This window comes from Mesorhizobium sp. M1312, from assembly GCF_040318115.1.
Classification (GTDB): domain Bacteria; phylum Pseudomonadota; class Alphaproteobacteria; order Rhizobiales; family Rhizobiaceae; genus Mesorhizobium.
The window spans coordinates 1-57671 of the sequence record NZ_JAMYLQ010000025.1; the positions used below are offsets into that span (position 1 = coordinate 1).

At 57.3% G+C, this 57671-nt stretch carries 40 protein-coding genes and 12 pseudogenes (1 of these 52 running past the window's edge); 17 read left to right on the forward strand and 35 right to left on the reverse strand.

Going from position 1 to position 57671, the window contains the following annotated elements; translation table 11 throughout:
- The first annotated feature begins 432 nt into the window (after window positions 1–432).
- The 6 genes from NKH36_RS24560 to NKH36_RS24585 all read left to right on the forward strand — a co-directional run bounded on the left by NKH36_RS24560 (window position 433) and on the right by NKH36_RS24585 (window position 6534).
- Window positions 433–1446 (forward strand): sterol desaturase family protein, encoded by a 1014-nt coding sequence (locus NKH36_RS24560; RefSeq protein ID WP_352964931.1) that lies wholly within the window; start codon window positions 433–435, stop codon window positions 1444–1446.
- Between the two features lie 115 nt (window positions 1447–1561).
- On the forward strand, window positions 1562–1882 hold the full coding sequence (locus tag NKH36_RS24565; RefSeq protein WP_352964985.1) for a MocE family 2Fe-2S type ferredoxin: 321 nt from the start codon (window positions 1562–1564) through the stop codon (window positions 1880–1882).
- A 70-nt stretch (window positions 1883–1952) separates the two neighbouring features.
- Window positions 1953–3185, forward strand: a complete 1233-nt coding sequence (locus tag NKH36_RS24570; RefSeq protein WP_352964933.1) for an NAD(P)/FAD-dependent oxidoreductase — start codon at window positions 1953–1955, stop codon at window positions 3183–3185.
- A gap of 379 nt (window positions 3186–3564) precedes the next feature.
- Window positions 3565–4227: a GntR family transcriptional regulator gene (locus tag NKH36_RS24575; RefSeq protein ID WP_352964934.1), complete on the forward strand. Its 663-nt coding sequence runs from the start codon at window positions 3565–3567 to the stop codon at window positions 4225–4227.
- Between the two features lie 144 nt (window positions 4228–4371).
- A complete protein-coding gene (locus NKH36_RS24580; RefSeq protein ID WP_352964937.1) occupies window positions 4372–5499 on the forward strand; it encodes an S-(hydroxymethyl)glutathione dehydrogenase/class III alcohol dehydrogenase in 1128 nt (375 codons plus the stop codon).
- 192 nt (window positions 5500–5691) lie between these two features.
- A complete protein-coding gene (locus tag NKH36_RS24585) occupies window positions 5692–6534 on the forward strand; it encodes a sugar phosphate isomerase/epimerase family protein (RefSeq protein ID WP_352964939.1) in 843 nt (280 codons plus the stop codon).
- Between the two features lie 478 nt (window positions 6535–7012).
- Here NKH36_RS24585 and NKH36_RS24590 read toward each other — a convergent pair.
- The 12 genes and pseudogenes from NKH36_RS24590 to NKH36_RS24645 form a co-directional block, all read right to left on the reverse strand.
- Window positions 7013–7538: pseudogene (locus NKH36_RS24590) on the reverse strand (pantoate--beta-alanine ligase); the annotation flags it as partial.
- Window positions 7539–7605: 67 nt separating this feature from the next.
- Window positions 7606–8803, reverse strand: a pseudogene (locus tag NKH36_RS24595) (IS3 family transposase).
- A gap of 66 nt (window positions 8804–8869) precedes the next feature.
- A pseudogene (locus NKH36_RS24600) lies at window positions 8870–9121 on the reverse strand (pantoate--beta-alanine ligase); the annotation flags it as partial.
- Window positions 9118–9964: pseudogene (panB, locus tag NKH36_RS24605) on the reverse strand (3-methyl-2-oxobutanoate hydroxymethyltransferase). The pseudogenes panB and NKH36_RS24600, both read right to left, overlap by 4 nt.
- Entirely contained in the window at window positions 9961–11061 is a 1101-nt protein-coding gene (locus NKH36_RS24610) for a GlxA family transcriptional regulator (RefSeq protein ID WP_352958903.1), read from the reverse strand. The pseudogene panB and the gene NKH36_RS24610 overlap by 4 nt, the downstream one beginning before the upstream one ends.
- Window positions 11062–11502: 441 nt before the next feature.
- Window positions 11503–12684 (reverse strand): acetyl-CoA C-acetyltransferase, encoded by a 1182-nt coding sequence (locus NKH36_RS24615; protein WP_352958905.1) that lies wholly within the window; start codon window positions 12682–12684, stop codon window positions 11503–11505.
- A gap of 45 nt (window positions 12685–12729) precedes the next feature.
- Window positions 12730–13359, reverse strand: coding sequence for a 3-oxoacid CoA-transferase subunit B (locus NKH36_RS24620; protein ID WP_352958902.1), 630 nt, complete (start codon window positions 13357–13359; stop codon window positions 12730–12732).
- Between the two features lie 13 nt (window positions 13360–13372).
- Window positions 13373–14071 carry a CoA transferase subunit A gene (locus NKH36_RS24625; RefSeq protein ID WP_352958900.1) on the reverse strand — a complete coding sequence of 233 codons (699 nt, stop codon included), beginning with the start codon at window positions 14069–14071 and terminating at the stop codon, window positions 13373–13375.
- Window positions 14072–14248: 177 nt separating this feature from the next.
- Window positions 14249–15169, reverse strand: a complete 921-nt coding sequence (locus NKH36_RS24630) for a beta-keto acid cleavage family enzyme (protein WP_352958898.1) — start codon at window positions 15167–15169, stop codon at window positions 14249–14251.
- A gap of 101 nt (window positions 15170–15270) precedes the next feature.
- Window positions 15271–16728, reverse strand: a complete 1458-nt coding sequence (locus tag NKH36_RS24635) for a carnitine 3-dehydrogenase (protein WP_352958897.1) — start codon at window positions 16726–16728, stop codon at window positions 15271–15273.
- Window position 16729: 1 nt separating this feature from the next.
- Window positions 16730–18805, reverse strand: a complete 2076-nt coding sequence (locus tag NKH36_RS24640; protein WP_352958895.1) for an acetate--CoA ligase family protein — start codon at window positions 18803–18805, stop codon at window positions 16730–16732.
- A 24-nt stretch (window positions 18806–18829) separates the two neighbouring features.
- Window positions 18830–19654 carry an enoyl-CoA hydratase-related protein gene (locus NKH36_RS24645; protein ID WP_352958894.1) on the reverse strand — a complete coding sequence of 275 codons (825 nt, stop codon included), beginning with the start codon at window positions 19652–19654 and terminating at the stop codon, window positions 18830–18832.
- A gap of 146 nt (window positions 19655–19800) precedes the next feature.
- Between NKH36_RS24645 and NKH36_RS24650 the strand changes: the two genes are divergently transcribed.
- On the forward strand, window positions 19801–20697 hold the full coding sequence (locus tag NKH36_RS24650; protein WP_352958892.1) for a LysR substrate-binding domain-containing protein: 897 nt from the start codon (window positions 19801–19803) through the stop codon (window positions 20695–20697).
- A 112-nt stretch (window positions 20698–20809) separates the two neighbouring features.
- On the opposite strand, the gene NKH36_RS24655 is transcribed toward NKH36_RS24650, so the two are convergent.
- The 6 genes from NKH36_RS24655 to NKH36_RS24680 form a co-directional block, all read right to left on the reverse strand.
- Window positions 20810–21772: a 3-hydroxyacyl-CoA dehydrogenase NAD-binding domain-containing protein gene (locus NKH36_RS24655; RefSeq protein WP_352958891.1), complete on the reverse strand. Its 963-nt coding sequence runs from the start codon at window positions 21770–21772 to the stop codon at window positions 20810–20812.
- 110 nt (window positions 21773–21882) lie between these two features.
- Complete coding sequence (kce, locus tag NKH36_RS24660; protein ID WP_352958890.1) at window positions 21883–22812, reverse strand: 3,5-dioxohexanoate:acetyl-CoA acetone transferase; 930 nt, start codon at window positions 22810–22812, stop codon at window positions 21883–21885.
- Between the two features lie 421 nt (window positions 22813–23233).
- The gene (locus NKH36_RS24665) at window positions 23234–23977 is read right to left on the reverse strand and encodes an SDR family NAD(P)-dependent oxidoreductase (RefSeq protein WP_352958889.1); all 744 of its coding nucleotides are present in this window, start codon (window positions 23975–23977) and stop codon (window positions 23234–23236) included.
- Between the two features lie 195 nt (window positions 23978–24172).
- The gene (locus NKH36_RS24670) at window positions 24173–24922 is read right to left on the reverse strand and encodes an SDR family NAD(P)-dependent oxidoreductase (RefSeq protein WP_352958888.1); all 750 of its coding nucleotides are present in this window, start codon (window positions 24920–24922) and stop codon (window positions 24173–24175) included.
- Window positions 24923–25139: 217 nt separating this feature from the next.
- Window positions 25140–26813: a flavin-containing monooxygenase gene (locus NKH36_RS24675; protein ID WP_352958887.1), complete on the reverse strand. Its 1674-nt coding sequence runs from the start codon at window positions 26811–26813 to the stop codon at window positions 25140–25142.
- A gap of 92 nt (window positions 26814–26905) precedes the next feature.
- Complete coding sequence (locus NKH36_RS24680; protein ID WP_352958886.1) at window positions 26906–28561, reverse strand: ABC transporter substrate-binding protein; 1656 nt, start codon at window positions 28559–28561, stop codon at window positions 26906–26908.
- 669 nt (window positions 28562–29230) lie between these two features.
- Here NKH36_RS24680 and NKH36_RS24685 point away from each other — a divergent pair.
- A pseudogene (locus NKH36_RS24685) lies at window positions 29231–29587 on the forward strand (transposase); the annotation flags it as partial.
- A 768-nt stretch (window positions 29588–30355) separates the two neighbouring features.
- Here NKH36_RS24685 and NKH36_RS24690 read toward each other — a convergent pair.
- Entirely contained in the window at window positions 30356–31141 is a 786-nt protein-coding gene (locus NKH36_RS24690; RefSeq protein ID WP_352958885.1) for an SDR family NAD(P)-dependent oxidoreductase, read from the reverse strand.
- A 640-nt stretch (window positions 31142–31781) separates the two neighbouring features.
- Between NKH36_RS24690 and NKH36_RS24695 the strand changes: the two genes are divergently transcribed.
- Window positions 31782–31916, forward strand: coding sequence for a hypothetical protein (locus tag NKH36_RS24695; RefSeq protein ID WP_352958907.1), 135 nt, complete (start codon window positions 31782–31784; stop codon window positions 31914–31916).
- Here the strand turns inward: NKH36_RS24695 and NKH36_RS24700 are convergent.
- Window positions 31898–32277 (reverse strand): annotated as a pseudogene (locus NKH36_RS24700) (transposase); the annotation flags it as partial. The gene NKH36_RS24695 and the pseudogene NKH36_RS24700 overlap by 19 nt on opposite strands.
- Window positions 32278–32652: 375 nt before the next feature.
- Here NKH36_RS24700 and NKH36_RS24705 point away from each other — a divergent pair.
- The 4 genes from NKH36_RS24705 (at window position 32653) to NKH36_RS24720 (ending at window position 35891) form a co-directional block, all read left to right on the forward strand.
- Window positions 32653–33618: a GlxA family transcriptional regulator gene (locus tag NKH36_RS24705; RefSeq protein WP_352958884.1), complete on the forward strand. Its 966-nt coding sequence runs from the start codon at window positions 32653–32655 to the stop codon at window positions 33616–33618.
- A 642-nt stretch (window positions 33619–34260) separates the two neighbouring features.
- Complete coding sequence (locus NKH36_RS34905; RefSeq protein WP_502912107.1) at window positions 34261–34359, forward strand: peptide deformylase; 99 nt, start codon at window positions 34261–34263, stop codon at window positions 34357–34359.
- A gap of 498 nt (window positions 34360–34857) precedes the next feature.
- Window positions 34858–35451, forward strand: coding sequence for an SOS response-associated peptidase (locus NKH36_RS24715; protein ID WP_352958904.1), 594 nt, complete (start codon window positions 34858–34860; stop codon window positions 35449–35451).
- 2 nt (window positions 35452–35453) lie between these two features.
- Window positions 35454–35891, forward strand: coding sequence for a GNAT family N-acetyltransferase (locus NKH36_RS24720; protein ID WP_352958883.1), 438 nt, complete (start codon window positions 35454–35456; stop codon window positions 35889–35891).
- A gap of 294 nt (window positions 35892–36185) precedes the next feature.
- Here the strand turns inward: NKH36_RS24720 and NKH36_RS24725 are convergent, their stop codons facing one another.
- The gene (locus tag NKH36_RS24725; RefSeq protein ID WP_352958881.1) at window positions 36186–36674 is read right to left on the reverse strand and encodes a cold-shock protein; all 489 of its coding nucleotides are present in this window, start codon (window positions 36672–36674) and stop codon (window positions 36186–36188) included.
- Window positions 36675–36937: 263 nt separating this feature from the next.
- Here NKH36_RS24725 and msrA point away from each other — a divergent pair.
- Window positions 36938–37455 (forward strand): annotated as a pseudogene (msrA, locus tag NKH36_RS24730) (peptide-methionine (S)-S-oxide reductase MsrA).
- Between the two features lie 293 nt (window positions 37456–37748).
- Here the strand turns inward: msrA and NKH36_RS24735 are convergent.
- The 14 genes and pseudogenes from NKH36_RS24735 to NKH36_RS24800 all read right to left on the reverse strand — a co-directional run.
- Complete coding sequence (locus tag NKH36_RS24735; RefSeq protein ID WP_352958880.1) at window positions 37749–37934, reverse strand: hypothetical protein; 186 nt, start codon at window positions 37932–37934, stop codon at window positions 37749–37751.
- Window positions 37925–38140, reverse strand: a complete 216-nt coding sequence (locus NKH36_RS24740) for a transposase (RefSeq protein WP_352958878.1) — start codon at window positions 38138–38140, stop codon at window positions 37925–37927. The genes NKH36_RS24735 and NKH36_RS24740 overlap by 10 nt, the downstream gene beginning before the upstream one ends.
- Window positions 38141–38601: 461 nt before the next feature.
- The gene (locus NKH36_RS24745) at window positions 38602–39990 is read right to left on the reverse strand and encodes an aminotransferase-like domain-containing protein (protein ID WP_352958877.1); all 1389 of its coding nucleotides are present in this window, start codon (window positions 39988–39990) and stop codon (window positions 38602–38604) included.
- Window positions 39991–40020: 30 nt separating this feature from the next.
- Window positions 40021–41457: an NAD-dependent succinate-semialdehyde dehydrogenase gene (locus tag NKH36_RS24750; protein ID WP_352958875.1), complete on the reverse strand. Its 1437-nt coding sequence runs from the start codon at window positions 41455–41457 to the stop codon at window positions 40021–40023.
- A 90-nt stretch (window positions 41458–41547) separates the two neighbouring features.
- Window positions 41548–42447 (reverse strand): dihydrodipicolinate synthase family protein, encoded by a 900-nt coding sequence (locus NKH36_RS24755; protein WP_352958873.1) that lies wholly within the window; start codon window positions 42445–42447, stop codon window positions 41548–41550.
- Window positions 42448–42453: 6 nt separating this feature from the next.
- Window positions 42454–42816 (reverse strand): annotated as a pseudogene (locus NKH36_RS24760) (ATP-binding cassette domain-containing protein); the annotation flags it as partial.
- A gap of 690 nt (window positions 42817–43506) precedes the next feature.
- Window positions 43507–44739, reverse strand: a complete 1233-nt coding sequence (locus tag NKH36_RS24765; protein ID WP_352958871.1) for a serine hydrolase domain-containing protein — start codon at window positions 44737–44739, stop codon at window positions 43507–43509.
- 131 nt (window positions 44740–44870) lie between these two features.
- Window positions 44871–45272: pseudogene (locus NKH36_RS24770) on the reverse strand (ABC transporter ATP-binding protein); the annotation flags it as partial.
- A 10-nt stretch (window positions 45273–45282) separates the two neighbouring features.
- Complete coding sequence (locus NKH36_RS24775; RefSeq protein ID WP_352964953.1) at window positions 45283–46551, reverse strand: NAD(P)/FAD-dependent oxidoreductase; 1269 nt, start codon at window positions 46549–46551, stop codon at window positions 45283–45285.
- A 167-nt stretch (window positions 46552–46718) separates the two neighbouring features.
- Window positions 46719–47885 (reverse strand): M24 family metallopeptidase, encoded by a 1167-nt coding sequence (locus tag NKH36_RS24780; protein WP_352958868.1) that lies wholly within the window; start codon window positions 47883–47885, stop codon window positions 46719–46721.
- 450 nt (window positions 47886–48335) lie between these two features.
- Window positions 48336–49406 carry an ABC transporter ATP-binding protein gene (locus NKH36_RS24785; protein WP_352958866.1) on the reverse strand — a complete coding sequence of 357 codons (1071 nt, stop codon included), beginning with the start codon at window positions 49404–49406 and terminating at the stop codon, window positions 48336–48338.
- A 14-nt stretch (window positions 49407–49420) separates the two neighbouring features.
- Complete coding sequence (locus NKH36_RS24790; protein ID WP_352958865.1) at window positions 49421–51259, reverse strand: ABC transporter permease subunit; 1839 nt, start codon at window positions 51257–51259, stop codon at window positions 49421–49423.
- A gap of 317 nt (window positions 51260–51576) precedes the next feature.
- A complete protein-coding gene (locus tag NKH36_RS24795; protein WP_352958863.1) occupies window positions 51577–52689 on the reverse strand; it encodes an ABC transporter substrate-binding protein in 1113 nt (370 codons plus the stop codon).
- Between the two features lie 537 nt (window positions 52690–53226).
- Window positions 53227–53927, reverse strand: a pseudogene (locus NKH36_RS24800) (ISKra4 family transposase); the annotation flags it as partial.
- 152 nt (window positions 53928–54079) lie between these two features.
- Here NKH36_RS24800 and NKH36_RS24805 point away from each other — a divergent pair.
- From NKH36_RS24805 to NKH36_RS24815, 3 genes and pseudogenes are all read left to right on the forward strand, one after another.
- Window positions 54080–55193: pseudogene (locus tag NKH36_RS24805) on the forward strand (ISL3 family transposase); the annotation flags it as partial.
- Between the two features lie 340 nt (window positions 55194–55533).
- Window positions 55534–55929: pseudogene (locus NKH36_RS24810) on the forward strand (DUF4158 domain-containing protein); the annotation flags it as partial.
- 349 nt (window positions 55930–56278) lie between these two features.
- On the forward strand, window positions 56279–57671 hold the 5' portion of the coding sequence (locus NKH36_RS24815; RefSeq protein ID WP_352958862.1) for a Tn3 family transposase. 776 nt of this gene lie beyond the right edge of the window; the window shows 1393 of its 2169 coding nt (coding positions 1–1393); it begins with the start codon at window positions 56279–56281; its stop codon lies off the right edge, out of view.

Sequence of the window (57671 nt, forward strand, 5' to 3'; positions counted from 1 at the left end):
GCCACCAATAGGGAGCAATACGATGCCGCCCTAACACACCTCTTGACCTCAGCATCGTCATGTGAGCCTGGGATCAAACAGCTAGCCCACAGCCGCGCCATGTTGGTCTTGGTCTAGGTGTCTCGACGAACACCAGACGGAAAGGATCGATTCCCGCGCATATTGCTGGCGCCGGCGCGCCATGCATGCGCCTGGCCCCGAAGTGAAACGGCGCCTGTTCTGATTGCCATGTGGTGAGGCAGGGCTCGTAAACGTGCAGCTCATGGGCTCTGGGTCAAGCTATACACAGCTCGCGGCCGCAGGGGCAACAAAACCCTGCCCATGCGGCCCTCTATGGCCCGCCACTCTTGACATGACAGCCAGAAAGTCGTACGGCTGTATACATCATAGTTCTTTAGAGTTCAGAGCGCTGGGCTCACGAAGGAGAATCGTATGGATGACAGCCTTTATGGAAGCCGTGATAAACGGGGCCAGTGGTCACCTCATAAGCGGCCCGCCCGCGAGCCCTTGTTTGTATGGCCGGCTCAACCGAAAAAGTTTCTCGTATGGATATTCGGCTTTCCTGGATATCTTTGGCCCTGGAATATGCTCCTCATCGGTATATCGGTTGTCGCGTGGGTCTATCTGACGCCGACGATGGATACGATGCGAGAGTTCAGCATCGGCTGGGTGGCGGCTATTCTCTTGCGCAACGCCGCGCTGGCCGTCCTTATATATGGAGGGCTACACACGCTGCTATACATTCAGCGCCGCCAAGACACTAGCTTCAAATACAATGCAAAGTGGCCCGACACCGACAATTCAGTATTTTTCTTCAAAAGCCAAACGGTAGAGAATGTCTTCTGGACTATGTGTAGCGGGGTGCCTGTTTGGACGGCTTATGAGGTGCTCGCTTGGTGGATGTATTCGAATGGTCACATGGCTCAACTGAACATTGAACAGCATCTTCCTTACTTTATCGGATTGCTGCTGATTACGCCTGCGTGGTTAAAACTGCAATTCTACTTGGTTCACCGCTTGATCCACATTGGGCCCCTCTACCACATCATCCACAAAGTGCATCATAATAACGTTAATCCGGGACCATGGTCGGGTTTGTCGATGCATACGTTTGAGCACATCCTATATTTCTCTGGAGTGCTTCTTTACTTCGTTGTGCCCTCTCACCCGACGAACGTGATGTTCTGCCTTATGATCCAGGCGCTGATCCCAGCGCTGGGTCATCTCGGCTTCGACAAGATTGTATCCGAAGGGGACAAGCATCTCGATACCGAAGGCTACTATCATTACCTGCACCACAGGTATTTTGAGGTGAACTATGGCGATACGTTAATCCCGTTTGATGAGTGGTTCGGCACAGCGCACGATGGCTCGCCCGAGGCCGACGAAGCGATGTACAGGCGAATGAAGGCAAAAAACTTCAACCGCAGCGGTTCCAAGACATAAGCTGCATTCGGGCTGCCCTTTTCTCGGCGAATAGTTGCTCTCTGCAGCAAGCGGGGCACGGCGGTTTTGCATCATTAGCGCCGTGTTCGATACCAAACCAAAGAGAGAAAGAGACATGACCAAACCAGGAGAGTGGGTGAAGGTTTGCGCCTTGGAGGCTTTAGCGCCTGAAGAAGCTATGAGGTTCGACCATGGCGGGCGCTCGTTCGCAGTCATTCGGTCGCCAGACGGCAACTACTTTGCGATCGACGGGCACTGCAGCCATGAAAAGGTCCATCTGGCAGACGGCATTGTGGACGGCAACATCATCGAATGTCCCAAGCATTTTGGGGCCTTCGACTACCGAACCGGCGAAGCTCGAGCTCTGCCCGCTTGCATCGACCTAAGGCGCTACGAGATCAAGATCGATTCCAATGTCGTGTTCATCAAGTTCTGAATGCCTATCGGGAGGAGAGTGATGCCGCATAGATACCAGCTGCACCATTATGCTGCACGAGATTGCCCGCATGAAACCTGAACGCCCTATGGTAATTGTCGGTGCGGGCGAGGCGGGAACGGCCGCTGCTGTTGCGTTAAGGGAGAGAGGGTGCGGCGGACGCGTCATCCTGATCGGCAATGAAGCTACACTACCTTATGAACGACCGCCGCTATCAAAAGACCTGTTGGCCGAGAGTGGAGATGATGGGCCAAAGTTCCTTATCACTCATGAGCGGCTGAAAAATTTGGCAATCGAATACCTTGATGGGCGCAACGTCCAGTCAGTCGATCGCGATACACATACAGTTTCGCTCTCGGGGGGCGAACGCCTGGCTTACGAGCGTTTGCTCTTAGCGACCGGCGCCCGTCCGCGAGGACTAACTGTCCCAGTCAACCCACAATGTCGAGTGACTGCGCTTCGCACTTATGCCGACGCTGTCGCTATTCGGCGGGCCCTCAGGCCAGGATGTAATGTCGTGGTGATCGGAGGTGGCTTCATCGGGCTTGAAGTTGCTGCAAGTGCGATATCCAGGGGCGCCTCTGTGACAGTGCTTGAGGCCGGCCCACGTCTGCTGATGAGAGCGGTACCAGCCAGCATGGCAGAGCGCATCAAAGCAAAGCACCTGGGTGCTGGCGTCCGCATTGAGCTGAATTCTACGGTCACGGGAGTCGAGGCGGCTGAAGAACGATCTGCGGTATTGTTGGCTGACGGCCGCACATACCTCGCCGATCTAGTGCTGGTGGGAGTCGGTGCCGTTCCAAACATAGAACTTGCACAAGCGGCCGGGCTAGCGATCGAAAATGGGATCGCGGCGAACGACACGCTAGCCACCTCCGATCCTGACATTTTTACGGCCGGCGACTGTTGTTCTTTCCTGCATCCCCTCTACGGCGAGCGAATTAGGCTCGAGGTGTGGCGGAACGCGTGGCAACAGGGCGCGGCTGCGGCAGCTAATATGTTGGGCTCGAACTCCGCTTACGAGCGCGTTCCATGGTTCTGGTCGGACCAGTACGACGAGACGCTTCAGATCGCTGGTATATGTAGTAATTCGGGTGCCGCTATAAACAGGGACCTTGGCGAGAAGGGACAGATCTCCTTTAACTTGGCCCCTGACGGGCGCTTAGTGGCGGCATGCGGGTTTGGCAGTGCTGCCGCTATCGGAAAGGATATACGCATCGCCGAGGCGATGATCGAAAGGCGAATTTGCGCTCAAGCTGACGCACTGGCAAATCCCGCAGTCGCCCTTAAATCGTTGATGTAGCATTAAGCGGCATTCCAAGACGCACCAAATTTAAGGATCACTGATATTGAAGATTGACAATTGAACGACATGAGGCAAATGCATTCCGCGCTCACCCGCTCATTCTGCCGATGACCAGCTGAACCGCAGAGCAGGCCTTCTGTTCGATAACCAGGTGGGGGTCTGATAATGCGCCGCGTTTTTGCCGTGAGCAGTCATCTGCTGCAACTCGGCGGTCACCTGCCCAGGATCGTGCATCGAATGTTCAAGGTGATCGCCTTCCGGCAATGACAGCCAAACCAACAACGTTTGGGGAGTTCGATCCTGACAATATGTTCAGAAAAGAGGCGGCTTTGCCTTACATAGAACGAGGGCGAGATATGACCATTGGAGTTGCGGTATGAGCGGAGAAGCGGAATTAAGGAAGGTGGGCGCGATCGAAATTCACGACCTGATGAGAGATCGCATTTGTCTTCTTGATTATGCGCCGGGGACAATGCTTCGGGAAAGCGACATCGCTGTTGAATTCCACGTGAGCCGGACACCAGTTCGTGAAGCATTCCAACGGCTGTCGATCGAAGGACTGGTAGAGGTGAGAAACGGCATCGGTACTTTCGTGACAACCCTTGACCCCGTGCAAATGCGTGAGGTTTTCGATCTTAGAATTGAAATGGCGCAGCTTTTTGGCCGAATTGAAGCCCGTGATGCGACGACAGCAGATGTGGCTGTCTTGGAAACCCTGCTTAGCCGGTCACACGGTTTGGCAGAGAAGTTTGATGTCGGTGAGCATTGGCAAATCAACCATATCTTACACTTCGCGATTAGCGATCTTTTGCTAAACAAGGTGTTCCGTGAGATGTGGCACAACCTTTATTTTAGGGCTGCCAGAGCATGGTATGACATGTCCCGCGACATATGGCCGGATGCCGTTAGATTGCTACAACTAGAAATAACTGATCTGCTCACAGCAGTGCGAGAGAACGATATCGAGGCAGTCGGTTATATCAAACGCAACTACATCAAATTTTCGTGGAAGCGTATCTCTTCCAAGCAGCAACAATAGCACGGCCCTGCAAGTTCGTTGATGCTACGCGGTCTGCCCGTTTCGCTTTCTCTTGAGCCGACCTGTCATTCAAGCCTTGCAGGCTGATCCTCGGCGACCAACCCTGCACTTTCGTAATAACCACGCCTACATGGGAATTGATCTATGGACGTACGCGCCGCTGTTGCCGTTCAGGCCGGAAAACCGCTTGAAAATATGACCGTTCAGCTCGAAGGTCCGCGCGCCGGCGAGGTACTGGTCGAGGTGAAGGCGACGGGCATTTGCCACACCGACGACTTCACCCTCTCAGGCGCCGACCCGGAAGGTCTCTTCCCCGCCATTCTCGGCCACGAGGGCGCGGGCATCGTCGTCGATGTCGGCCCGGGTGTGACTTCGGTTAAGAAGGGCGACCACGTCATTCCGCTCTACACGCCGGAATGCCGCGAATGCTTTTCGTGCCTTTCGCGCAAGACGAACCTTTGCACGGCCATCCGTTCGACGCAGGGTCAGGGTCTGATGCCCGACGGTTCGTCGCGCTTCTCGATCGGCAAGGACAAGATCTTCCACTATATGGGCTGCTCAACCTTCGCCAATTTCACCGTGCTGCCGGAAATCGCCGTCGCCAAGGTCAATCCCGCCGCCCCCTTCGACAAGATCTGCTACATCGGCTGCGGCGTCACGACGGGCATCGGCGCCGTCATCAACACGGCCAAGGTGGAGATCGGCTCGACGGCGATCGTCTTCGGCCTGGGCGGCATCGGACTCAACGTGCTGCAGGGCCTGAAGCTTGCAGGCGCCGACATGATCATCGGCGTCGACGTTAATCACGGCCGCAAGGAGTGGGGCGAGAAATTCGGCATGACGCACTTCGTCAACCCAAAGGAAGTCGGCGACGACATCGTGCCCTACCTCGTCAACATGACGAAGCGTAACGGCGACCTGATCGGCGGCGCCGACTATACATTCGACTGCACAGGCAGCACGAAGGTGATGCGCCAGGCGCTCGAATCATCGCATCGCGGCTGGGGCAAGTCGATCATCATCGGCGTCGCTGGCGCCGGCCAAGAAATCTCGACGCGCCCATTCCAACTCGTCACCGGCCGCAACTGGATGGGCACCGCCTTCGGCGGCGCACGTGGCCGCACAGATGTTCCGAAGATCGTTGATTGGTACATGCAAGGCAAGATCCAGATCGACCCGATGATCACGCATACAATGCCGCTGGAAGACATCAACAAAGGCTTCGATCTGATGCATTCCGGTAAGAGCATCCGCGGGGTGGTCGTTTATTAGCCTCAGGAGGATAATCTCAAGGCGATGGTGCGGATATCTACGATTTGCGCAGCTTGCGCGCTCGCAACGCAAGGGTGTCGGCGATCCCGCTCTCTATTCAAATGCTCCCTTCGCCATGAGCGCTCGCCTGACGAATTCTAGTCATTTCGATACTGTCACAACAGGGCACCTTTAACGATACGGGGAGGCGTGATGCAGCAACTCAAGGTTCTTCAATCACTCTGGGCAATGGAGCGACGCGAGCCCGATGGGTTCGAACGAACTCTTGACGAAAACCTTCGCATGATTGCAGACGCGCGCTTTGATGGAGTAAGCGTCTTCCTCGGCAGTAAGGAGCAGTCTCAGTCGCTTAAACGGGCGCTCGGCGGAGCCGGCCTGCTTGTCGAAGCATGCGGGCTTCCTGCGAGCGATGATGATTTGAAGCGGCAAATCGACTTTGTCGGTGGGCTTGGCGCACTGCACTTCAATGTGCAACCGGATGTAAGACTGCGTCGACTAGCCGATGGCATCGACCTCATTGAGCGGTGGATGAAGATCAGCGAAGGTGCTGGCTTTCAGGTTTATTTTGAGACGCATCGCAATCGGCTCACGACCGATCTCTTCTACACACTTGATCTGTTGGATGCCGTGCCGAGCATGCCGCTTCTCGCGGATGTGTCGCATTTCCTTGTAGGTCGCGAGTTTGCTTGGCCTGTAAGCGACGAAAATCATCGGCTCATCGAAAGAATTTTGGATTCATCCTGGGCATTTCATGGCCGTGTGGCATCGCGCGAACAGGTACAGATCGAGATCTCATTCCCGCATCATAAGATGTGGGTGGACCTGTTCGCTGGCTGGTGGCGCTACGGATTCGAAAGTTGGCGCCGCCGCGCAGATTTTGACGCCCAACTAAGCTTTACTTGTGAGCTTGGACCACGCCCTTATGCAATCACAACCAGTGCTGGAAATGACTCGACAGATCGTTGGGCTGAAGCGCTGCTAATGCGCGATCTCGTGATGGGTGTTTGGGCCGCGCCAGCATTAACAGGCGTCTAAACCTGCATGTTAGGTCCTCCCAAAGGGAGCCTAGTTGAGGCTTTTGGTGCTTCAGGAGGGATGCCGGCCAAAGACATTGGGGCGCCGGCATTTGTTTCGGCAATCATCTAGATCCCATGAAGCCAGCGTGACAGAATTACTGACGCGGTTGGCTCGCAAGATGCGTAAGCCCAGGTATGCCCCAGATCTCGGCGGCCTGGAGGTAGGCGGCCGGCAGGAGGTCGTTGATCTGCCCGCTGGGATCGTTGACGATCCTGGTGAGGAAATCGGCGCGATCGCCGAGCGGTTGGACGTCGTTGAGTTTGCGGATCTCAAGGCGACGATGGCCCGTGCTCCGCGACGCCGTTCGATCCTGCGAAGAGCGCGTTCATGCCTAGGTGGGCCGCGCGAAACGTGACCGCTCTCAGCCTCCGGCTTCCGATTGCTCCTTCAATCGAATGACCATATTCACTCACCCTGCTACGGCCATTTGTCTGGGTCATTTTGACGACGCACGTTTGTCCAAGCCTTGCGGCTGCTCAATCATGCGGCATTGGCTGCCGCGAGCACCTCGCCTTTGCGCTGCCCCGGGCAGAACTCCGACGTTGTCGATAAGCCGCGTCCCGCCCAGCCAGGCGGCGACGATCAGGCGGGCCGGTCGATCCGCGGCGCCAAGCGGCGACAGGTCATGGTCTGCTCGTAGCTCGAGATACTCGACTCCGTCGTAACCGGCAGCGAGGATCGCTTGCCTGGCCTCGGCAAGCACAAGCTCTGCCGGCGCTCCCGCCGACAGCCGCTCGGCCGAGGTGGAGAGGATTTTGGGGAGCTTTGGCGCTGCCAAGCGCTGTTCGGCCGAGAGCCTGACATTGCGCGACGACATCGCCAGGCCGTCGGCTTCACGTACCGTTGGACATGCTACAATCTCGATCGGAATGTCGAGATCGCGCACGAGCCGGCAAACGCTGGAAATCCTTCTCGCCGAAGAAGGCGAGATCAGCACGCGTCTGGAAAAAGAGCTTGGCGACCGTCCGCTGCATTTGGCGCGTAGAGCAGATGAGCGCCGAGCGGCGCAAGTGACCTGCCACTGAACTTTCATCCAGTGGCGATTAGAGCCTCGGCCGTTTCTGTTATGCCGTATGGCGCGGTTTGAGCAACCAGCGGAGACGCGAAGCCTTCATTGAGCGCAGCGTCGGAGCCGGTTGCGGCGAGGGTTCCGGCGAAGGCCGCCGGGGTCTGGTAGCCGAGCGAGGAATGGGGCCTCGCGGTGTTGAAGTCCTGCCTCCATTCGGCAATGGCACTGCGGGCGTGGTCGAGGCCGAAGAACAGGCTCTCGTTCAACAGCTCGTCGCGCATTCGGCCGTTGAAGGATTCGACGTAGCCATTTTGCATCGGCTTGCCCGGCGCGATGTAGTGCCATTCGACGCGATGATCCGATGATCCTTCGACCAGGCGAGGATGGCGTTCGAGGTGAACTCTGTGCCGTGGTCGGAAACGATCATGTCCGGCTTGCCGCGCCAGGCGATCAGGTCAGTCAGTTCCCGAGCAACGCGCCGACCGGAGATCGACGTGTCCGGGATCGCGGCAAGGCATTCGCGCGTCACGTCGTCGACGATGTTCAGCACCCGGAACCGCCGCCCGCAGGCGAACTGGTCATGGACGAAGTCCAGCGACCAGCGCGCGTTCGGCTTCGCCTCAACCAGAATCGGCGCCCGCGTGCCGACCGCTCGTCGCCGTGCCCGGCGCTTGCGCACCGTCAGGCCCTCCTCGCGGTAGAGCCGGTAGATGCGATTGACCCCTGATGGCTCGCCCTCTCGCTGGAGCAGAATGAACAGGCGTCGATAGCCGAAGCGGCGGCGCTCGTTGGCGAGGTCGCGTAACCTTGTGCGCAGCTCCGTCTCCGGCGGACGCCGGGACCGATAGCGGACCATCTTGCGATCGGCACCGACGAAGGAACAGGCCCGACGCTCCGACACGCCCATGACGGCCTGCAGATGCGCGACGGCTTCGCGCTTGGCGGCGGGCCCTACCATTTTTTTGAAAGAAGCTCGCGCAGTGCCGACGCTTCGAGCATCTGGTCGGCGAGCAGCTTCTTCAGCTTCGCGTTCTCGTCTTCCAAGGCTTTCAGCCGTTTGGCATCGGAGACGTCCATCCCGCCATATTTCGCCTTCCAGTTATACAGCGTCGCCTCGGAGATCCCATGCTTGCGCGCCAGGTCGCCCGCCTTTGCTCCCGCCTCATGCTCACGCAGAACCGCGATGATCTGCTCTTCCGTAAACCGCTTTCTCTTCATCAGTCCGTCCTTCAATCGAGGCCGGACTCTAATCTCAGATGGAGGAAATTACCCGTGGCAGGTCACAAGCTTGGCGGCATCGTCATGCTCAGTGCGCGGGTAGGCCGCGAGATCGGCCGCGCTGTTAAACTGTTTCGGGTTGACGAACAGCGTCACGATAACCCGGTCGGCCTTGGCGAGCGCGGTACGCACCAAGCTCAGATGGCCTTCATGCAAGGCACCCATAGTCGGCACGACAGCGACCTTCAGGCCATTCTGACGCCATCCGGCCAAAGCCATGCGCAACTCGGTGACGGTTCGTGCGATCGGAATGCTCATGCGCCTTTTCCACCATTGACCGTCCTTGGCGCATCGTCGCCGAACTGATGCTCGGCCGCTGGAAAGCGGCGGTCGCGGACTTCCTGCGCATAGGCAGCAATCGCCGCCTCGGCGATCTCACCGAGTTCGGCATAGCGCTTGACGAATTTGCGCCGGAAGTCGCCGAAGATGCCCAGCATGTCGTCGACGACGAGTATCTGCCCGTCACAGGCCGCCGAGGCGCCGATACCGATCGTCGGGATCGCTACCTCTGCGGTGATCCGGCGGGCGAGCGTCTCGGGGACCTTCTCAAGCACCACCGCGAATGCCCCCGCTTCGCTCACGGCATGCGCGTCCGCCCCGACGCGCTCCGCATCACCGCCTCTGCCCTGCACGCGGTAGCCGCCGAAGGTATTGACCGCCTGTGGCGTCAAACCGACATGGCCCATGACCGGCACGCCGCGTGCAGCGAGGAAGCGGATCGTCTCGGCCATTGCCTCGCCACCTTCGAGCTTGACCGCCGCGCAGCCGGTTTCCGCCATGACACGTGCGGCATTGCGGAAGGCCTGCTCGGGGCTTTTCTCGTAGGAGCCAAACGGCATGTCGACGACCATCAGCGCCTGCTCGAGGCCGCGTCGCACGGCCTGGCCGTGCATGACCATCATCCAGCGTCACGCCCAGCGTCGACGGCAAGCCGTGGAGCACCATGCCGACGCTGTCACCTATGAGAACAATGTCACAATACCGATCAACGAATTTTGCGATCGGCGTGGTATAGGCCGTCAGGCAAACGAGCGGCGTTCCACCCTTCCGGGACCGAATATCCGGCGGTGTGATTGCCCTGGTGTTGGCAACCGCGCTCAAGAGGGCTCCTTCCCAACGTTATCAACCGCGAACGGTGTCGTGTCGCCGAAGCAAGGTCGTGACCCTGACACGCCGAGAAATCGTCCGGCCGGAATTTTTCGGGCTGCGTGAGGCGCTATTTTATTCGCCTCGCGGAAACACTTCGAAAAGTGGGAGGCGGACACAAAGCCGCAGGATACCGCAATCTCCAAAACAGGCATCGCCGACTGGGCAAGCAGGAGTTTCGCGTGTTCCAATCGCAATTCCCGGAAGTAGCGGCAGGGAGAGCGACCAATGTCATTGCGGAACAGGCGTTCCACCTGCCGCCTCGACACACCCGCAGCGGCCGCGAGGTCCGCCATTGTAGGCGGCGTGGCCAGATTTCTCTGCATCAAATCGATGAGTTTCACCACCGTCGGGCTGAGCCTGCCATGCTGACGCAACAGCGGCAGCCGCTGGCGCTCATCGCCGGTGCGGACACGGCCGGCGACGGCCAACTCCGCAACGCTCACCGCAACAGGTTCACCGCAATGATGTTTCACAAGCTCGATCATCATATCGAAGGCTGCCGTGCCCCCGGCGCAGCTCCAGATGTTGTTATCAACCTCGTAGACGGTGGCTACCGCCTCGATACGCATGAACCGCTCCTTGAATCCCGGCAGGGCCTCCCAATGGACGGCGCATTTGCGGTCGTTCAGCAGGCCGGCTTTGGCCAAAGCAGCGACACCGTTTCCAAATGCGCCTGTCCCAATGCGACGCTGGCGACATTCCCGCAACCATGCGCTCAGCACCTTCGTTTCGCGCCCTTTATCATGCTCATCACCGAAGACCAGAGCCAGGGCCGGGCGTTCAGGCTGCATCAGGCATCTGCGCTCCTGGGCCAAGTCGGCGTCGGCCGTGACAACGATGCCGCAGCTTGCCCTTACGGCTCCGCCCAGGTTGGAAACAATACGCCAGCGAAAGGCTTCACGCCCGGCGGCTTTGTTGGTGAGGCGCAAGACGTCCAAGGCCGATGAGACAGCGAGAAGTTCGAACCCGGGTGCCAAATAGAGGGCGACAGTAACCGGCTCTATGGCAGGAGCGGATGCCCAGGCGCGCTGGGACCAGTGATGGACCATTTTAGACTCTCCGCAGTGTTCTCTTAGCGACGCGGTATAATTAGCACCGCGCCTAATTTGAGTGATGGCTGAAATCGAGGAAAGGACGATTGCGTCGGCATGGCAGTAGCTTTGCGACGCCGCCCTGGTTCGGCCGCACCGCCACCAACGAAATGCAGGCCGAGGCGGAGCGGCCTTTCTGAGCACCGGCGGAGGTGGGCACCGGCGACCGCGGCCGCCTTAGGCACTTTGCCGCAGGCCGAATACCTCCCTTCCTTTCCTTTCCTACAGTGTTGGAGAAGCACATCCAATTTTGAGAAGACGCCCGATCATCTGCTTAAGTCTTGCATGGTGGGTGCCGTCTAAGCGTTAGCAAGAAGGGCAATTATTTTGACGGCCTAACATAAAGCTGGATCTGATCAACTTTCCCTAAGACGACATCGCTACGGAATTTGCTATCTCTCATAACCCTTCCACGCACATGGCAACCCCCATGCCGCCGCCGATGCATAGGGTCGCTAGACCCTTTGAAACGCCGCGCCGCTTCATCTCGAACAATAGGGTATTGAGCACGCGCGCGCCGGACGCGCCGATCGGATGACCAATGGCGATGGCGCCGCCTTTGACATTGACGATCGCCGGATCCCAGCCTAGGTCTCTGTTGACGGCGCATGCCTGAGCCGCGAAAGCCTCGTTTGCCTCGACCACCTCCAAATCGCCGATTGTCCAACCGGCCTTTTCCAGCGCCTTGCGGGATGCCGGGATCGGGCCGGTACCCATAACCTGCGGATCGACGCCAGCAGTAGCCCACGAGACGATGCGGGCCAGCGGCTGGATGCCACGACGACCGGCTTCTTCCTCGGTCATCAGCAGTGCTCCGGCAGCACCGTCGTTGATGCCGGAGGCATTGCCGGCGGTGACCGTTCCTTCCTTATCGAACGCGGGGCGAAGCTTGGTCATCGATTCCAGCGTCGCGCCGTGGCGGATATATTCGTCCTGATCGACGGAGACGTCGCCCTTGCGGCCCCTGACAACGAAAGGAATGATTTCGTCGGCGAAGCGGCCGGCCTTCTGCGCGGCTTCCGCCTTGTTCTGCGACGCGAGTGCGAACTGATCCTGATCGTCGCGGGAGAGCTGCCACTTCTTGGCGATGTTTTCGGCCGTTGTGCCCATGTGATAGCCGTAAAATGCGTCGGTCAGGCCGTCTTTGATCATGGTATCGACCATCTTGAAGTCGCCCATCTTCACGCCGCCGCGCAGGTGCGCACAATGCGGCGCCATCGACATGGATTCCGTGCCTCCGGCGACGATGATCTTGGCGTCACCCGTGGCAATCTGCTGCATGCCGAGCGCCACCGCGCGCAGGCCCGAGCCGCAGAGCTGGTTCATGCCCCAGGCCGTGGCTGCCTGCGGAATGCCGGCCTTGATGGCAGCCTGGCGGGCAGGGTTCTGGCCTTCGCCAGCGGACAGGACTTGGCCGAGGATCACCTCATCGACTTCGGCCGTCTCAATGCCGGCGCGCTCGAGCACACCCTTGATGACAGCCGCACCAAGCTCATGGGCCGGCGTGTTGGCAAAGGAACCGTTGAACGAACCAACCGCGGTCCGTGCTGCGCTGGCGATGACAATAGATGCAGTCATGATTGTTCCTTCCAGCTAAATGACTGACACGGCCGCTATGGCAGGGTATCAGTTGACGATTGTCGCTTCGGTGGCGTTGCGGAAGTCGCTCTCGCTCACGCCTTCAGCAAGCTCAACGATTTGCAATCCGCCTTCGACGACATCGAACACGCCCAGATTGGTGATGATCCTGTCGACCACCCGCTGACCGGTCAGAGGTAGGGTACATCCCTTCAGAATCTTGGATTCGCCAGCCTTGTTGGTATGATCCATGACCACAACCACGCGTTTCACGCCGGCGACCAGATCCATTGCACCGCCCATGCCCTTGACCAGCTTGCCAGGGATCATCCAGTTGGCAAGATCACCCTCCTCCGACACCTCCATCGCGCCGAGGATAGCCATAGCAATCTTACCCCCGCGGATCATCGCGAAGCTTTGCGCGGAGTCGAAGAAGGCCGAATGCGGAAGCGCAGTCACTGTCTGCTTGCCGGCATTGATGAGATCCGCGTCAATGGCGTCTTCCGTCGGGAACGGGCCTATACCGAGAAGGCCGTTCTCCGACTGCAGCGTCACGTTGACCCCTTCAGGAATGTGGTTGGCAACCAGAGTTGGAATGCCGATGCCGAGATTGACATAGGTCCCGTCTTCAAGTTCGCGAGCCGCTCGCGCAGCCATCTGGTTTCGATCCCAAACCATGTGTTTCCTTCCCTTACGCTGCTACGCGTGTCGTGCGTTGTTCGATGCGCTTCTCGTGTTCCCCCTGGATGAGGCGATGCACGTAAATCCCGGGCAGGTGAATCTGATCGGGATCGAGGCTGCCGACCGGCACAATCTGTTCGACCTCGGCAACGCAAATCTTGCCGCAGGTTGCTGCCGGCGGATTGAAGTTGCGAGCCGTCTTGCGAAAGACAAGGTTGCCTGTCGTGTCCGCTTTCCAGGCTTTAACAATTGCGAGGTCAGCAACGATGCCAGTCTCAAGGACATAGGTCTCGCCGTTGAACGCCTTATGCTCCTTACCTTCGGCCACGACCGTGCCGACGCCGGTCTTAGTATAGAACCCCGCGATTCCGGCACCGCCAGCACGCATACGTTCTGCAAGCGTACCCTGCGGATTGAATTCGAGCTCGAGCTCGCCGCTGAGATATTGCCGCATGAACTCGGCATTCTCACCGACATAGGAGGAGATCATCTTTTTGATCTGCTTCGTCCTCAGCAGCACGCCAAGCCCGAAATCGTCGACGCCGCAGTTGTTCGAGGCGATCGTCAGGTCTCTGGTCCCCGCCTCGCGGATCGCACTGATCAAAAGTTCCGGGATGCCGCAAAGGCCAAACCCGCCGGCAGCAATCGTCATGCCATCATGCAGAACACCCTCCAGCGCATCTGCTGCACCGGAAAAGACCTTATTCATCTTGTCCTCCACTTTGCGATACCCGCGCTTTTTCAGCCAGACCACCTGCGGTAGCCGCAAAACCTGCCGCTGCTCCGATCAGCACCGAGCGGCGAGTAAGGCCGGAGTTCAGGGTTGCCGTATCGTATTCCTTTTTATCTGCTCTCTGGTGGTTGCAGTGGCTACGCCGGTCCGAGTTCAGTCCGGCGGGGGTGGCTTCTGCCGGCTTAGACCGAGCATGCTTCGAACCTCGGCCGGGCCAAGAAGGCGGACCCCCAATGCCCCGATCAGATCGGCGGCGCGCGCAACCAGTTCAGCATTGGTCGCCAGCTGTCCCTTACCAAGAAAGAGGTTATCTTCGAGACCGACGCGGACATTGCCACCGGCAAGGATTGCCGCGGCGACAAAGGGCATCTGGTCCCGCCCCAGCGAAAAGGCCGACCAGGTGCAATCCGGCGGCAAGGCGTTCACCATCGCCATTAGGGTGTTCAAGTCATTGGGAGCACCCCACGGCACCCCCATGCAAAGCTGCATCAGCGCCGGAAACGGGATCACCCCGTCGGCCAGCATCCGCTTCGCGAACCACAAATGGCCGGTATCGAATATTTCCAGTTCAGGCCGCACGCCCAAATCCGCGATGACCCGCCCCATGGCGCGCAGGATCCCCGGGGTATTGACCATGATCAACCCGGAATCGCCGAAATTCATCGATCCGCAATCGATGGTACAGATTTCCGGGCGGCATTCGACGATATGAGCCAGACGCTCGCTCGCGCCGATCAGATCGGTGCTTGCAGCATCAAATGGCAGCGGCTGTTCCTCTGGACCCAGCACCAGATCCCCGCCCATACCGCAGGTCAGATTCAGTACGACATCGACATCCGCGCTGCGAATCCGGTCGGTCACTTCGCGATAAAGAGCAAGATTGCGAGAAGGCGCGCCGGTTTCTGGATCGCGGACATGGCAATGCACTACCGCTGCGCCCATCCGCGCGGCCGCTATGGCATCATCGGCGATCTGTTTCGGGCTGCGCGGAACGTGTGGGGATTTGTCCTGCGTATTGCCCGAGCCGGTGACGGCACAGGTGATAAAGACATCGCGCTTCATTTCCAAAGGCATTTCAGTATTGTTCCTGTGGCTGGCTGCTCCGCGTCACGCGTGCAGCTAGTATTCCTATACTCACGAAGCCGCATTCCAAGCGATTGGGCGCAGGGCCGCGGTTATGCCACTTCCTTAGGGCGCAGATCGCGAATGGCATTCCCGGCGCCTTCTGGCCGGGGCAGGACCGCATGGGCCGCAGCCAGCCGCTCCAGCGCCGCCGCCACATGCGGCAAAGGCGGACACACCGCGCGGGTGGCCAGATCGACATGTAGGATCATGACCTCCACCGTCGCGGCAAGCCTGCCATCAGGCGCGAGGAACCGATGGAAAATGTGCGTTTTCTTGCCGCTGGAAAAAAGCACCTGCGTCCTCACGGAGATCTCGTCGCCCTGATGCAGTTCGGCGAGATACCGGATATGGCTTTCTGCCGTGAAATGGCTCCGGCCAGCAGCGATATATTCCGCCGTGACACCACAGCTTTCGGTCAGCGCATCCGTAGCATTCGAGGCGACCTCTAGGTAATGCGCCTCGTTCATATGGCCATTCGCATCTGTCCAGGTCGGCGGAATAACACGCCGTGCGGTGAGGAGAAGCAACTCATCATCTTGGCGAAAGGCCAGCCCTGCCTCATGCGCTCGCACGGTGCCGCCCGCCCCGACCCGCTCCGCCTTCAGCGCCCTAATTAGCGCGACCAGGCTGGCATCGCGCGCCTGCTCCATCTGTCTGATGCTACGCCCGTTCACCTGTGCATCGGATTGCCCCGCGATGCGCTCGATCAGCGCCTCGTCCAGCTCGGGCACATCCATCAAATGCGTCAAGGGCTCCGCCAGTGACGGCCCGAATTGCGCGAGGAAATGGCGTATCCCGGCCTCGCCCCCACCCAGACGGAAGGAGTCGAATTGCCCCATCTGCGCCCAGCGAAGGCCAAAGCTATACAGGATCGCCTCATCAATCTGGGCGGTGGTCGCGATTCCGTCTTTGACCATCCACAGCGTTTCGCGCCAAACAGCCTCCTGCAAGCGGTTGCCGATAAAGCCGTCGATTTCCCGATCAAGCACCAGCGGATGCATACCGACCGAGGTCAGGATTTCCGCCGCGCGCGTTTTCGTAGCGGCGGGTGCAGTATCGGATCCGACGATTTCGACCAATGGCAGCAGATAAACCGGGTTGAATGGGTGCGCGACGATCAGCCGCCCGGGTATCGAGCATAGTTTTTGCAACTCACTTGGGCGGAAGCCTGATGTCGAGGAGGCAAAAACAGCCCCGGCCTTCAAATGCGGCTCGATTGCTGCGTAAAGCCCTCGCTTGAGTTCCAGCCGTTCTGGAGCGCTTTCCTGCACCCAGTCGGCCCCTGTTACCGCGTCGAAGACAGTATTCGCGTAGCTAAGCTTCCCCGGCAGTGGCAGCACACGATCGTAAAGCGCGGGAAGACTAGCCCGGGCATTGGCCAGCACGTCCTGCATCCGGCGGGGGGTCTCGGGTGACGGGTCGAAGACGCAGACATCGAAACCGTTCAGCAGGAACCGCGCCGCCCAGCCCGCACCTATTACCCCGCAGCCGATGATCGCGACCTTCATGTCAGGCCACCTTCTTCGACAGGACCGCGGCCGGCACAATCAGTGCATCAACAGCGATTGCACCGGACTCGGTGACCATCACTGGATTGACATCAATCTCCGCGATCCGCGAGCGGAGGCCGGCGCAAAGCTTCGAAAAGGCGCTGAGAGCATGCGCGGCCGCCCTCATGTCACGTGGCGCTTCACCACGCACCCCATCGATCAGCCGCGCCACTTTGAGGCGACGGATCATCGCCTCGGCTTTTTGCGGCCCGAACGGCGCCCGGGCAAAGCGGCGTTCGTCGAAAAGCTCGACCAAAGTTCCCCCTGGCGAGACCATGATTAGCGGTCCGAAGTCCGGGTCCATGACGCAGCCAAAGGCCAGTTCGATGCCTTTTTCGGCCATTTTTTGCATTATTACACGCGAGCCAAGCCGTCGCGACAAGTCCGCGTAGGCCGCCTCGAGTGCTTTTAGATCGCGTAGGTTTAATACGACGCCCCCAGCGTCACTCTTATGGTCGATCCCCGCGGCAGTTTTTAGCACCAAGGGAAAGCCTAGCTTAATCGCTGCTTCCTGAAGTTCTGCAACGTCTTCGCAAATGACGCTTTGCGCCGTCGTAACGCCAAAGGCATGCAGCAAGTCCAGACTCGCAAATTCATCCATCGGTGCGGAAAGCTTTGCGCTCCAGCGGGCAAGCATCACCTCATCAGGCGCAGTCGGAGGGGACTCGACGCCTTCGCCTTTTTTCGGCTGGTTCGCCCACGCTTGAACCCTGCGCACCGCTGCCATTGTCGCTTCGGCGCCGTTCAGGCAGGGAACCCCAAGATCGGCCAGTTCGTCCCCAAGACGACGGTTATTGGCCTGACCAAAGCTGGTATAAACGAAGCAGGGCTTAGCGGTTAGGTCCGGTAGTGTCTTCGCTAGTGCGAAGACGCCTTCCTGATAAATGTAATCGTCACGGAAATCCGCTTCGAGACCCAGCATTGAGACTTCTGGGGCCGCAGCGAGAATGCCGAGGCCGCGCTCGAAAACCTTTGGGAAGTCGTCCGTCAAATCCGTAGCACAGTCAAGTGGATTGGAGGGTTCGAGTTCTGGCGGCAGCGCAGCGCGCAGCGCCTCGCGGGTCGCCTCGCTCAAGACGGCAAGCGGCGTTTGCATCTCGCTGGCCAAATCGACCTGCAATTCGCGCAGACCGCCGCTGTCAGTCACCAGACCGACACCGCCCGGCCCAGGCTTTCGGCCCGTCGAACAGAGGAGCGCCGTATTCATCAGATCATCGATCGTATCGACCATGATCGCTCCACATTCTTCGAACACCGCCTCATAAGCTGCGTTCGAACCGGCCAGCGCCCCTGTATGCGATCTGGCAAGTCGGGCACTTTCTTCCGTCCGCCCGACCTTGCAAACGACAACCGGAATGTCGCGCGATCGCGCAAGGTTCAGGCTGTCGACTAGCCCCTGAGGATTGCGCGCCGCTTCCATGAAGACCGCGATAGTGCGGGTAGTTTCGCGGGTGGCCGCATAAGCTATGTATTCGTCGATCGTCGCGCCAATCTCCTGACCAGGTGAAACCATTAGATCAAAGCGGTAACGAGGATCGTTCATGCCCAGAACGGTGAAAACGCTGCCGGAATGCGCGATGAGCGAAATCCCCCCCGGCTTCAAATGACCGGCGGGATAGAAGCTGGCGACCGCACCGCTGCGGGTATTGATGAATCCCATGCCCGAACCGCCGCAGACCGGGATGCCCGCCTCGGCGGCAATAGCGCGCAACCGCGTCAGTATCGGGCTGCCGTCGGCCGCTTCGCCATGACACGTATCGAAAATGACCGCCGAGCGCGCATCCTTTTCGATCGCCTCGATAAGCGCGCGCTCAAGATTGGCTCGGCCGACACCAAGCACAGCTACATCGGGCGCATGATCGAGATCCCGGATCGAGGTCAGCGCCTCACGACCCATGATTTCACCGCCGCGCGGATTTACGAAGCTGATCGGGCCAGCGAATTCCCGCGAAAGCGTGGAAGTTGCCAGACGTGCGCCAAAGGATCCGGCTTTGGCTGAGGCACCGACCACAACCATCGAGCGGGCCTCGAACATCGGGGAAAGTCGATGTGTCATGTCTTAGCCCTTGAATGCCGGATCGCGTTTTTCGGCAAAGGCTAGCGAGCCTTCACGAAAATCATCAGAACGCAGCATCTCTTCATAATGGGGCATGTCGCTTTTCCCGACCCAGGCGCGGCGCACCGCTGCATGAGACGCCTCGACCGAGGCATGAGCGTAATGGCGCATGTATTCCTTGAGTGCGGCGGCAACCAACGGCGCGCCCTGCGCGATGGTGGCGGCAATCTCGCGAGCGTGATCCATCAACTTATCGGCGGGTACGACATCACGCACGAGACCCCAATGCTTGGCTTCATCGGCGTACATCTTGCGACCTGTCAGAATCAGATCCATCGACACGTTGAATGGAATACGATGATGCAATTTTTGGATTGCACCCCCATCCGGTAGGAAGCCGCGCTGCATTTCAGGCAACCAGAAATAAGCGTCCTGGGCACAGACGATCACATCACCGCCAAGCGCAAGCTCGAAGCCGCCTCCGATCGCCCCCCCGGCCACGGCGACCACCACCGGCTTGTAAAGGCCGAAGAATTCGGGCAACCCGCCCAGCCCGCCAGGCCCAAGATCGAAGCCCTGCTCCGCGTGGGTGCTTTCGCCTGCCACGAAGGCTTTCAGGTCCCAGCCCGCGGAGAAAATATTCTTCGCGTTGCCGGCACTGGACAGAATGGCCACGCGCAGGTCGGGATCGTCATTGAGCCGGGAGAAGACCGCATACATCTCGCGGCTTAGCGACAGATTGATCGCATTGACCGGCGGTCGCTTCATCGCCAATTCGAGGACCGGCCCATCTATTTTGACATCAAGCTGCGCCAATGTATCGTTCATCTGATCCCCATTAGTTCGGCGACTAAACCGGCCTCAGGCTTCAAAACCGCTTGATTTTGGCACTGAATGGGCCGAACACAACCGCGTTTCAATTCATCGAAAGTTGAATAGGATTCATAGTGCGGTACTGGAAGCATATTCCGCCAATGAGATCGTTGCTAGCGGTAGAGGCCACCTCGCGCCATGCAAGCTTCTCGGCTGCGGCTGAGGAGCTGAATGTCAGTCAGTCTGCTATCAGCCATGCCGTTACCGCGGCTGAGGCCTTCCTCGGCGTGCAGCTCATAGACCGCACGACCCGCCCGATCAGCCTGACAACCGAGGGCAAGATCTACATGGCCACGCTGAGCAATTGCCTGAACCAACTGGCCACCGAGGGCGACGCGCTGCGCCGGTCAAAAACGCGCAACACGCTGACGATCTCCTGCAATCTGGCTAATGCAAACTACTGGCTGCTGCCCCGGCTGAAGCTGTTTCACCGCGAGTATCCGAAGCTGCAGGTGCATCTGGTGACGACCTATCAGGGCTTGGCATCCCTCGATGATGGCATCGACATCGCCGTGCGCTTTGGCGATGGTAACTGGCCGAATTGCTCGTCACGTCTGCTCTTCCGGGAAAGGATTGTGCCGGTTGCCTCGCCCGATTATCTGGAACGCAATCCGCCGGTGCACCAAGCCGCCGACCTCCTTGACCACACCCTATTGCATGCCATGTCGCTGGAGCGATCCTGGTATGACTGGAACCAGTGGTTCGAGCAGTTTGGCCTTTTGCCGAGTGCCGGTCTGCCCGGCCCCAGCTTCGACAATCACCTACTAATGATGCAGGCCGCGCTTAACGGGCGCGGCGTGGCGCTTGGGTGGATCGGGACAGCTTACGAGTTCATCCGCCAAGGCCAACTGGTCAAGGTCATTGATCTCCCCGTGATCCTCCGCGAGGGGCTATATGTTGTCATCCGCAACCGGCACGATCCGCAGATCGAATGTTTCGTCGACTGGATCACGTCCATGACCGCCGCAGAAGCCGAGGCGCTGCGCGCTCCCTTCTAATAAATCGGCGTTTGTTGATGGGTCTCGGGATCGGTTACCTTATCACCGTCGGGCTCCCGAACGCGCGAAACGTGACCGCGTCGCGTGTGCAGAAGCTTGATTGACACGACCGTCATCCATTGCTTGGCGGCCTTTCGGTTTCAGTTGGCCGGAGCGGAGCGATCGCTTTCTGAATGCTGGCGATAAGAACGTCGCGCTGCGCGGACAGGTCAGCCGGAGATTGCCCGTTTGCCTCCTGTCTAACGCCGGAAACGAGTGTCTCCGCCAGCGCCGGGTCCAGGTGCAGCACTCCCAGATCATCCCACCAGCGGTTAAAGCTCTCGGTGTAGCGTTCGCAGAATGCTGCGAGGCCGCCCTCACCCGCACCGAGGTGGAAAAGCATCGTTGGACCCATGGCCGCCCAGCGGAGTCCGGGACCGGCCCACATAGCCTTATCAACGTCCTCGACAGAGGCAACGCCCGTTTTGACGAGATGTATCGCCTCGCGCCAGACGGCGGCCTGCAGACGATTAGCGACATGGCCGGGGACCTCGCGATTGACGCGAATGGTAACTTTGCCGACAGCAGCGTAGAACCGCTCCGCGTCCTCGACTACGCCCTCGGCGGTCTGGTTATTACCCATGACCTCTACGAGCGGAATGAGATGCGGCGGGTTGAAGGGATGACCGAGTACGAAGTTTGACGGATTGCGCCAGCCTTTCTGCATCTCCGAAAGCATCAGCCCCGATGCAGAGGTAGCGACCACGGCGCCGGGTGCGAGATGTCTCTCGATTTCACCATATAGAGCGTGCTTAATCGCAAGCCTTTCGGGAACATTCTCTTGCACGAATGATACCCCTTCGACCGCTTCCGCTGCGGATTTGCAGAAGCGGACATGGTCGGGACTACCGCCTTTGACCAGCCCGATATCCTCGAGCGTTGGCCACGCCCGCTCGATGTAGCCCCGGACGCTTTTCTCCGTGTCTGGGGAGATATCATGGATCGCCACGTCTCGGCCGGACGCCAAGAATAAGGCTGTCCAGCTGGCACCGATGACTCCAGCCCCAAGGACGGCAGTGTTCTTAAATTCAATCATCAGAAGATCCTAGCTTGGGGCGGAAGAGAAGGCAGTCGTGCGAACAACTAATGGGCTAACGAAGACTGTCCGGTCCGTTGGACCAATCATGGGGAAGAATGGTTTTGGTGTCAAAACGCTACATGGTCACCGCCCTTGAGACCGAGACGCTGACGTGCTTCCTCAGGGGTTGCGATTGTTCTCCCGAGATTTTCGACAATGGACCTGATCTTGCGTACCTGTTCGGCGCTGGACTTAGCCTTTTGACCGGGTCCGATGTAGAGGCTGTCCTCCATGCCGACCCGTAGGTTTCCGCCAAGCAGCGCTGCTTGCGTTGTAAACGGAATCTGATGTCTTCCGGCGGCCAACACTGACCACTCGTAGTCTTTCCCGAAAAGCTTCTCGGCGATGGTGTGCATGTGCACGAGGTTGTCCAGATCGGGACCGACGCCACCCAGAATGCCAAAGACCATCTGCACAAAGAATGGAGGTTTGATCCAACCTTGGTCGATGATCCACGCCAGATTGTAGAGGTGACCCAGGTCGTAGCACTCAAACTCGAATTTCGTGCCGTGACCCTCCCCGAGTTCCCTGATCGTATATTCAATGTCGGCAAAGGTGTTCCGAAATATGAAGTCCCGGGTGGATTCAAGGAACCCGGGTTCCCAAGAGTGTTTCCAGTCTTTGTACTTCTGCATCATGGGGAAGATGCCAAAGTTCATCGAGCCAACATTGAGAGAGGCCATTTCCGGACTGGTCCTCGTGGCCGCCCGGAGACGCTCGTCTCGGGTCATTCCGAGGCCGCCCCCCGTTGAAACGTTCAGGACCGCATCGCAGGACTGCTTGATGCGCGGCAGGAACTCCATGAAGAGATCTGGGTTGGGATCAGGCTTTCCGTTTTCGGGGTTTCTGGCGTGGAGGTGGATGATTGCTGCGCCGGCCTCCGCAGCCTCAATACTCGCTTGAGCTATTTCAGAGGGAGTGATCGGCAGATACTCTGACATTGTTGGCGTATGAATGCCGCCCGTTGGCGCACATGTGATAATGACAGATTTAGACATTTATTGGAGCCTCTTGCAGTGCTTGAGCTAAATCGCCTCGATCAGGCTGGGCCTTAAGTTTCGTCATACGCTCGAAAGTCGGGCATAGAAAAATTGCTGGATTCTCGCCAACCTCAGCTTCGCGTCTATCTCGATTACAAATTGTACAAAGGTCGCCTTCAATTTAACAATTTCCGCCCTGGTTGCCGCCAATCGAGTTGATGGCACCCTCATGTCGGAGGAAACAATGTGAGATCATCAGCCCGCGCTGTCGGAACGTACGACCGTGTGGCGCAGGCAAGGTTATCGCGAGGCCCGATCAAACGGGAAACGTGCGAGGTCTTGCCTAAAGAATCCACCAGCGTTGGCATGCATAAGACGCGTGCGAGTTCCGCTACTGAACCCTAATGCCCAAGGGGGGTTGCGCCGGCAGCCAGCTTTGCTAGCAAGACGTGTAACCGCCATCCACCAGCAATATCGTTCCCGTCATGTAGCTCGCTGCGTCGCTCGCCAAGAAATGGACCGCCGAGGCAATTTCCTGAGGCTGGGCGAGCCGGCCGATAGGTGTCTGGTCACACCATGCCTTGATCACATCCTCTGGGTATTTGTCGGTCATCTCCGACCATACGAACCCCGGGGCAACTGCGTTTACGCGAACGCCGGATCTCGCCCATTCGCACGCAAGTGTCTTAGTAACCATATTTACGCCCGCCTTGCTCGCGTTGTAGGCGGTGACGACGGATTGCTGTCGGGTAGTAACCTCGCCGCACATGGAACTGATATTTACGATCGAACCCGAACCACGTTCGGCCATCAGCGAACCAAACGCTCGGCAGCAGTAGAACACACCATCCAAATTAACAGACATCACTACCCGCCAATCTTCATCAGAGGTTTGGCTGGTCGGAGCGGCACGAGACACGCCGGCATTGTTGACGAGAATATCTGGGCATTTAATCTTGCCGGCGAGATCGCGAATTGCCTGAGAGTCCGTGACATCTAGCTGATAAAATGCAGGCTTCGTGGAGAAGTGCTCTGAGGCTTCGGCTAGTCGATTTACGTCGGCATCAGTCAAAATAATCGTTGCGCCGGCCTGTTGTAAGGTAAGAGCGATCTGGAGACCGATCCCACGAGCTCCGCCGGTTACAAGAGCAGTGTTGCCGGTCAGGTTAAACTTATTGAGCATGGATCACCCAGATTGAAGCGGCATTTCCTCGATGTTGACATGCCAACGTTTACGTACCGACCCCACAAGCCGGACGCAGCCGTGAAGTTTTTCTGCGATAAGTGAAGGCCAGGATCGGCTCGGAAAGTTGTATCGCGCGGCTCACACTGCGAGGAGCCCTTTTGCTATCAAGCCAATCGCTTGACCTAAGGCCACCTAGCCACCCATATACAATCCCCCATTAACATGGAGGGCTGAACCCGTAACGTAACTCGATGCATCACTGCACAGGAAGGCGACGACGTTTGCCACTTCTTCGCCAGTCCCGAAACGCCCTAATGGCGTTCCGGAAAGCCACTTCTCCCCTTCCTGTCGAAGGAGTTCTTGAACCATTGGGGTGTCAATGGTCCCAGGCGATACGGCATTGACGCGAATGTTTGGAGCCAGCTCCCTTGCAAGCGACTTCGTGAATCCCAAGATCCCACCTTTGGACGTTCCGTAATGGACATGCCCGGATGACGATCCCTCGTGCGCTGCGGAAGACGCGATTGTTACGATCGATCCCCCTGATCGGATATGTGGAATAGACCGTCTGCAGATGAAAAAGACACCATCGAGATTAATGGCCATCGTACGACGCCATTGTTCGTCCGTCATAGTTGCGAGTGGTTGATCTTCATAAATCGCGGCTGCAGGTATGACGTGATCAATCTGTCCAAAGCGGGAGATACAGCCAGATACTACAGCATCTGCGTCGGATGAACTACTTGCCTCATAGCCTACGGCCAGTACCCTATCGCCTTGTGGGTCGAGCGATGACGCTAGTTTTGATACACTCTCTACATTGAAATCAGCGAGCACTAACCTCGCACCCGACTTATGCATTTTTCGAGCAATCGCACTTCCAATCCCGCCGGCCGCGCCAGTCAATATGATCACCCGATTCTGAAGGTCATTGTCAGTCACAAAGATTCTCCTGCAGCAGCTCAATTGCACTGTTAGAAACAATCGATACACAATCTGTTGATCTTACCGGTTTTGAAATTGGGCACCCAATACCGGCGTTCTGATCACTACCGTAGCAATCGAACGCCGAGTCACCATCGCGGACGCACGACAGTAGCAATGTCGACCCCCAATCTGCTATCATGGCTAAGACCGATTGTTTCTTCTGCTTCGCCTATTATGCGCGAAGCTGACGGATGGACGCGCTATCAGACTCTAAGCCGATCTGAAACCCTTCGTATCCATTGGCAGCCACCTCATCACAAAAGCTTTGGTAAGCGGGAATACCGCCAACGTACGGCATGAACACAGCCGGTTTCCCAGGGATATTGACGCCGAGGTACCACGACCTTGCTTTAGGATATAACGTACCCTCTGCTGCCTCGCGCACCCGATTCATCCAATTCTCTTCGGCTGCCGAAGTGGCTTCAATGTACTTTGCGCCCAAGCCGATCATATCCGCCAGGCAATCCGCAATCCATTTGACATTGTCTTCGATCGCAACAATGACGTTGGTCATCACAGATGGACTTCCGGGGCCTGTGACAATGAACAGGTTTGGAAAGCCCGATGTCATCAAACCCAAAAACGTATTAGGTCCATCTTTCCACTTTTCCCTCAGCGTAAGTCCCTGTCGCCCAACGATATCGATCTTGCTTAGGGCGCCGGTCATCGCGTCGAATCCTGTTGCCAAGACTAAAGTGTCGATCTCGTAGACGTCGGTACCAGTAACAACCCCTTCAGGTGAAATTGTTTCGATCGGATTCGTTCGTAGATCCACTAGGGTGACGTTAGATCGATTGAATGTCTCAAAGTACATTGTGTCAGCGCAGATACGCTTGCTCCCGATCGGATGATCGATAGGTGCTAATATGTCTGCGACTTTCGGATCTGCCACCACTTCGCGTATCTTGCCCCGCACAAATTCGGCAGCAGTGCTATTGGCCTCTTCGTTCATCAGAAGATCAGAGTAGGTTGACGCAAAGCCGGTTCCGCCAGCAGCCCATCGCCTTTCGTACTCTTTTAGGCGCTCCTCTGGAGAAACGGCCAAAGCTGACGGGGAAGCGGGATCATATAAGATGCCAGAAGATGTAGTGCGCGCCCTTGCGCGGCGTTCGGCATAATTTTCTTTCCAAAGATCTTCGTACTGGCTGTCCATCGGTTGGTTGCGTGCCGGAATGCTGAAGTTCGGCGTGCGCTGGAATACGTATAAGTGCTCGGCCTGCTTTGCGAGCTCCGGTACCACCTGTATGCCGGAAGAGCCGGTTCCGATAACGCCAACTTTTCGTCCAGACAGATCGACCCGCTCGTGCGGCCAATTGCCTGTGTGATGAATAGTCCCTGAGAACGTATCAAGACCAGCTATGGCAGGCGTTTGGGCCGCGGACAAACAACCTGTCGCCATCACGCACCATTTGGCACGGTAGCGCTTTCCCTGGTCCGTGGAGACTATCCATTCGGATTCGGTATCTTGGAAGACCGCACTCAAAACTTTCGTGTTAAAGACAATATCGCGGCGCAGCTCGAATTTGTCTGCTACGTGGTTCGCATATCTTAGTATCTCGCTTTGCGACGCGTATCGCTCTGTCCAATGCCACTCCTGTTGAAGTTCCTCAGAAAATGAATACGAGTACTGCATACTCTCAACATCGCAACACGCGCCAGGATACCGGTTCCAGAACCATGTTCCGCCGACGCCTGAAGCTGTTTCGAGGACGACGGCAGTAAGCCCAAGTCCGCGCGTCAAATGCAGCATATACATACCCGCAAACCCAGCGCCGACAATGATGACGTCAAAGTATTCGATTGCCCCATGGTCCGGGGACCCGCCCAAATTATAGATCTGTTGCACAAAGTACTCCTTCGACGTGTGCCTTCGCGATGCTTTAGTCATCTTTTCAGACGACGGGCGAGCTTACACCCGCCCGTGTAGAGAGTGGGCTTCTAGCCTTCACTGAGCCAGACTTTTCCGTAGTCGGCTTCATACGTCGGATGCATCCCGTGATTTTTCACGGCGGGAACCGAACTGTTATAAAGGGTGCGCCAGTACGGCTGAATGATAATGCCCGAGTCCCGCAGGATCGTTTCGATGTCCTTCATTACGACCTTACGTTTGTCGGCATCGGCAATCGAGAGCGCTTCGGCGACCTTGGCGTCGAGATCGGGGTTGGAGTATGCGGTTTCATTCCACGCCTCGCCGGTGCGGTAAGCTAGAGCGATCACCTGGATACCGAGCGGACGCATATTCCAATCAGACGTGGAAAAGGGATACTTCGTCCATTCATTCCAGAAGGTTGAACCCGGCAGAACCGTGCGTTTGATCTTGATGCCGGCCTCGCGCAACTGTGCCGCGATCGCATCACCAGTATTCTTGATCCAGTCCTCGTCGACAGTAATGAGTTCGTGCTCGAAATCTGCTTGTCCGGCTTCCGCCATCATAGCCTTGGCTTTAACCGGGTCACGAGCAATCTTCGGGATTTCAACGTATTCAGGGTGGATTGGGCTGACATGGTGGTTTTCTGCTGGGGTACCCGCATTTCCATATCCAAGCTGCAGGACCACGGCGTTATCAACCGCCAACTGCAATGCGTTACGCACCCTCTGGTCATCGTAAGGTTTATGCATCACATTGGTGCGTGCTACGACCGTCGCAGCAGTCGCGACTTGAGAAGTAACCAAACCCATCCCTTCGAGTACTTTGACGTAGTCAGCAAAGGTCTGATAATTGGTGTGGACTTCTCCAGCCTCGAACGCGGAAATCATTGCCGAAGGATCCGCTCCGTAGTCGATTAATTCGACACCGTCGAGGTAGATGTCGCCGTTCCACCACTTTCCATCCTCGCGCTTCTTATAAACTACCTTCTGACCGATATCCCACGAAACCAGTTGAAAAGGTCCAGTCCCAATCGGATTCCTGATCAAGTCCTTTCCCGTTTCCTCAAATGAGCGGTGAACGATAAGGGCCGGATAATCCGCAATGCCAGGTATCAAAGCGATGTCCGATCTCGGAAGCTTGAGCTTAACGGTCATGTCGTCGATCTTCTCGATCGAGCCTTCTCGTAGCTTGCCTGTCTTGTCGTCGATAAGCACGCCGATACGGCCTGGCATGGAGTTGCCCTCAACGGACTTGTCAGCCCAGCGCGTAAAATTGAAAATAACGTCGTCGGCATTTAGAGTATCACCGTTATGCCATACAACGTTAGGTCGGATATGGAGCGTGTATTCGGTCGCGTTATCGTTAACCTCCCAACTCTCAAGTAGGTAAGGCTGGAAGGTGTAATCGCGAGTATACTTAATTAACGGCTCCAGCATCTGACGTTCGGCATTTCCGGTCTCGGACGAACTGGCGGCCCGCGGATCTTGGGCGTCCTTGACGAACATGGCTACCTTCAGGACCCCACCGGCCTTCGGTGTTTCTTCCGCGAAGGCCTTGGCCGGATCTGCCAGTCCCACTAGCCCATACGCCATGGCGGTGGAGGCACCGAAAACGCTTGCCATGGCCAGGAATTCACGCCGGTCAACTTTGCCGGCCTTGGCCTGTTTTCCCATCCTAAGAATATGTTCGGGAACCCGGTCGCCGTTACTTTTGAAGACGGTCATTGCTTTCTCCCATTTACATTTTTGTTTCAACGAATTCATTTGCTCAGTCGAAACGGCGATATGCGTTCCGTTACAAGCCGTCTGTGGGGTCGCTAGAAATGTCCGGTCCGCGCGATCGCCTTTCCAAACTTTCAATCCCAACTACAAAACTCGTGCGTATGTGCGACGAACCACCCAAATGCATTCTTCGAACTGCGCAAACGCATAGCAGGAGCGACGAAGTGAGCCCGGAAGCCGCTCAAACGGCGATGTTCTTTTCGACTGTCCGCTTGGCGTCAGAGCACACGCTTGTCACGTCTATGTCATCTGTCTGAGCAAAGAGAGGCTAACATGTCCGCGGAGCCGAACTTGACCGATTCGGCCACTTTTTAGATAAAAAGTGACGCCATGTCCCGTTCGGTGCCGGTACAGAAGCGCTCTCACCGCTCCGGGCAGAGTTCCTTTCATAGGCACTGTGTTGTTAGGGAATGCCGTGCAACGACCGCGTCGGAGCACAACGCGGGTGCGCCCGGCATTCAGCGCCGAATGGTGTGTTCTGGTTTTAAGGGGATAAGCCCTCCCGTGAGGCTACCTCCTAGAGCGCCGCACAGTTTCTGCCGAGGGGCTCCGCCACCGGTTTGCCTTTGACTGCGCGTCGCCGAGCCTAGTTCGATGGTCAGTTCGGTCGTCCCCGGGAGGTTGATCTTCATCGATCAGACCGGGCATCCACGAAGGTGGCGCGCTTGCGAGGCCGGGCGGCACACGGCGAGCGCTGCCGCTCCACAGTTCCTCACGGGCACAGGAAGACGACCACATCACGCCGCCTGCGGCTTACGGCATGGCCGCACCGATGCTGCTGGACGGTCCCATGAACGGTTTCGCGTTCCTGGCCTCTGCCGAGCAGGTCCTACGCACCCGAGCTTCGCCCCGGCGACCGTAGTCAGGGAAACCTGCCAGCCCACAGAATCAGCGGCGTGCGCGAGGCGATCAAGAAGGTTGGCGCGCGGCTGTTGTTTCTGCCGCCCTATTTCGCCAGACCTCAACCCGTGTATGGATGGCTCCTGCGGGTCAAGTGGTCAGATCGGGTTTAGCTAACGGTCGGTCGCGGCGATGTATACGGCGTCTGATTTGCAGTGAGATCGCTGCGTGCCCTGATGAATGTCCGCTTGGAGAACAGATCCCACTTAATCGAGCGCTTTCGAGGCGCTTCGGTTGATCGGGGTGTCCTGGTTCTTGTCCGTTTGTTTGCCATCACCTCAGTTTGCCTTGCCCATTTTTCTGGTCGGTACCAGCAGCTTTCTGGCCCAGCGCAACCATTCTTGCTTTTCTTGTGCCGACTGCCACTCAAGCTGACGTATTGTGCAAATCATCCATTCGAGACGGTTCGATCCTGCCGAGGCGCCTGCACCAGGCTGGCGTACGCAGCTACCCCCTCGACCTGTTGGCGATTATTGAATTGCCGACGCAAGCGTTCGTTCCATAAGCTGCAGCTACCTGCGGCTCGACGCCTTTGATCGCACATAGCGTGCTGTCGGCCCGTGGCTCCGGCTTCGCATTCAACGCTTTCCACCAAGACATCACGCTCAAGCTCAACGGATCACGATGTGAGGTCGAGCACCAGCCGATCGAAACGTGCCAGCAGCATGAGACCGTCTCTAGTGCGAGGTTGCCTCAAGTAACCACGAGGTCTTGCGCAGCAGCTGGTCGCCGATGTGGTCGATAACAAAGAACATCAAGTCCAAACGAAATGCGCCGGAAACCACTCAGCTCAATTTTATCTTCTTGGTTCCGACGCCTGACTATATACTATCAATTCTAACCTGCTGCAGTCACGGTCCCGAAGTTGGGGTTCGGAAGCTTCTTTGTACGGCCACCGTCAATGACATGTACCTGCCCGGTGACGAAGGCGCTCTCGTCAGAACCAAGCCATACGGCAAGATTGCCGACATCCCGCGGGTCGCCTAAACGTCCTACCGGATGCATGGTAAGCAGTTCCCTGCGGACGCGTGCGCTGTCAGCCATGCTGTCTAGGTAAATGTTGGTAAGATCAGAGTTGATCCAGCCCGGCGCAATAGCATTGCACCGGATACCCTCGTGCCCGTGGTCCACGGCGACTGCCGCGGTGAAACCGTGAATGCCCGCCTTCGAAGCGGAATAGGCTGGGTGCTTTGGATTTGATGCTAGCCCTTCAACCGAGCCAATATTGACAATGCTTCCACCACCCCGTTTCCGAAGATGAGGGATTGCTGACTTCGTGAGCAGGAACGGTGCCTTTAGGTTAATATCCATCATCTCGTCCCACTCGGCCTCGGTCATCTCTTCGACAGTCTTCTCGAACATAATGCCGGCATTGTTGACGAGGATGTCCAGTCCGCCAAACCTCTCTATAACGGTCTGGATGGCCGCAGCGATGTCTTGAGAGTTGGAAAGATCCGCTTTGACGTAGATCACCTGGTCGTTGAGGATCGTCTCGGGCGGCGAGTTCCGCTGCACAATAGCAATTCTCGCCCCCTCTTCCGCAAAGCGCTGCGTTATACCTTCTCCGATGCCACGCCCGCCGCCGGTGACTATTGCGATTTTGCCTGCAAGTCTGTCAGTCATGCGATATCCTCAATAGACTGGGTTTGCGCCCTTCACTCGGATGCTGGTCCTCGCGGTGTAGCGACCAGCGCGAGCTTAAAAAAATACACGGCCATCGGCCAAGCAGAACCGTCGCTGCTAAGCATCGCGATTATTCGACGTGCAAGAGCCTGACGGGCAGATTTGTCCTGAGTAAAATCTGCCCTTCTCTCCTTAAGGCAGCGTGTGCCATTTGCCCTACGCTTATGAGTGGATAGATGTAATTCTATCTAAGACGACTCCAGCCGTTAAACTCGTTGGAACCCGATTGGAGTTCCAACAGTCAAAAAGATTGGTCTTAAACCTCGCAGAGCATTGCACTTATTTTGCCATGTAACGTATGTTTTCGGAAGCGCCTGGCGTGGGGTTCGCAGGAAATGATTATCGTGGCAATCGCATGCATACGCTGTTGACCTGATCTCCGCTCCGGCATCGAAGTGCCATAGTGTGGCCGCCGCAATCACATGAGGAAGAGCCGTCCATGGATGGTAGCGGTGTCGCGCTAGCGGGCTTTGATCGGATGGTCGCCGCAGTGTGTCTCGGCAAAGTTGGGCGGTTGCGACACGGGAGGGGTATCGCGCTTCGCTCGCAACAGCCGCTACTGCCAGCAGCTCATCGAGATTTGCCGCGTCGTCGATACGTGCCGATCGACCAGGAGACGGTCTACGTACCGCACCAGGGCAATGACCCGCTGCTGCTGGGATTGAAGGGCAGTCTCGAGGAGTATGAGCTCGATCTGCTGCGTAGCCAGACGTAGAAACTGCTTGGTTTGAGGCGCAGCCAACCAACGGCACATCGTCCGAACAGTGAACTGATGACGATGCTCAGCAACGAACGCGTATCTCACTTTGCATCTTTGGAGAAATATGTGGTGCTTTTTAGGATGTCGCGCTCTTTGGTGACGCGTGCCAGTTCCTACCATAGACGACGTATCTCGCAGCCTGGGCGCGCCATCGGTCGAACCAGATGGCTTAGAGAACTCCTTCTTCCACGCGTAGGACGGGTGCTGGCTTATCCCGAGCCGCTTCGACCCCTCCGCAGAAGAATAACCCCGCTCTGTAATCTGCACGACCCGCATCGCGCTTGAGATCGTCACTGAAATTGCCTGCCCCCATCATGGCCTCCTTGTCTAAAAATTAGGGAAGAAGGCGTCTACAAATCTAGGGGGCAGTCCACTCGCCTATCATCACTGTCCACGAAACCGGCAGCAGGCCACACCGGCGAAAGAGAATCTGGACTGTCATATCAGTCATTTGCCATCAGCCGCCGCCATGTCTTATCATGCTGTAACGATGGGTGGGTTGGCTCGCCTTTCTCATCCTGTGCTATCCGAAGCTCTTCGTTAGTCCACTTAGTATGGCGTGAAACCCAATGAATGTGGCAGAACTCTATGTAAGTCGATCTCTGAAGAGGTATGTTGATCAATGCCGTCATCCCGAGACGCGCTAACAATACTGATTATCGTTACGCAGAGTTGCAATCTAGCAGCCACCATGGCTTTTATAGACCCTTTTCGTGCTGCAAACTATTTGGAGGGCGAAACTCTGTTCCAATGGAAGATGGCTTCGTCGAAGGGCGGCGCTTGCCTGGCGAGCAACGGGGTTTCCTTTGAAACGCTTCCGCTCAAGAATGTGCTGCAAGAGTTTTTTGACATCGTCGTGGTGTCATCAAGCTGGACCCCGGAAACCGTGGCAACGCCGGACTTGTTGGCGGCCCTCAGAAGATGGGCGAGGGCCGGTAGTCTAATGGCTGGTCTCGATACTGGAGCATTCATACTTGCTGAAGCAGGTCTGCTTGTGGGCAAGCGCGCCACCGTTCACTACGAACACCTAAGCGCATTTCAGGAACTGAATGCTGATGTCGAAGTCAGTGAGGACATCGTCGTACGAGACGGCAACCGCTTCACGTGCAGTGGTGGCATAGCCAGTTGCGACATGGCGCTCCACATAATTGATGCAGCCTATGGAAGTCCGTTGGCGAAAACTGCTGCCTATTACATATTCCATCCGGGACTGAGGCAGGCGGGAGTATCTCAAAATCCCGGCAATATAGAGGCCGTGGTGAGAAAGGCGCCAGAAGCGGTCCGACGGGCCATTTCAATTATGGAGAACCATGTAGAGGATTGCATTTCAATACCTGAAATTTCCTCCCAAGTGGGGATATCTCCTCGTCAACTCCACAGGCTGTTTGAACGTGACGTCGGCAAATCTCCTGCGCTTTACTATCGGGACGTCCGACTTGATCGCGCGCGGGGCTTTGTAACGCAAACTGACATGTTGCTTTACGAAATAGCAATTGCCTGCGGCTTTAGAAGTCAAGTGCATTTCAGCCGAGCCTATCGAGCGAGATTTGGTATCCAACCAAGTGCAGATCGCGTTGAGGGACGCATACCATTCGAGTTTCGAGCATGGCCCCTGCATCGAAGAAAGGGTAAGCGGCTGGCAGAAGACATTCCTTAACTTCGGCCTTTAAAGGGAAAATGGTTAAGTTCGCCGATGGCACTAAAACCGACGGTCGTAGGTTCTGTACCTATTGCAACCCTAAATGACGGAGTGGACTGAGCGCTGTGCGGCCCATGCTCTATTGGGGCATGGCAAGCTCGGGGACCGGTCGACAAAGGCTGCCTCCGGTTTACCAATCCTGTCGCTTTGGGTCGACCAATCCGTTGCCGACCTAAGCGGGTTGACCAACAAAGGACCCTACGAGGGACCCAAATCCAATCACTTAATGCCAATCCAGCAATCCAGAATAAACTGTCACTGAGGCCATTGGTAAACTCGGTCTTAGGATCGGAAACCGCTACTACTCTCCTGTTTTCAATCGCATAGGCCACCCACCAGCGACTCAAAGCGACAGGATTGGTAAACCCCCGTGAAATGTCAAATATTCCCGGACGTCACATCACACATAATGCATCTTATGCAACACGAATGTAGCAAATAGTGAACGCTGATACGTGCCACTGTTGGTCTCGGCTGCACAGGGCATCGGGATCGCTGCCCCACATATCGGCATCCTGAAGCGGCTGGTCGATCGGGTTGTCGCTGGCAGCGGGGCTCCGGACCTACGTTAATCCTGCAATCCTTTGGGCGTCCGTTGAAATGATCCGGCACACGGAGGGCAGTGTCTCGATGCCTGGCCTCACGGAGAACATCGAACGACATCCCCGCGTCCGCGTGAACTATCAGGATCTGATATGAGAAACTGGTGCGCGTCTGATAATCTGCTGCGAGGTCAGGACCGCAGTCAGATCCGGCGCGTTGACCCAGGTCGAAGACGATCGAGCTCGTCGTCAACGACTGCACGCACGACATCGATATCCATTTCCGCTCCCGGTGCGATGCGCGCGATCTCAGCGGCAACCTTCGCCCAATGAAATGCCTCGCCGGCGTCGCCGCGGGCTCGAGACCTGGCAATGAGCCGTTGCGCTTCATAATATGCCGCCCGTTCATCGCGAGCGACGAGTGCGCGCATCCTGCTGCCATCGCCCCCGGATCATGCGCCGCTTTGCTGCCCATCGCTTCAATGCCCCAGCAACATCATGCCCTTCCATTCTGCGCCGCCGATCCGCCGCGTCACGGGATGGATGCCCGAAGGGTGAGACCCGCCTCGCGGGGCTTCAGCTTCGCCGACAGCCCCGGTCCCGACAGGGAGACGCCCCCTCACGAAAGATCTTTCGATCTGGCGTAACTTTAGGCATGTGCAACGCGTACGAACAGCACGTGAAGTGGGTGGAATACTACAAGATGATGCAGGCTTTGGAGCTTGGCATCCCCACGCAGCAGAGCGAGCTTGACCTTCCCGAAAGCGACGATGTCCGGATCAACGACATGGCGCCGGTCATGCGTGCTGCCGGCAATAATATCGAACTGGTCTCGATGAATTTCAGCTTTCCGCCTTCGGGACCCAAGGGCGGCCCGGTCTTCAATTTTCGGTCGGAAGGAAGAAGTTTTGCCAACAGCAACCGGTGTCTCATTCCGGCATCGGGATTTTTCGAGTTCACTGGCAAGAAATATCCGAAGACCAAGCATCGCTTCACGCTGAACGGACAGCCCTTCCTCGCCATCGCGGGAATCTGGCGTGAGGGTCAGGGCAACCACCCCGCGTCATTCACAATGCTGACAACCTCGCCTGGGCCTGACATCGCGCCCTACCACGATCGCCAGGTTGTCGTGCTGCGACCAGTGGATTGGTCGGCATGGATCAATCTCACCAAGCCGGAGTCCGAGCTGCTCAAGCCTCTTCCGGCCGGCTCGCTGAACGAAGAGACGGTTCGACAAGGAAGCGACTGAGCATGGTGGAGATAACAGTCCGGGATGCGCTTCCTGCAGACGTTCCGTTCCTGCGTGACGCACTCGCCAAGCTCAATGATGAAATGGAGACACGTTCCGGCGCCGCCGGCTTTCGCGCGGAAGGATTTCCGGGCCTCAACATCGAGGGGTACCTTCAGCGCGACAGTTTTCTCATCGCGGCTGCGGGCGAGGAGCCGCGCGGTTTCCTGTCGATCTATCTCCCATACCCGGCACCGGACAGATCATTGGTTCGGCCCCGACAGATGGCAATGATCAATACGGCCTATGTCTTGCCGACGTATCGTCGCCAAGGCATTGCCTCCCTGCTTCTCGCGTCGACCGAGGCCAAATGCCGTGCATGGGGTGCGACCGGCATCCACCTTGGCTTCATCGAGGGGAATGTTGCGGCGGAGGCCTACACAGGAAGGCCGGATATGTGACGACGAGGCGGTCCATGCTGCGATCTCTGGACTGAGCGGAGCCGCTATCGGACGTGCGGCACAGGTAACGCTTTCGCACATGCGATATGCAATTTGTGCATTGCAATATCTGCGGCGATCGATATGATCCTGTTGTCGGCCATCTACTCCTCCCAGATGCGATGCCGGCGCTGAATGCGGTGCACCTCCTCCCGCGCTGCATTTCAAATCAAGCCCGCTGCCACCTCCTCCCGGCAGCGGGCTTTTTCCTTGTATGAGGGGCAATTTCGGCGTCCATGGCCGACGCATTGCCGTCTAGGCGAGGCGAATGCTCCGGACTTCAAGGCCTTTCTTGCCTGGCCCGCATTCCATAAACACCTTCTGTCCCTCCACCAGCACGCTGAGCCCTGAGCGGGTCAGCGCGGTGGCATGAACGAAGACGTCCTTCTCACCATTATCGGGTGCAATGAAGCCGAAGCCTTTTTCGGGATTGTACCACTTGACCGTGCCCTCGCTCTTCAGCTGCGCACCCGTCTCGTCGGTGGACGCTCCAGCGAGGCGCATATGTGCCGGAGTTTTCGTGATCTGATCGCCGATCTCCAGCACTTGTGCGACCTGATGACCCCTTGGACTTTCTTCCACCGTGATCTTGAGAAGCGTCCCCTCGGAAACCCTGCGGCTTCCGGCCGCTTCCAACACTCGGATGTGCAGATAGGCCTCCGTGCCGTCCGACAGTTTGACGAAGCCAAAACCCTTGCTGGCGTTGAACCACAATATCTCGGCGTCGACAGGGTCTGCGGTCACGGTCGCGGGCCGCTGAAAGTAGCTCGGTTCGGAAGTCCGTTCCGAAAAGGAAACCGGGTCATCGTCATACCGACGCCTACGTGGCTCGCGTTGGTCTCTATACTTGCCCATGATCGTCTCGACTGACATGGCGCGCGCACTGCGCTAGCTGTTCAGGATAATCTCCATCGGGCGACGCGTTTGTGTCAAATGGCCTGCGACTGAAAAAAGACGCCAACAATGCCTATATCAGCGATGAACCCAAATTCAGGAGGTCAGAGACCATGACGACCGAACGCGCAGTGCTTGCCGGCGGCTGCTTCTGGGTATGCAGGATCTGATCCGCCGCTATCCCGGCGTGATTTCCACCCGCGTCGGCTATTCCGGCGGCGAGGTGCCCAACGCCACTTATCGCAATCATGGCAGCCACGCCGAGGCGATCGAGATCGAGTTCGATCCAGACACCATCAGCTATCGCGATCTGCTGGAATTCTTCTTCCAGATCCATGATCCGACGACGCGCAACCGCCAAGGCAACGATGTCGGCGCGAGCTATCGCTCGGCGATCTTCTACGCAAATGATGAGCAGAAGCGTATCGCGGAAGACACCATAGCCGACGTGGACGCCTCGGGCCTCTGGCCGGGCAAAGTCGTGACCGAAGTGACGCCGGTCAGCGATTTCTGGGAAGCCGAGCCCGAGCACCAGGATTATCTCGAGCGCTATCCCAACGGCTACACCTGTCATTTCCCGAGACCGAACTGGAAGCTTCCGAAGCGGCGGGAAATTCGCCGCGCGGGGTAGGCCGCCGCACTTTACAATTCCCTCTCGGCCAGTTGGGGTCAGAACAAGAGCTGCTCAAAATCGTACGCTAAGGTCGAACGGAGTATGAACATCATGCCGCCCGTCGGATTGGTGCTGGCAAGCGAAGCGATCTGAAGCCTTCGGGCATCTGGTGCTCAGAATCCCAAGTGTAGATGCCTGTGAGGTTGATGTGTTCCCAACTGAGCGGCGAGACGTGTTTGAGCAGCTCTTGTTCTGACCCCTATCCGTAAAGCCAGTGGAGAGCCACACCTTCACACCGCTCGGGACCGGGATCATCGCCGCTCCAGCACATCCAGGATGCGGCCCAAGGCCTCCGTGTCGATGTCGCTCTCCACACGAATGCGCCTGCCGCGGCCAAGCTCAATCGTCACCGTGCTCGTCTTCTTGCGAGGTAGCGGCGGCGATTTGGTTTCCGCGGCCTCAGGCCCCGGCAGTGCCCCGACAACCTTCACCGGCATGAACTGCGGCACGACGGCGCGGAGATCTGGCAGAGCTCTTTGCGCCAAAGGAACAACTGACCGGCATGAATGCCGGCCGATCGTGCAATCTCGGAAACACTGGCCCCAGGCTCAAACGTCGCCGCGACCAGCCGCTCCTTCTCTTCCCGAGACCAGCGCCGACGCCGCTCGACCGACGTGATCACTTCAATCTGATGCTTCGTCACAGGGCTACTCCTAGTGCTTGCACTGGGACTCGCAGCCTTCAGCCTACCTCAGCAAGGCGGCCGTGGCCGTGGGGATACCGTGTTTCAGCCAGATGTGGAATTGCAGGATGGAAATCTCATCCTCCGAGGCTACCGCCTCTCCGGCAGTTTTCGTCGCTGCCCGTTTTGCCCTTTTCAAATCCGCCGGCCCCGTCGAAATTCAACGATTGACGACATACGTCGTTCCAGCCCGCCCCACAATTCCTCATGCTCCCCCAGAAAGGACATTGCATGGCGGAAGTTCTGGTCCACGCTTTCAAGGAAGCCATCAGAATTAGACTTCATCATTTCCCTTTCAAAGATTAATAGCCAAGTGCGCGGTCTCCTCGCTTTTGAGCGGCCGGCGAGCACTGTTGCATGTGTTCAAGTCGCATACGACCTGTTGCGGGACAGGCCGAGATCGAAAGTGGACTAAGCGTCGTTTACGCGACCGAGGCTACGTTCACTGGATGACGCTTCAAAATGTCGCGCAGAACTCGAAGAACGCTGTGTAGTTCGGTGGGATTTTTCGGAGCGCCCAGACATATGCGAACTGCACCAGGCTCAGCCTCTCTCACCGCCGAAGCGATCGGGGGAGTTACAAGAATCCCACGAGCCCGCGCAGCGGACACAAATTGATCTGAGGACCACTCGCGGGGCAGAGGCAACCAGCCATAAAACGCTGGGCTCGGAATCCTCGCAACGTTAGGGAAGACTTCCAGCAAAAGGCGGTAACGTTCCAGGGCATCACGCCGGCGCTCCTGCAGAAGTTCATCCAGCTTCCCGCTACCAATCAGGCGCACGACGGCCTCGCCAAGCATTGGAGCGACAAACCAGGCCGAGGCATGCAGAAGAAGCTCGATTTGCGCCATATAGGATGCGGGGACCGTTAAAGTTCCGAGCCGGAAACCGGGAGCGATGCATTTAGAATATGACGTGATGTAGAAGGTGCGGTTTGGCACCAGGGATGCAAGCGGAAGCGGACGTTCAGGGAAGAAAAACCCATAGACGTCATCTTCAATCACAGCCAGATCGAACTCGTCTGCTAACTCGGCGATCTGGCGTCGCCGGGCAGGCGTCATTGTGCGGGCAGTGGGACTGTGCAACGTCGGCATGCAGTAAAGTACTCGTGCCTTAGTCTCTTGGCAGGCCTGTCTCAGGGCGTCTGGAATCATACCCTGGTCGTCCATCTCCACTGGCACCAAGGTCAGGTGGCTAGCCGCCGCAACTGCTTTGAAGCCAGAATAGGTAAGTTCGTCGACCAAAATGCTATCGCCCGGCCTAGCGACCAAGCGCAAAGCCATATCAATGGCATGCTGGGCTCCATTACACAAAAACAATCGCGATGGTTCGGTATTGAAAGAGTCGTCAGATAGTGAGGCGGCGATGATCTCACGGTGCTTCCATATGCCCGCGTGCGGGTGGTAACGAAGTAAAGGAGCGAAATCATCCTCGCGGATCACGTCGCCTAGTAGCGCCGACAGGACCTTTGTTTCCTTACCCTCCGCGGGCACATTCAATGCTAAATTCGTGGGCTCGTGTCTTGGCACAGTTTCCGATCGGATACCTGCCCGCTTGCGCACGAAGGTGCCCTGCCCGACGTGACCGCTAACGACACCGCGCTGTTCGGCCTCCTGGTAAGCCTTGCTGACCGTACCAACAGAAAGACCAAGCTCTCGTGCCAGGTCACGATGAGCTGGCAAACGGTCGCCTTCCGACAGCAAACCGTCTGCGATGTCCTCCTCTAACGCATTAACTAGTGCAAGATAGCGCGGGCCCTCAGCGGAGAGCAGCCGCGGCCGCCAGCCTGATAACGTTTCGTCCAAGGTCATGTCACGCGCCTTTTCCTATTTTCTCATCCCCTACGATACATGAAGATGACCAACATATTTTTTTACGGTGTAAGATTCCAAACCTTCGACACCGCCCTCTCGACCCCAGCCACTATCGCCGATGCCGCCGAACGGAGTCTCTGGGATCGTTACCACCATCTGGTTGATGCCGATTACGCCGACCTCCATAGCCTCCGAGATACGATTAGCAGTCGCCGCGGAGCGGGTGAAGGCGTATCCAGCCAGACCATAAGGCAATGCATTCGCTCGCGCGAGCCCCTGTTCTATATCATCAACAGATTGAACCAACGCAAGTGGCCCAAACGGCTCCTCGGTCATTGCCCTCGCATGATCAGGAATGTCCGCCAGGATCGTCGGCATGTACATTAGGCCCGAAGCGTTGATGCGCTCGCCCCCCGTAATTAGTCGCGCCTGATGGGACAAGGCGTCCCCGATGAGATCGTCCATGGCTGCGACACGGCGGGTGTTGGCCACTGGTCCCACGGTTGTGCCCGATTGCAAGCCGTCGCCCACGACCTGTTTCTGTACGAAGGCCCGCGCATGTTCCAGATACTCTTCGTAAATTGGACGCTCTACAAAAAATCGGGTCGGCGACGTGCAGACCTGACCGGTGTTTCGAAGTTTGATAGCCATCGAAAGTTCTGCTGCACGCTGAACATCAGCATCCTTTGCGACAATCACGGGTGCATGACCGCCAAGTTCCATGGTAGCAAGGGTCAAGGTCTCTCCGGCAAGCCGGGCGAGGTGGCGCCCAACCGGTGTGGATCCAGTAAAGGAGATTTTGCGGATGATCGGCGACCGAATGAGATACTCAGATACTTCAGCCGGTACCCCAAACACAACGTTAAGCACGCCTTTGGGCAAGCCAGCATCGGTAAGAGCCCGTGCTATTTCAAGGGTGGTGCCCGGCGTTTCTTCGGCCGGCTTGATAATGCAGGTGCAACCAGCGGCGAGAGCAGGCGCGATCTTGCGCGCTGGCGTCACTGCTGGAAAGTTCCAAGGGGTAAAGCAGGCAACTGGACCAACAGGCTCCTGTGTCACAGTTTGACGCATATCGGCTAGTCGCGCAGGAATGACACGGCCATAGCTGCGTCTACCCTCTTCTGCGAACCAGTCAAAGTATTCCGCCGCAGCTGTTATCTCGCCGTTGGCCTCAGCCAGCGTCTTCCCTTCTTCCAGCGTTAGCACAGTCGCAATGTGGTCAAGACGCTCGCGCATCAGGTCAGCGGCGCGGCGCAAAATTTGCGCCCGTTCGAAGGGCGAGGTTCGCTTCCAGCTCTCAAAGGCGCGGCTTGCAGCCGCAAGAGCGCGATCAAGCTCGGGCTTGCCTGCGTGCGGCAATGTACCGAGCGGCTGTTCCGTAGCAGGATTGAGAACGGTTTCGCTTCCAGCTTTGGTTTCCTCGATCCATTCGCCGTCGATGAGGAGTGCAAGTTTCGTATACATATCTATTCCTTAGACAAGGTAGGAGACGCTCAAATGCTAGTAAGCGAGAGCGTTCTTGATCGGCTTTTGGTACTGCGTACACAAACCTCTTTAAGGTTTGGCCCAGCGCGCAAGACCAGCGTCGGAGATGATCTTTGCAATGGTTGCTTTCTGTTCATCTGCCAAGGGCAGCAGCGGAAGTCGTGGACCGCCGGCGCCTCGGCCAAGCTGACCCATGGTCTCTTTGATGGCCGCGTAATACGCGCCGGACTGGAAGCAACGGTAGAAAGCAAAGACATCGCGCCCGAGCTCATCTACCACCTTATCACCGGTGAGCGCCTTGTCCCAATAGTCGCGGATCAGGGGGCCAGCGATCTGGTGTGCCATGGCGACCACGCCATGAGCGCCAACGGCACGAGCCGGAACGATCATGGTTTCATAGCCAACGAATACCCGAAGTTTGTTACCCACGCGTTGTACGAGCTCGCTGACTTGGGTAATCACACCCGAACTGTCCTTGATTGCCACCACGGTGGGCAGAGCGGAAAGCTGCTCAACGAGAGCCGGCGTGATGTCGATGCCAGCCCGGCGCGGGCTATTGTAGAGCATCAGCGGGAGCGACGTGTTGCGAGAAATGTACTCGAAGAAGGCTACGATTTCACGCGGGCTCGGCATGGCATAGATAGGCGGCAGAATCATTCCACCGGCGCAGCCCGCTGCGACAGCAGACTGGCACGCTTCCAGTACATCTTCGACGCGCAGATCGGCGACGCCCGCCAGAACAGGCACGCGGCCAGCCACAAGGTCGACCGTAACCTTGTAGAGATGCGCGCGCTCCGCTTTGGTGAGAGCATAGAACTCGCCGGTGCTACCAGCCGCCACCACGCCCTGCGCGCCGTTGGCGATGGCATCGTCAACGAGTTCTTTGTAACGCGTTTCATTGATGGAGCCATCTGCTCCAAAGGGAGTCACGAGAACGGGAAAGATACCGCTCCAATTTACGTTGGTCATAATCCATTATCCTTTGTTAGAAGATATCGTTGAGGGTTCAGATGCTGGCGCGGCCAGCGGGCCGAGAAGGCGAGCTGTTCCGTAAAGTGTCCGACGAACGCGGCAAGCCTCCAATTACTGTCTGACAGCAAGAGTTCACGCGGGTCGCCGCTAGCGGCGACGGCCCATGAAAATCACCCCAATCGGCCAGTTCGTAGGCCAATCCGATCTCATGCGTGACGATAACCATGGTCGTGCCTTCAGCGGCAAGTTGCCGGATTGCAGCGAGCACCTCGCCAACGAGTTCCGGATCCAGGGCCGATATAGGCTTGTCGAACAGTATGATAGTCGGCTGCATGGCACACGGGCAATCGCTACTCGCTGCTGCTGGCGTTCAATGTAGCCGCCCCAATTGCAACTTCGACCATAGCGCTGATAAGACGGTTCAATGGGTCCCCTCGCTGTATTGGAATATATCATTCACTCATTGCACTATATCATTTAGGCAGAATGGTGCAAGGTTAATCTTTTGCTCTTTCTTAACGGTCGACTATGTCAGCGCTCGGATCTTGGCAGGCACGATTGCATTTCAGGCGCGTTGGGAACCGGTCGCGGATGTGGTTAAGCTACCCCCGGCGTGCTGTGGGACCGCCAGCAACTAGCGGAAGCATGTGATTGAGAATTCCGGGAAGAAACAGAGGGACTCGCTCTGCAACCGCCGCCAATACCAGTGCGGGTAGCGAATGTCGCTCGATCCACCGGTTCTGATCTAAGCCCTGCGACCGAATATCAGACGTATAGAGGCAGACGAACCACCCAACTTTTTTCGGCGAAATGGCAACTGACAGTATGGTCCCGGAGGAGTATGTGGCGCTTGATTTCAGACCGGATACTTCGTGCGGCGCCCGCGCCAGCGGGTGCAAAGGAACGCTTTTACCAGCTCATTCGAGACGCCCAATCTTCTGCAAGCTCTTCAAATGAATGTATGCCGCTGAAATCAAGGGGCGGAAGTTGGGCGAAGCTGGGGCCGTAAGCAAGCTCCGGCTCGGCTCGAGTTAGCTTTGCAATGTAGGACACTGCTCATTTAGAACGCAGCATTCTCCCGAGCATCAACAACTGCGGAGACGTGATCGACTCGCTGGCGGAGTCGGCGACCGGGTGCGACGCAAAAACTGCGACAACCATCTCCGCCTCGGGTGCTACATAGAGGCGCTGGCCGTGTATGCCCCGTGCCTCGAACGACCCCAATTCGTCGTTCGAAACCCACCACTGGCTGCGATACGAGTAGGAAGAGTTGACTTTTGCTCGCTTTCCACCTCTTCGCACGTCATGCACGACAGATGCGGGAATGAGCTGCTTTCCATTCCATTGGCCTTCGCACCGCATCAGTTCGCCAAAACGCGCAAAGTCTCGCAGGGTAGCGCTCAGGCCACCCTCAGCCAGCGGCATGCCACCCGGGTCGACCTCTAGATAACCGTCCTCCTCGCAGCCGAGCGGCGCCCATAGGCGCTCCTGCAACAATTGAGCGAACGAGCGGCCGGTAACGCGCATCATGACCCAACCCAATACTTGGGTGTTCAGGCTCTGGTAGGCGAACTCTCCGTGCACCCCTTGCTTGCGCACGGTCCTCAGGTAATCGCACGAGGTCCGGGGCCCGTCGTAGCCAGCCGGCCGCGGTAGTCGTCCAAAGGCCCATCTATACTGCCAGATGTCAGAGTGCTCGTCGTAACCCTCCCTGAAGGTCAGGCCAGTTTGCATGTCCATTACCTGACGGAGAGTGGCATCTTCCCATGCCGTGGTTCGCAACTCTGGCAAATAGTGCGAGATGATCTCAGACTCGTCCAGCACGCCTTCATGTACGAGTGCCGCGGCGAGAGTGCCGGTGTACGACTTCGTGCACGACTGGCACTCATGCGGCAGGTGGGGCTCGAGTGCACCGAAGTAGCGCTCGTAAACAATTTTTCCGCGATGCAATACCACGACGCCATCAACGTAGGTGTCGATCAGCGCGTCATCGAAGCGTCTAATGACACCATTTACGTCTGCGAAAGAGAGCGCGTCAATCTCGTCGAACATTTCGCCGCGGTCGAACTGGGAAGGTTTGCCCCGTCCGCGCCACACGTTGACCGTTGGCATGAGTTCGCGCATATGCGAGAATGACCAGCGTATATGTGGGAAGTCACGAAATGTCCCGCCCCCAAACGTGATTCGCCTGTCGCTCGGCGCAGGCGCACCTCGCATCCAACCGAGCTCTCGTGGATCAGACGCGCGACCGTCGAGATAGTGATGTCCGTTGAATTCGAGGGTCCCCATCACAATCTCTCCTCTTTCGCGTTTGCGGTAACTGTGACCAACCCAAGTGTCATCAACTCGCTCCACTTTTCTCGTCTTAATGATTGCTGGTTGATCAGCACGTAGCTAATGACCAGGTTTCTCTCCGTCCCCTCGCCGATGAACTGCGCGACAAAAGGGGTTAGCGGACTTTCATACAGCTCGGCCGGCGCCGCTAATTGCTGGATCACCCCGTCGTTAAAGACCGCAATTCGGTTCGACATCGTCAGTGCTTCGTCCTGATCATGCATAACGTAAACCACAGTGATCCCAAGATCTTCGGAGGTGCTTGATCTCAAGCTGCATTTCTTCTCGCAACTGTTTGTCAAGCGCCCCAATGGCTCGTCTATCAGGACGAGTTTGGATTCGAACACGAGCGCACGGGCAAGGGCGACGCGCTGCTGCTGTCCGCCGGAGAGTTGATCAGGCCGGCGTTTTGCGTGAGCACCGAGCCGGACCATCTCAACCGCACGCTTAATTCTTACCTCTATTTCAGGCTTGCCGAGTTTGCGGACCCCTATCAATCTATCTAAGGCGATAGGGAGTGCAGGAAAGCCGAGGTGTACGTGCCGCGATCAGATCAGAGATAAGTGCTGCTGTCATCGGCGCGCCGCTGATGCCCATGTGGCCGTGCCCAGTCGCAAAGACCACGGAGGGATGGCGGGGATGGCGATCTATGATGGGCAGACTGTCTGGTGTTGACGGTCGCACACCCATCCATTCGCTCACTTGACCGACTGAGAGATCCGGCAGCATCGCTTGAGCGGATGCCTGCAACTTCTTGCTCTGACCCTTGGCCGGCGCAGCATCAGGTGCCTCGAACTCGGCGATGCCGACGATACGGAGACCTTCACTTAGGGGCGTCGCCACGAATGCTGAAGCGGCGTCTGTAACCGGGCGGCTTATAGCGCTGTCAGCGCCCGGCATGGTAATGTGATAGCCGCGCTCGCTGGCTAAAGACAAAGTGACGCCAAGGGAACGCCCCAAATCTCGGCTGGCGATCCCAGCGGCAATTACGACAGAATCAAAGCCTTGGACGCCCGAATTCGTCCGGAGCTTCACTCGGTCTGCCTCTGGCTCTATAGCCACGACAGACGCTGTCTGGACCGTTGCCGCTAGCGAAGCCGCCCTGTCCATTAATCCCTGCACAAGACCTGGTGGGGACGTAACGTGGCCGCTGTCTGGAAAGAAGATGCCGCGGCGATAGGAGCGAGACAATTGAGGCTCTAATTCGAAAACTTCGTCGGATGAGATTCTTTGAAATCGAACGCCCTTCCCACTTCGCATTGCGTCAATCATTTGATCCAGAGGCCCCAGTGAATCGCCTCTGAAAACATGCAGTGCGCCATTCGGTCGGAAATGCCGGTTCCAATCAACCTCTCCAAGCATGTCTTTATAGAGGCTGGAGCATTGAGCGTTCAGAGCGTGAAGCGCATCGTAAGTAGGCCTCCAATTCTTTAGGCGTCCGGTGCTGAGGAACCGAAGCAACCAAGGAAAGGTGCGAGGAAGTTCTCGCGGCGCCAGACGTACCGGACCATTCGTGTCGATGAGCCACCGCATGGCTTGGCGCATAACGCCCGGATACGCCATTGGGAGGGACGAGCCTGCATTATACTGTGCCCCGTTGCCCCAGGAGCACCCGTGGCCAACACGGTCCTTTTCGAACACCGTAACCTGGTGCCCCTCACGGGCTAGCATTAGCGCACAACTTGCGCCGACGACACCTCCACCAATGATAGCCACGGTGCGACGCTCAGACATTTCAGGGGCCCTCTTCTTGCGGGTCGTTAACATCGTTGCGAACGCTTAGAACAGGAGCCAGGCGGCGCTGACGGCTCGCTGTTGCCGCCGCATTGATCTAGCTCGATGCGGCGCGATTTTGACATTGACCTATTACACCCATTTGCTGCCCTGCACACTCATATCTCAGCAGCAACAGCGGCTGTTCGGTATTCGCCTTCTCAGACGGTGAACAGGTCAACGGGCCCCGCCCCCGAGAGCTCTTCGATACCGGTTGACGTGACTAAGTAAGTGCCGCCCAACATTACACCAAGGCCGTCGCGGGGGAGCGATAACCAAGAATGGACATAAAAGGTTATACCGGGCACCAACGTACCGGTAGAAAATCTATCGAGTTGAAGTGAACTCAACCAAATAGGAGGATAGGCAATACCAATGCCGACACCAAATCGCATCTGCGCGGCCTCGCCCAAACCAGCGCGCTCGATCGGTTTACGCGAACCGTTGTCGATGTCAGCGACTTGCGCGCCAGGACGGCATTCTTCCAGGCCAGCCAATAGCGACTCCCGGGCGACATTATACAGCTTGCGCGCGCCTTCGCCCGGATCGCCCGTAGCCAAAGTTGTCATCGCCACACTATGATATCGCCGGGCCACGCCGGCGAACTCTAGGTGAACAAGTTCGTTTCTGCCAATAATTTTCGGCATAGGGGTTGCGTGGCCGCTTGCTGAGCGCGTCCCACTCCCACATTCGATCGGAAGCGCTGGATAGTCACTACCAGCTTCCCGGGCTGCCTGTTCCACGGCTGCGCAAAGAGCGATCTCGCTGATCCCAGGCTGCAGGCTTTTCCGCGCCGCTTCTACGCCCAGATTTGCATAGCGGGCGGCTTCTCGCATGTAGTTAACTTCAGCTTGTGACTTTATGAGCTGGAGCTTGTTGAGTAAGTGACTGATGTCCCCAAATTGTGACTTCATGGCAGCTTCGAGGGCCCGCATATAACTCCCGGTGACCGCCGGTGACTGCATATCTAAACCTAAGCGACCATTTGCTATTCGGTGATCGTGAGCGATTTCGCTGACCAATTTAGCCACATCGTCCACGAAGAGTTGATACGTCCGGACATCTGTCAACCAAGAAGTCTCCTTCACTAACGGAAGGTCCAAGTTGCGGACTAACAATGTTGGATCCCGGCTTTCATCGACGCTGAGTATGAGAGCTTGCGGACAAATGTTGGCGCAAACTGAATCGTACCCGGTGAGGTAAAAGAGGTTTTCTGGCGCGACAATAACACACCCATCATAACCGGCCGCGGCAAGCTCTTCACGAGCTCGTTTGAGTCGGGATCTATGCTCTGTTTCTGAGAAAGCTTGGAACACTGGCTTGACCATCAATATCTCCCTGAGGTTCTTCAAATCCCGGATCTGTCACCGCCGCAGTCGTGGCTGTGCGCCATATTCGATTTGCCTTGATTAACGAATGTAACGCGTTTTTACGGCAACCTTGATCGCGAGCAATTTTTGCTCCGATGAGGGTCGGCGACATCGCCGCCGACGACTACTAGGACTAAGCGGTGCATGGCAGCCTGCTCAAAGTCGAAGGCGATTGACAGGAGCTTTCGCCTCGTCCCACAGTCGCTTGCGACATCAATGATTGTACCCATCTTCTACTGCCTTATGCCGCCTTCTGAGACTGGAAGCAGCGTTGCCGAAAATACAGTTCAGCTCGCTGTGACGAGGCGTTCAATTGCAGATTCGATCAAACAGGACGGCTTTTTCACGTTCCGTCGTGTCGAATTCTCGAAGGCGGAATTCCACCGGCTCCTTGATTTTGGGTGGCCGTCAATTTAACACGATAGAGTTGCCCGCATTCCATGAAACGGAGACCGGAGTTCCGCTGGTGAACTGAGGCTGCCCCCGATTCTGTTGCTTGACTGTGATGCTTTCTTTTCCACAGCGAACCACATAGCGGGTCAACTCGCCCAGAAACAGCGCGTTCTCTACAACACCATCAAGGACATTCCCGACATCCGTGATCGCGCCGCGCGCGCTTATATCAACATGCTCCGGCCGTACAAAGAGCCAACCGGATTCGCCACGTGACTGTCCGTTTAAACGAACCACGCCAGATTCTTGGTTGCCAATAGTCACCCTGCCCGCTCCGTTCTCGACTTGGTCGACGCGACAGGGCAGTAGGTTAGATTCGCCAACGAAAGACGCTACAAAACGGTCCTGTGGACGATAGTAGAGGCTCTTGGCGTCCGCAACCTGAACGAGCTTGCCTTCGTTAATTACGGCAATCCGATCGGACATGACCAGCGCTTCGTCTTGGTCGTGCGTGACGAAAATGACCGTGATATTCAGCTCTTTTTGGATACGCATGATCTCGATTTTCATGTGTTCGCGCAAATTGCGGTCGAGAGCACCGAGCGGTTCGTCCATGAGCAGGAGGCTTGGGTCGAAGACGATGGCACGGGCAAGCGCAATACGCTGCTGCTGTCCACCTGAGAGCTGGTTGGGATAGCGGTCGCGATATTCGGCCATCTTAACGAGTTCCAAAGCGCGCAGTACTTTCTGCTCGATCTCGCCTCTTGCCACCCTGCGAACTTTGAGAGGGAAGGCGACGTTTTCAGCCACAGTCATGTGCGGAAACAGCGCATAATTTTGGAACACCATGCCAATACCACGCTCATAAGGTGGCACGTCCACAATCGAGCGACTACCGAGCAACATGTCGCCGCCACTAGGCGGCTCAAAGCCAGCGATCATCTTCAGCGCGGTAGTTTTGCCGGAGCCGGACGGCCCAAGAAACGTCACGAATTCGCCGGGCTCAACGTAGAGATCGAAGTCGCGCACGACGTGCAGCCCGCCATACCATTTCTGGATTTTCTTCATTTCAAGACTGGTGGACATTGTTGCCCTCCCTTTCATTTACCTGTGCCAGCAGAGATACGCCTGTCGTGCCGCACCTTGATCCAGTGTGCTGTCAAGATTGCTGCCGCGACGAGGATGACGATGAACGTCGAGGCCGCACTGAGCAGCGGGTTGAGTTCGTACTTGATATCGTTCCAAAACTTGAAAGGTAGCGTCAGCGTTTGCCTTCCGATCATGAACATTGTGATAAGCAGTTCGTCGAACGAAGTTAGGAATGCGAGCAGACCCGCCGTCAGCAGCGCCGGCTTGAGGAGCGGCAATGTCACAAGGCGGAGGACCTGCATCGGACGGGCGCCATGGATGGCGGCGGCTTTTTCGAGAGACTGGTCAAAACCACGCAATGCCGCGGCCATGACGACAACAACGTACGGCACTGACAGGAGGACATGACCGATTACCAGTCCAGCGAAGCTGCCGAGCAAGTGAATGCGTGCCTCAAACATGTAAAGAGCCGTCGCGATAATGATGACAGGCACCATGAGAGGTGACAGGCAGAATAGGAATAATGCTCTCTTAAACGGCAACGTTGTTCGCACCAGCCAAAAGGCGCCCATTGTGCCAATGATCGTGGCAAAAAATGCAGAGACGAACCCGAGCTTGACGGAGAACAGAAACGATTCGTGCCAATCCGAGGCGTGTCCCAGTTTTACCCACCATTGCAGCGAAAAGCCTGGAGGAGGAAAAACCACGAAAAGGGAAGAACTGAACGAAAGCAGGAACACCACGATCAGGGGCGCTGTTAGAAACAGAAGCGCGAGGATCGTGTACGCCCAAAGCCAGCAGGCTTTACGTGTCAGAAGTGGCTTAGTCACCAAATGGATCAGGGCTTCTACTGTGGTGAGAATTGGCTGCACTGCCTGTTTCACATCCCCGAAAAAACGAGATTTCGAGCGGGGCTTTTGGCTTGTGATTTCGACACTAGGAGAAGCCCAGATCATTTCAAGCGGAATGAACAGGCTTGCGAAGAAGAGAACCCCGATCGTGACTAACAGGAGCACAATTGACGACGCAAAACTGAGTTCGAAGTTCAACAGCGTCGTCATTTGCGTGACGATCAACTGCGTTATCATTGCATCGCGTGGCCCTCCAAGAAGAGCAGGCGTAATGTAGAAACCGATCGCAATGATGAAAATCAGAATCCCAGCAGAAAAGACGCCGGGTAGCGACATAGGGAAATACACGCGCAGGAAAGCCTGGACCGGTTTAGCGCCTAGTATTTGTGCGGCGCGCGCAAAATTGTGGTCGATCCGTACCATCGAGGAGTACATCGTAAAGATCGCGATCGGCATAAACACGTGTACCATCCCGATGACAACGCCAAAGGTCGTGTTGAGGAGTGGCAACGGCTCCCTGATGAGACCGAGCCAGATCAAAGTGTTATTTATTGGCCCTTGGCGACCGAGAATGATCATCCAGGCGTACGTCCGGATGAGGAAGGCCGTGAACAGCGGAACAAGAATAAACAAGGTCACAATTGACAAGGCGCGCGATTTAATCTGTGTTAGCAGGTAAGCGACGGGGTACGAGGCTGCCAGTGACAGAAGCGTGACGATCAACCCAACCTTCAGGGTCTGAAGCATGACGCTGAAGTTTGTCTCGTCAGAGAATATGCGTGCATAGTGCGAGAAGGTCAGTTTGTCACCTTCGACGCTACCCCAAAGAATAATCGATAGCGGTATGACGAGGAATCCAAGCAGGAGCACGACGATCGGCGCGGCGATGATAGCACCGCGGATCCGTCGGTGTTCCAGCAGCCCGTTCAGGTGATTTTGGCTCCTAGGCACATTTGCGCCTGCCGCCTCCGCGGCCTTTTCTTTTGCCAGGAGAGTCATGTGTTTTTGCTCCGTCCCTAAGTCCCTCATGTCCGACTTTAATTCCTCTAACGGTAACCGACGGTACGGAAGCATGTTCCGGAATCGATGCTTGCGTTATGCGCCACGACCGGGCCCGTCTCGGGCGCTCAGATAGGTGCCAATGGCGCCACATGGATTTTCTCAAGTGGCTGGCCGATGCTTCCATCGAAGCGCCACTTGAAATTTCTCACGTTACGGACGGGGATGGCCAGCTCTCAACGAATCCTGTCGACTCGCCAGTTAACAACCTCGTCTCAGAATGCCGCTGCGGCAAGCCTTGCCGCAGCGGCAGGCGATCACTTTGCCAAGACCGCCTGGCAACGTTCGATTGCGTAGTCGAGGTTGGTTTTGCCATCGGGTCTAGGCTTGGACCACCACGCGTAGTCTTGGGTAATCTGCTTCTCTGCGATCCCAGGCGCTCCCGGCAAGTTCTCGGCCAGTTCTTTTGGAAGGAGTTTGTATGCGTCTTTGTTCACAACACCGTAAGGAATTGCTTCCGCAAAGGCCGCTTGCGCTTCTGGACGGGCAATATACGCAAGGAACTTAGCCGCGTTCACTTGGTTGGAAGAACCCTTCACGATCACCCAATCGTCGTACTGCAAAAGGGATTGATCCCAAGACAAAGCCACCGGTGCGCCTTGCTTCTGCAAGCTGACAATTCGACCATTCCACGCGGATCCCATGTCGGCCTCGCCGTCAATGAGACTCTGCGGAGCCAAGCCACCCTCGTCCCATCCCCACCAGCGTCCAACGTCGGGGGCGATCTGATTTAGCTTGGCAAAGGCGCGATCAAAGTCGAGCGGATAGAGCTTTTCCGGCGGAACGCCGTCACCCATGAGCGCTCCTTCGAGCAGACCGCCGTAGAGGGTATTACCACAGTTCGGAAGGGCCCGCTTCCCCGGGAACTTCGCTACGTCATATATGTCGACCCAGTTTTCGGGATGTTTAGTGCCTTGGGGGTATTTTTTGGTGCTATACGTAGGAACGACAGAGTAAGTGTGAGAGCGAAATGAATATTCACCTCTCGCCTCTTTGGGGATGCCCGCCAGCGTTTCCTTCGAAAAGTAGCTGTAATCGATCTTGTCGACAAATCCTTTGTCGATCCAGTTCGAAACTTCACCTCCACTGACAAACGTCAGGTCGGCTTCAGGCTGTCCGACCTTTAACGAGGCCATAAGCTTTGCATTTGTTGTAGGAACCACCACTACTTTGATGCCGGTATCGCGGGTAAATGGTTCGAACCATGCCTTAGTGCGGGCATCGTCAAATGCCCCTCCGCCGCCAGTTGTGGTTACGAGTTCGCCCGTTCCCTTGAGGTTGTCGGGAATTTCATCTGATAGCGCGGCAGCTGGCAACGATGCCAACAGAAGCGCCGCACGGACTGCAAACTTCATGGTAGTGATTTTCATTGGTTATTCCCCTGATTTTAATGGGTTCACTCCCGATTGCGTTCATTGTGTCGCGACGACGGGAGCGTTGCGCGCGACACATCGGCCTTTGCTTCTTCCCTCCACTGCTGTTTCGAACTTATGTCTCGGTTAGCTCCAGATCCCGGTATGCATCCAGGCCATTGTCTGTCGGCAGATAAGCGCCGCCGATCAGGACGCTTTAACCAGCTGCAGACCGCATGCGCGTGTGGATTAGGAAGTTTGTATCGGTCTCGAACCGTTCGCCCGATTCACGGGTAACGTCGGAGCATTCGATCCAACTGTGCTCGGGGGCCAGTCGCTCTCGATGTCCCTCTTCCGAAAAAGCTGGATGAGGTTTGATCGGGACTGCGGGGCGCAACATAGTTATGGTTCCCTGATTGTGTTATGTCATTTAGTCATTGCACTATATCATTCTCACAAGGTGGCGCAATATAAAAAATTTCGCGTCTTCGAATAAGGAATGGCGGAAAACGGACCTGATCTCCTTGAAGGGGAGCATGAGGATATGTGGGGCGGTCAAGCGGCGCGGGCCATTTCACCAGCCTCGTGATTGTCGTTCGCCAGACCCGGATGCCATTGCTGGAAGGTCGAGCTTAGGGAGCCGTCGAGGGTCTGCTTGCGGGTTTGCAGCAGAAGATGTGCGCCGATCCTGCTCCACTGCATCTGCTGTTTCTGGCGAACCGCTTGCTGATGACGGCGTTGACGGTGGCCTCCACGAAGGCCGAGGAAATGCGTTCTCCGGACCGGTAGCGCTCGCCATAGTTGATCAGGCTTGCGCTGTTGGAAGCGATGTACGATCGGAACTCGCCGACGGCCGTCAGGAATTTGCGCATGTTCGGGTAGTCCGTTTCGAGCGCTTCCGCATCGAATTGCAGATCGTCGATTTCCTCACGGGTAGGTATTGCCATGCCAAAGATGCCATTTGATCCTGCGCAGGGTTTCAATGATATCCTGTCCGGCCTGCCTCGTTATGGTTTTCCAGCCCTTGCGCGAACTGGCGCAGGACCGTGATGCGCATGGTGATGTGGAACCAGTCGAGGACATGTTCGCCTGCCGCGCGCGATCATTTCAGCGAGCGCGCGGACTTCTTCCCCACCGTCGGTGATGAAGGTGATATCCTGATTGGCCTGGACGCCCTGCTTCTGGACGCCCTGCTTCTTGAGATGGTCGAAAATGCGCCGTTGCGGCTTGCGATCGTAGCCATGGACAAAACCGATGTCGCACTGCACTTAAACGGGTTCTGCCTCACTTTGTGTGTCGGGATTATCCTGTGAGATCAAAACTCATGAAGGATGATCATGCATTCGAAAAAGCACTGGGCTCCGGGCAGCGGAGTGAAGGTTTTGCGCGTTGCGCGCACCGACGGCGCTACGGCTCTATAGTTGTGGATCTCGAGCGTCGATCTGTCGTCGATATTCTGGAAGACCGGAGTGTCGAACACGCGGCAAGCTGGCTGCGAAAGAACCCTTCAATCGAAATCGTAAGCCGTGACCGTTGTGGCCTCTACGCGCAGGCGGTCCGAGAGGGTGCTCCACATGCGATCCAGGTCGCCGACCGGTTCCATCTCGTACAGAATCTGCGGCTGGCGATCGAGGAGCAGATGAACCTGTCGGGGCGCCAAAACGGCAGGTCCATTCTGTCCGAAAAAGAAAACCTCTTTGCCGCAGCGCATCGGCGTCATGCGCGCTTGGCGCATCGACAATCCCGAGACGAAGTGTTCGCAAGGATCCACGCCCTGCGCAACGAAGGGCTATCCTTCTGTGAGATCGAGCGTCAAACCGGCTTCAAGCGGCGGACCGTCGCAAAATGGCTGAAATTCGAGACGCCGCCGGACCGGCGTCGTGGGCCCTTGAACCCAACATCGCCGTGGTATTTCGAGAAGTTCTTGGCTCAATGCTGGAAAGACGGAAATCGCTGCGGCCGGCACCTGTTCCATGATGTCAGGTTGCGAGGGTACACCGGCAGCCGCTCCCATCTGGAGCGGCTGCTTGGAGCTTGGCGCCGGGCCGACAATCGGACAGCCAGTGTTCCAGCAACAGAGGCCTTCAGCCTGGCTCCCATAAAAGATCCGGATACTGGTCATGCTATTTCGCCGGTCGTGGCGGCTGCACTCTGCATCAAGCCCCGAGGGCAACTGACCGATCAGCAGGCACGTAAGGTCGACGCGTTGAAGGGATCACTGGCATTCGCAAGAATGCGTAGTCTGGCAATGCGCTCCAACGGTATCTTGCGCGGGCGCCAGCCCGAACCCTTAAGGCGTGGATAGACGACGCCATCGATTCCGATCTGTTCCCATCATGCGCTTCGCTCGCGTGCTGCGGCGAGATATCGATGCCGTCTACAATGCAATTGAGCTTCCATGGAGCAATGGCCAGACAGAAGGACAGATCAATCGCCTCAAGACGCTAAAGCGAGCGATGTACGGCCGGGCTGGCACCGAATTGCTTCGGGCAAGAATGCTGCCACTTCGCCACACAAAGTGAGGCAGAGCCCAATTAAGTGCCAAGCGACACTCGCTCCGGGCTGTATGGCAGGAGGATGCTGGAGATTGAACCAGCCATCTCGAGCGACAACAGTACTTCACCTGTACTTCCCGTCCATGGTCTGGTCGCGACCTACGTGGAGGTTTTCGCGAACGTCTGGAGATGGCGCGTCCTGCTCGTACAGAACGATGACGCGACCGGCAGAGAACCACCCTCTGGGGTCATTGGCCTAATCGGCACGAAGCTGCGATTTTGGCCAAGTTGTGGAACGTTGAGAGAACGGATTGACCGCCCCGCCGTGATCACCTGAGACTTCGCTCCTGGAACAGGGAGTGGATGTATGGGTGTGCATGTTTTGCCAGAGGAACTGGCCAAGGAGTGGAGCCTCTCGTTTGCCGACATCGAGTTTGTGAACGCCAAGCCGGCGGCAACGCGGCTCGGACTGGCGGCGCAGCTGAAATTCTTTGCCGCGTACGGATTTTTCGCTGTCGCGGCGGCCGACCTTCCTGGAGAGGCCGTAGCCTATCTGGCAGAGCAACTCGGCGTCGGTCGGGGCCAGCTTTTCGGTTACGATTTTTCGGGGCGTTCGGGGCGGCGCCATTGCGCGGAGATTCTGCGCTATCTCGGTTTTCGCCGGATGCGGCGAGCGGATCGAGCCGCCCTTGCGAACTGGATAGTGACGGAGCTTTGCCCCGGCGGCATGTCGGTCGGGGCGACGCTCGAGGACGTCTTTCTCTGGTGCCGAGATCACAGGATTTTCGGTCCATCGCGCAAGGAGATGGAGCGGCTGGTGCGCTCCGAGCGGCAGCGCTTCGTGGAATCCTTTCTTTGCGCTGTTGCGGATCGGCCTGTTCCGGAAACGGTCGCGCTGATGGAGGCGTCGCTGGTCGACCCGGATGGTCCGACAGGGTTCCATACGATCAAGGGGGACGCGGGTGCAGCAACGCTGGACAACATGCTTGCGCTGGCTGACCGGCTGGCCTTCATCAAGAAGCTGGATTTGCCGCGAGATCTTCTATCCGCTGCCGGCAAAACCCCGGATCGATCAGATCGTTCGGCGGATCGGCGCCGAAAAAGCGTCGGAGATGCGCCGCCACGCCCCGAGGCGGCAACTAGGCCTCTATGCCGTTTTCCTGCTGGTGAGGGAAGCACAGATCATCGACGGCATGATCGACCTTCTGGTGGAAACCATCCACAAGATCGGGGTGCGTTCGAAGCGCAAGGTGGTGGCCGGCATCGCGCGTGACATCGAGAAGGTTTACGGCAAGGAGCGGCTCCTGGTCGATATCGCGGGTGCCGCGATCGAGGCGCCGGGTGGCCGGGTCTGCGATGTGATTTTTCCGGTAGCGGGCAAGGATAAGCTTGCGGCGATCGTCAAGGAGCATCGGGCGAAGGGCACGCTCGAACGGCGCATCTACCAAGTGATGCGTGGCTCCTATGCCGGTCACTATCGACGCATACTGCCGAAGCTGCTTTCGGTTCTGGAGTTTCGTTCGAACAATGCCGTGCATCGGCCCGTGGTTGAGGCATTGGACTGGATCCGGCAGGCCTTCGACACCGGCTGTCGGGTGGTGCCGCGGAATGGCGTACCGATCGAAGGCGTCATTCCGCCGAAATGGCGCAGCGCGATCATCGGCAAGGACGGGCGCATCAACCAGATCAGCTATGAACTCTGTGTGCTCAGCCAGTTGCGTGACCGCATCCGGGCGAAGGAAATCTGGGTGGTCGGCGCGGACCGCTATCGCAATCCGGATGATGATCTGCCCAAGGATTTCGAGGCCAAGCGTGCGGCCTACTATGGTGCCCTGAACCTGACGCCGGACGCGCGGGCCTTCACGCACGAGATCCGGGCCGAGCTCGAGCGGGATCTGCGGCTGCTGAACGCCGAAATCCCACGCAACGATAAGGTACGTATCCTCTGGCGTGGCGAAAACCGTATCTCGATCACGCCGTTCCAGCCGCTGCCGGAACCGCAGGGCCTTCAATCGGTCAAGACCGAGATCGGGAGGCGCTGGCCGATGACGGAACTCCTGGATGTCTTGAAGGAGACTGCGCTCGACACCGGCTTTCTGGACGCCTTTGAAACATCGGCCTCCCGCGTGGCGCTTTCCCGCGGTGCGCTCGATCGGGGCCTGATCTTGTGCCTCTACGGATTGGGCACGAATGCCGGTCTGAAGCGCGTCGCGGCCGGATGCGCGGATGTCAGCTACGAAGAACTGCTTCATGTCGGACGGCGCTTCATCCATCGGGACGCGCTGGAGGCGGCTTGTGGGCGCGTCGCCAGTGCGACGCTGGCGATCCGCAACACCGCCATCTGGGGCGAGGCCGGCACGGCTTGCGCGTCGGATTCGAAGAAGTTCGGCGCCTGGGACGGCAACCTGATGACCGAATGGCATGTCCGCTATGGCGGCCGCGGCGTAATGATCTACTGGCATGTCGAAAAGGGCTCGACCTGCATCTTCTCGCAGCTCAAGCGCT

Coding starts and splice junctions, on each gene's coding strand:
- NKH36_RS24560 (WP_352964931.1), top strand. CDS start 433: ATGGATGACAGCCTTTATGGAAGCCGTGATAAACGGGGCCAGTGGTCA.
- NKH36_RS24565 (WP_352964985.1), top strand. CDS start 1,562: ATGACCAAACCAGGAGAGTGGGTGAAGGTTTGCGCCTTGGAGGCTTTA.
- NKH36_RS24570 (WP_352964933.1), top strand. CDS start 1,953: ATGAAACCTGAACGCCCTATGGTAATTGTCGGTGCGGGCGAGGCGGGA.
- NKH36_RS24575 (WP_352964934.1), top strand. CDS start 3,565: ATGAGCGGAGAAGCGGAATTAAGGAAGGTGGGCGCGATCGAAATTCAC.
- NKH36_RS24580 (WP_352964937.1), top strand. CDS start 4,372: ATGGACGTACGCGCCGCTGTTGCCGTTCAGGCCGGAAAACCGCTTGAA.
- NKH36_RS24585 (WP_352964939.1), top strand. CDS start 5,692: ATGCAGCAACTCAAGGTTCTTCAATCACTCTGGGCAATGGAGCGACGC.
- NKH36_RS24610 (WP_352958903.1), bottom strand. CDS start 11,061: ATGGTCCATCACTGGTCCCAGCGCGCCTGGGCATCCGCTCCTGCCATA.
- NKH36_RS24620 (WP_352958902.1), bottom strand. CDS start 13,359: ATGGTTTGGGATCGAAACCAGATGGCTGCGCGAGCGGCTCGCGAACTT.
- NKH36_RS24625 (WP_352958900.1), bottom strand. CDS start 14,071: ATGAATAAGGTCTTTTCCGGTGCAGCAGATGCGCTGGAGGGTGTTCTG.
- NKH36_RS24630 (WP_352958898.1), bottom strand. CDS start 15,169: ATGCCTTTGGAAATGAAGCGCGATGTCTTTATCACCTGTGCCGTCACC.
- NKH36_RS24635 (WP_352958897.1), bottom strand. CDS start 16,728: ATGAAGGTCGCGATCATCGGCTGCGGGGTAATAGGTGCGGGCTGGGCG.
- NKH36_RS24640 (WP_352958895.1), bottom strand. CDS start 18,805: ATGTTCGAGGCCCGCTCGATGGTTGTGGTCGGTGCCTCAGCCAAAGCC.
- NKH36_RS24645 (WP_352958894.1), bottom strand. CDS start 19,654: ATGAACGATACATTGGCGCAGCTTGATGTCAAAATAGATGGGCCGGTC.
- NKH36_RS24650 (WP_352958892.1), top strand. CDS start 19,801: ATGAGATCGTTGCTAGCGGTAGAGGCCACCTCGCGCCATGCAAGCTTC.
- NKH36_RS24655 (WP_352958891.1), bottom strand. CDS start 21,772: ATGATTGAATTTAAGAACACTGCCGTCCTTGGGGCTGGAGTCATCGGT.
- kce (WP_352958890.1), bottom strand. CDS start 22,812: ATGTCTAAATCTGTCATTATCACATGTGCGCCAACGGGCGGCATTCAT.
- NKH36_RS24665 (WP_352958889.1), bottom strand. CDS start 23,977: ATGCTCAATAAGTTTAACCTGACCGGCAACACTGCTCTTGTAACCGGC.
- NKH36_RS24680 (WP_352958886.1), bottom strand. CDS start 28,561: ATGACCGTCTTCAAAAGTAACGGCGACCGGGTTCCCGAACATATTCTT.
- NKH36_RS24690 (WP_352958885.1), bottom strand. CDS start 31,141: ATGACTGACAGACTTGCAGGCAAAATCGCAATAGTCACCGGCGGCGGG.
- NKH36_RS24705 (WP_352958884.1), top strand. CDS start 32,653: ATGGCTTTTATAGACCCTTTTCGTGCTGCAAACTATTTGGAGGGCGAA.
- NKH36_RS34905 (WP_502912107.1), top strand. CDS start 34,261: ATGATCCGGCACACGGAGGGCAGTGTCTCGATGCCTGGCCTCACGGAG.
- NKH36_RS24715 (WP_352958904.1), top strand. CDS start 34,858: ATGTGCAACGCGTACGAACAGCACGTGAAGTGGGTGGAATACTACAAG.
- NKH36_RS24720 (WP_352958883.1), top strand. CDS start 35,454: ATGGTGGAGATAACAGTCCGGGATGCGCTTCCTGCAGACGTTCCGTTC.
- NKH36_RS24735 (WP_352958880.1), bottom strand. CDS start 37,934: ATGCCGGTGAAGGTTGTCGGGGCACTGCCGGGGCCTGAGGCCGCGGAA.
- NKH36_RS24745 (WP_352958877.1), bottom strand. CDS start 39,990: ATGACCTTGGACGAAACGTTATCAGGCTGGCGGCCGCGGCTGCTCTCC.
- NKH36_RS24750 (WP_352958875.1), bottom strand. CDS start 41,457: ATGTATACGAAACTTGCACTCCTCATCGACGGCGAATGGATCGAGGAA.
- NKH36_RS24755 (WP_352958873.1), bottom strand. CDS start 42,447: ATGACCAACGTAAATTGGAGCGGTATCTTTCCCGTTCTCGTGACTCCC.
- NKH36_RS24765 (WP_352958871.1), bottom strand. CDS start 44,739: ATGGGGACCCTCGAATTCAACGGACATCACTATCTCGACGGTCGCGCG.
- NKH36_RS24775 (WP_352964953.1), bottom strand. CDS start 46,551: ATGTTAACGACCCGCAAGAAGAGGGCCCCTGAAATGTCTGAGCGTCGC.
- NKH36_RS24780 (WP_352958868.1), bottom strand. CDS start 47,885: ATGGTCAAGCCAGTGTTCCAAGCTTTCTCAGAAACAGAGCATAGATCC.
- NKH36_RS24785 (WP_352958866.1), bottom strand. CDS start 49,406: ATGTCCACCAGTCTTGAAATGAAGAAAATCCAGAAATGGTATGGCGGG.
- NKH36_RS24790 (WP_352958865.1), bottom strand. CDS start 51,259: ATGACTCTCCTGGCAAAAGAAAAGGCCGCGGAGGCGGCAGGCGCAAAT.
- NKH36_RS24795 (WP_352958863.1), bottom strand. CDS start 52,689: ATGAAAATCACTACCATGAAGTTTGCAGTCCGTGCGGCGCTTCTGTTG.